This window comes from Chthoniobacter flavus Ellin428, from assembly GCF_000173075.1.
Lineage (GTDB): Bacteria > Verrucomicrobiota > Verrucomicrobiia > Chthoniobacterales > Chthoniobacteraceae > Chthoniobacter > Chthoniobacter flavus.
Map to the genome: position 1 here is coordinate 57,672 of NZ_ABVL01000022.1, position 41,787 is coordinate 99,458.

At 60.3% G+C, this 41,787-nt stretch carries 39 protein-coding genes and 1 pseudogene (1 of these 40 cut by a window edge); 14 read left to right on the forward strand and 26 right to left on the reverse strand.

Features of this window, described 5'->3' with window-relative positions:
- The 5 genes from CFE428DRAFT_RS34480 to CFE428DRAFT_RS25530 form a co-directional block, all read left to right on the forward strand.
- Positions 1-896 carry the end of a protein kinase domain-containing protein gene (locus CFE428DRAFT_RS34480; protein WP_006982571.1) on the forward strand. 988 nt of this gene lie to the left of the window's left edge, so the window shows 896 of its 1,884 coding nt (coding positions 989-1,884); its start codon lies off the left edge, out of view; the stop codon is at positions 894-896.
- The gene (locus CFE428DRAFT_RS25515; protein WP_162145314.1) at positions 820-2,547 is read left to right on the forward strand and encodes a WD40 repeat domain-containing protein; all 1,728 of its coding nucleotides are present in this window, start codon (positions 820-822) and stop codon (positions 2,545-2,547) included. The genes CFE428DRAFT_RS34480 and CFE428DRAFT_RS25515 overlap by 77 nt, the downstream gene beginning before the upstream one ends.
- Before the next feature lie 305 nt (positions 2,548-2,852).
- Positions 2,853-3,236, forward strand: coding sequence for a hypothetical protein (locus CFE428DRAFT_RS25520; protein WP_006982573.1), 384 nt, complete (start codon positions 2,853-2,855; stop codon positions 3,234-3,236).
- A gap of 42 nt (positions 3,237-3,278) precedes the next feature.
- Positions 3,279-4,589, forward strand: a complete 1,311-nt coding sequence (locus CFE428DRAFT_RS25525) for a carbohydrate porin (protein ID WP_006982574.1) — start codon at positions 3,279-3,281, stop codon at positions 4,587-4,589.
- Positions 4,590-4,786: 197 nt separating this feature from the next.
- The gene (locus tag CFE428DRAFT_RS25530; RefSeq protein WP_006982575.1) at positions 4,787-5,611 is read left to right on the forward strand and encodes a cyanophycinase; all 825 of its coding nucleotides are present in this window, start codon (positions 4,787-4,789) and stop codon (positions 5,609-5,611) included.
- A gap of 16 nt (positions 5,612-5,627) precedes the next feature.
- Here the strand turns inward: CFE428DRAFT_RS25530 and CFE428DRAFT_RS36760 are convergent, their stop codons facing one another.
- The 3 genes from CFE428DRAFT_RS36760 to CFE428DRAFT_RS25540 form a co-directional block, all read right to left on the reverse strand.
- Positions 5,628-5,750 carry a LuxR C-terminal-related transcriptional regulator gene (locus CFE428DRAFT_RS36760; protein WP_006982576.1) on the reverse strand — a complete coding sequence of 41 codons (123 nt, stop codon included), beginning with the start codon at positions 5,748-5,750 and terminating at the stop codon, positions 5,628-5,630.
- A 252-nt stretch (positions 5,751-6,002) separates the two neighbouring features.
- A complete protein-coding gene (locus tag CFE428DRAFT_RS25535; protein WP_006982577.1) occupies positions 6,003-6,923 on the reverse strand; it encodes an NHL repeat-containing protein in 921 nt (306 codons plus the stop codon).
- Between the two features lie 106 nt (positions 6,924-7,029).
- Positions 7,030-7,845 (reverse strand): DeoR/GlpR family DNA-binding transcription regulator, encoded by an 816-nt coding sequence (locus CFE428DRAFT_RS25540; RefSeq protein WP_006982578.1) that lies wholly within the window; start codon positions 7,843-7,845, stop codon positions 7,030-7,032.
- 100 nt (positions 7,846-7,945) lie between these two features.
- Between CFE428DRAFT_RS25540 and CFE428DRAFT_RS41345 the strand changes: the two are divergent.
- Positions 7,946-10,139, forward strand: a pseudogene (locus CFE428DRAFT_RS41345) (bifunctional rhamnulose-1-phosphate aldolase/short-chain dehydrogenase).
- 413 nt (positions 10,140-10,552) lie between these two features.
- Entirely contained in the window at positions 10,553-11,008 is a 456-nt protein-coding gene (locus CFE428DRAFT_RS25550; RefSeq protein ID WP_157447632.1) for a hypothetical protein, read from the forward strand.
- Here the strand turns inward: CFE428DRAFT_RS25550 and CFE428DRAFT_RS34485 are convergent.
- Positions 11,002-13,164, reverse strand: coding sequence for an ATP-binding protein (locus tag CFE428DRAFT_RS34485; RefSeq protein ID WP_006982582.1), 2,163 nt, complete (start codon positions 13,162-13,164; stop codon positions 11,002-11,004). The genes CFE428DRAFT_RS25550 and CFE428DRAFT_RS34485 overlap by 7 nt on opposite strands.
- Before the next feature lie 54 nt (positions 13,165-13,218).
- The gene (locus CFE428DRAFT_RS25560; protein ID WP_006982583.1) at positions 13,219-14,109 is read right to left on the reverse strand and encodes a peptidoglycan-binding domain-containing protein; all 891 of its coding nucleotides are present in this window, start codon (positions 14,107-14,109) and stop codon (positions 13,219-13,221) included.
- A 266-nt stretch (positions 14,110-14,375) separates the two neighbouring features.
- On the opposite strand from CFE428DRAFT_RS25560, the gene CFE428DRAFT_RS25565 reads away from it, so the two are divergent.
- Together CFE428DRAFT_RS25565 and CFE428DRAFT_RS25570 are read left to right on the forward strand one after the other, a co-directional pair.
- The gene (locus CFE428DRAFT_RS25565; RefSeq protein WP_006982584.1) at positions 14,376-15,326 is read left to right on the forward strand and encodes a catalase family peroxidase; all 951 of its coding nucleotides are present in this window, start codon (positions 14,376-14,378) and stop codon (positions 15,324-15,326) included.
- A 62-nt stretch (positions 15,327-15,388) separates the two neighbouring features.
- Positions 15,389-16,075, forward strand: a complete 687-nt coding sequence (locus CFE428DRAFT_RS25570) for a metallophosphoesterase family protein (protein WP_006982585.1) — start codon at positions 15,389-15,391, stop codon at positions 16,073-16,075.
- 25 nt (positions 16,076-16,100) lie between these two features.
- Here CFE428DRAFT_RS25570 and CFE428DRAFT_RS25575 read toward each other — a convergent pair whose 3' ends face one another.
- A complete protein-coding gene (locus tag CFE428DRAFT_RS25575; RefSeq protein ID WP_006982586.1) occupies positions 16,101-17,306 on the reverse strand; it encodes a hypothetical protein in 1,206 nt (401 codons plus the stop codon).
- 103 nt (positions 17,307-17,409) lie between these two features.
- Here CFE428DRAFT_RS25575 and CFE428DRAFT_RS25580 point away from each other — a divergent pair, with 103 nt between their 5' ends.
- Both CFE428DRAFT_RS25580 and CFE428DRAFT_RS25585 read left to right on the forward strand, forming a co-directional pair.
- A complete protein-coding gene (locus CFE428DRAFT_RS25580) occupies positions 17,410-18,678 on the forward strand; it encodes an outer membrane protein assembly factor BamB family protein (protein WP_006982587.1) in 1,269 nt (422 codons plus the stop codon).
- 3 nt (positions 18,679-18,681) lie between these two features.
- Positions 18,682-19,041: an RNA-binding S4 domain-containing protein gene (locus tag CFE428DRAFT_RS25585; RefSeq protein ID WP_006982588.1), complete on the forward strand. Its 360-nt coding sequence runs from the start codon at positions 18,682-18,684 to the stop codon at positions 19,039-19,041.
- Positions 19,042-19,051: 10 nt separating this feature from the next.
- On the opposite strand, the gene CFE428DRAFT_RS37755 is transcribed toward CFE428DRAFT_RS25585, so the two are convergent.
- On the reverse strand, positions 19,052-20,074 hold the full coding sequence (locus CFE428DRAFT_RS37755; protein WP_006982589.1) for a lysophospholipid acyltransferase family protein: 1,023 nt from the start codon (positions 20,072-20,074) through the stop codon (positions 19,052-19,054).
- A gap of 51 nt (positions 20,075-20,125) precedes the next feature.
- On the opposite strand from CFE428DRAFT_RS37755, the gene CFE428DRAFT_RS37760 reads away from it, so the two are divergent.
- Positions 20,126-21,070 (forward strand): M20/M25/M40 family metallo-hydrolase, encoded by a 945-nt coding sequence (locus CFE428DRAFT_RS37760; protein WP_006982590.1) that lies wholly within the window; start codon positions 20,126-20,128, stop codon positions 21,068-21,070.
- A 35-nt stretch (positions 21,071-21,105) separates the two neighbouring features.
- The gene (locus CFE428DRAFT_RS25600; RefSeq protein WP_006982591.1) at positions 21,106-21,672 is read left to right on the forward strand and encodes a pseudouridine synthase; all 567 of its coding nucleotides are present in this window, start codon (positions 21,106-21,108) and stop codon (positions 21,670-21,672) included.
- Between the two features lie 168 nt (positions 21,673-21,840).
- On the opposite strand, the gene CFE428DRAFT_RS25605 is transcribed toward CFE428DRAFT_RS25600, so the two are convergent.
- From CFE428DRAFT_RS25605 to CFE428DRAFT_RS39175, 19 genes are all read right to left on the reverse strand, one after another.
- A complete protein-coding gene (locus CFE428DRAFT_RS25605; RefSeq protein WP_420196896.1) occupies positions 21,841-22,782 on the reverse strand; it encodes a glycosyltransferase family 4 protein in 942 nt (313 codons plus the stop codon).
- Between the two features lie 257 nt (positions 22,783-23,039).
- Entirely contained in the window at positions 23,040-23,936 is an 897-nt protein-coding gene (locus CFE428DRAFT_RS25610; RefSeq protein ID WP_006982593.1) for an FkbM family methyltransferase, read from the reverse strand.
- A 19-nt stretch (positions 23,937-23,955) separates the two neighbouring features.
- Positions 23,956-25,164 (reverse strand): glycosyltransferase family protein, encoded by a 1,209-nt coding sequence (locus tag CFE428DRAFT_RS25615; RefSeq protein WP_006982594.1) that lies wholly within the window; start codon positions 25,162-25,164, stop codon positions 23,956-23,958.
- 48 nt (positions 25,165-25,212) lie between these two features.
- A complete protein-coding gene (locus CFE428DRAFT_RS25620; RefSeq protein WP_006982595.1) occupies positions 25,213-26,163 on the reverse strand; it encodes a hypothetical protein in 951 nt (316 codons plus the stop codon).
- 1 nt (position 26,164) lies between these two features.
- Complete coding sequence (locus CFE428DRAFT_RS25625) at positions 26,165-26,977, reverse strand: FkbM family methyltransferase (RefSeq protein WP_006982596.1); 813 nt, start codon at positions 26,975-26,977, stop codon at positions 26,165-26,167.
- On the reverse strand, positions 26,974-28,347 hold the full coding sequence (locus tag CFE428DRAFT_RS25630) for a flippase (protein WP_006982597.1): 1,374 nt from the start codon (positions 28,345-28,347) through the stop codon (positions 26,974-26,976). The genes CFE428DRAFT_RS25625 and CFE428DRAFT_RS25630 overlap by 4 nt, the downstream gene beginning before the upstream one ends.
- Before the next feature lie 150 nt (positions 28,348-28,497).
- Positions 28,498-29,226 (reverse strand): FkbM family methyltransferase, encoded by a 729-nt coding sequence (locus CFE428DRAFT_RS34490; protein WP_006982598.1) that lies wholly within the window; start codon positions 29,224-29,226, stop codon positions 28,498-28,500.
- 131 nt (positions 29,227-29,357) lie between these two features.
- Complete coding sequence (locus CFE428DRAFT_RS25640; RefSeq protein WP_006982599.1) at positions 29,358-30,413, reverse strand: NAD-dependent epimerase/dehydratase family protein; 1,056 nt, start codon at positions 30,411-30,413, stop codon at positions 29,358-29,360.
- A gap of 85 nt (positions 30,414-30,498) precedes the next feature.
- Entirely contained in the window at positions 30,499-31,239 is a 741-nt protein-coding gene (locus CFE428DRAFT_RS25645; protein ID WP_006982600.1) for an SDR family oxidoreductase, read from the reverse strand.
- Positions 31,240-31,243: 4 nt separating this feature from the next.
- The gene (locus CFE428DRAFT_RS25650) at positions 31,244-32,557 is read right to left on the reverse strand and encodes an FAD-binding oxidoreductase (RefSeq protein WP_042725794.1); all 1,314 of its coding nucleotides are present in this window, start codon (positions 32,555-32,557) and stop codon (positions 31,244-31,246) included.
- 4 nt (positions 32,558-32,561) lie between these two features.
- On the reverse strand, positions 32,562-33,983 hold the full coding sequence (locus tag CFE428DRAFT_RS25655) for a UbiA family prenyltransferase (RefSeq protein WP_006982602.1): 1,422 nt from the start codon (positions 33,981-33,983) through the stop codon (positions 32,562-32,564).
- A 31-nt stretch (positions 33,984-34,014) separates the two neighbouring features.
- Positions 34,015-35,127 carry a UDP-galactopyranose mutase gene (glf, locus tag CFE428DRAFT_RS25660; protein ID WP_006982603.1) on the reverse strand — a complete coding sequence of 371 codons (1,113 nt, stop codon included), beginning with the start codon at positions 35,125-35,127 and terminating at the stop codon, positions 34,015-34,017.
- Positions 35,124-35,624 (reverse strand): ribonuclease toxin HepT-like protein, encoded by a 501-nt coding sequence (locus tag CFE428DRAFT_RS25665; RefSeq protein ID WP_131989973.1) that lies wholly within the window; start codon positions 35,622-35,624, stop codon positions 35,124-35,126. The genes glf and CFE428DRAFT_RS25665 overlap by 4 nt, the downstream gene beginning before the upstream one ends.
- A complete protein-coding gene (locus tag CFE428DRAFT_RS37765; protein WP_131989972.1) occupies positions 35,614-35,925 on the reverse strand; it encodes a nucleotidyltransferase family protein in 312 nt (103 codons plus the stop codon). The genes CFE428DRAFT_RS25665 and CFE428DRAFT_RS37765 overlap by 11 nt, the downstream gene beginning before the upstream one ends.
- A 43-nt stretch (positions 35,926-35,968) precedes the next feature.
- Positions 35,969-37,663, reverse strand: a complete 1,695-nt coding sequence (locus CFE428DRAFT_RS34495; protein WP_006982605.1) for an OmpA family protein — start codon at positions 37,661-37,663, stop codon at positions 35,969-35,971.
- Between the two features lie 69 nt (positions 37,664-37,732).
- Positions 37,733-37,855: a hypothetical protein gene (locus CFE428DRAFT_RS40065; protein ID WP_006982606.1), complete on the reverse strand. Its 123-nt coding sequence runs from the start codon at positions 37,853-37,855 to the stop codon at positions 37,733-37,735.
- A 49-nt stretch (positions 37,856-37,904) separates the two neighbouring features.
- On the reverse strand, positions 37,905-38,756 hold the full coding sequence (locus tag CFE428DRAFT_RS38485; protein WP_006982607.1) for a hypothetical protein: 852 nt from the start codon (positions 38,754-38,756) through the stop codon (positions 37,905-37,907).
- 107 nt (positions 38,757-38,863) lie between these two features.
- Positions 38,864-39,280, reverse strand: a complete 417-nt coding sequence (locus CFE428DRAFT_RS25680) for an ExbD/TolR family protein (RefSeq protein WP_006982608.1) — start codon at positions 39,278-39,280, stop codon at positions 38,864-38,866.
- A gap of 102 nt (positions 39,281-39,382) precedes the next feature.
- Positions 39,383-40,147: a MotA/TolQ/ExbB proton channel family protein gene (locus CFE428DRAFT_RS39175; protein WP_006982609.1), complete on the reverse strand. Its 765-nt coding sequence runs from the start codon at positions 40,145-40,147 to the stop codon at positions 39,383-39,385.
- Positions 40,148-40,354: 207 nt separating this feature from the next.
- On the opposite strand from CFE428DRAFT_RS39175, the gene CFE428DRAFT_RS36775 reads away from it, so the two are divergent.
- Positions 40,355-41,125, forward strand: coding sequence for a hypothetical protein (locus CFE428DRAFT_RS36775; RefSeq protein WP_006982610.1), 771 nt, complete (start codon positions 40,355-40,357; stop codon positions 41,123-41,125).
- The last annotated feature ends 662 nt before the right edge of the window (positions 41,126-41,787 follow it).

The following is a 41,787-nucleotide window of genomic DNA, read 5'->3' on the forward strand; positions in this document are numbered from 1 at the left end:
GGCATTCCATTTCTTCGGCGACCATGGCCGGCGCGATCCTCGGCACGCCGCAGTACATGAGCCCCGAGCAGGCCCGCGGCGAGCACGACCAGCTTGATCCGCGCAGCGATCTCTTTTCGCTCGGCGTCATCCTCTTCGAAATCCTCACGCTCGAGCGCGCCTTCACCGGACACAACAGCGCGGAGATCATTTCCAGGGTGGCGGACTTCGATGGCGCCTCGCTTCCCGTGCCCCAAGGGCGCCCGCGCCATCTTCCTGGCGGCTCGGTGCCGGAATCGCTGGCCGCGGTGGTGCGCAAGGCGATGGCGCCGGAAAAAACGCTACGCTACGCCAACGTCGGCGAGTTGCAGCGCGACATCGAGGCGTATCAAAACGGCTTCGCCACGCGTGCGGAAAACGCCACGCTCGGGCGGCAGATCCGTCTGCTCATCAATCGCAACAAGGGCGTCTTTAGCACCTTGGCGATCGCGTGGCTCATCATCACTGCGCTCGGTGTCTGGTTCATCGTCAACCTGCACGCCAGCGAGAAGAAGGCGCGGCGTAGCGAACACCAGGCCATCGCCGAGAAGGAGGTGGCGCGTCGCGCGCTCGCCCAATCGCAGATCACCATGGCGGATGAAGCCTTCCATCGCAGCGACGTTGCTGCCATGGCCATGGCCCTCGACGCCTGCCCACCCGATTTGCGCGACCAGAACTGGCACTATCTCTCCGCCAAACGCGACGCGTCTCTCGGCGAGTTCAAGCTTCCCGGTTTCGAGACCGCGGTCGCCCTCACCGGAATCCCGGGCCACGCGGCGCAATTCGCGCTGGCCAATGATCGTGGCGGACATCGCCATCGCCAATGTGGCCAGCCGGAAAGTCATCAGGACGATCAAGACCGGACGCTCCGGTATTAAGATCCTGGTCGTTTCCGGCGATGGCCGGCAGCTCGCCGTGGGCCGCAATTCGCCGGCGCAGGTCGAGCTGTACGAGATCGGCAACGGCGCGCGCCTGAAATCCGTCACGCTCCCCGGCGAAATCATTCATCAATGCAGCCTGACGCAAGATGGCAGCCTCTTCGCCGCCCTTCTCGGGCCGCCCAATGACCGGACAGAGCTATTGCTCGTCGATACCCACACTGGGGCGACGCGCTGGCAGAAAGTCGGCCAGTTCAATAGTGTGATCATTCATCCGAATGGCGATCGGCTCTTCGTCGCGGGCAACTCGCACTCGCGCCAGTTCACGATCCTGAAGGCGCAGGATGGCAGCGAAATCAGCCACCTGCCCGCGTTCGTCTTTTCGCAATCACTCAGCCCGGATGGGAAGGTCGTGGCGCTCGGCACGCAGCCCGGCGAATTGCTCCTGGTCGATGCCAGCACGGGCGCCGAGTACCAGCGCGGCAAGTTGCACGCGAATAACCTGCGCGCGGTGGCCTGGACGACGGACGGCTACCTGCTCACCATGGGAAACGAAGGCAAACCCCGGGACGGCCGGTGGGCGTTGAAGCTGTGGAATTCCGGCGAGCTGACCTGGGTGGGCAGCTTCTTCGGGTTCAAGAGTGGCGCGCCCACTCCGTGGAGTTTCAATGGGGACGGCGGCTATCTGCTCACGCAGGAAAATCCGCCGCGGCTCTGGCGTATCCCGACCGGCCGCGAAGTCTTCAAGCTGGTGCAGAATTCCGACCAAGGTTGGTCCGGATGTTTCCTGGCCGACAACGTGTTGCTTGCGCGCAAGGCACTGGCACTCACGCGTTACGACCTGGGCGCCGGCGGCAGGGTCACCGAAGTGCCGCCGACGTTCGCCAACAATTATTCCCTCGCGACCGTACATTGGCCGACCGGCCTTTTCGCTCTTGCACGCAATATCGGAAGCGAGCCGTTCGGATTCAAAATCATGAGCGTGCAGAACGGCAACATCGTGGAGAAGCTGAGCAAATCGGTGGGTGGCCGCATTCTCGACTTGGATTTCGATGCGCACGGCGAGCGCCTGGCCACGGTCTTTCAGGCGGGTGGGGTGCTCGTTTATTCGGTAAAAACCGGCGAACTGGTCTTCAAGGTCGTGGGACGTTACGAGCATGCGGTCTTTGCCGGCGGTGAGCATCATCTCGTGGCCCTCAACGCCCGCACCCTCAAGGCGGATGAAATCGAAAACGACCTCGTGCTCATCGATGCCGGCAACGGCAAAACGCTGCGGACGGTGAACTCTCGTTTTCGGGTCAACGCACTGGCCGTGTCCCCCGGCCGAGCCATCGTTGCCACCGGCGGATCGGATCAGACGGTGCGCATCTACGAAGCTGCAACGCTCCAGGAGCAGCTTGCCTTCCGCGCCCACGATAGCGAAATCAGCGCCCTCGCCTTCCATCCGTCGATGCCCATCCTGGCCAGCGCCTCCGCTGATGGCGCGGTGAAGCTCTGGGACTATCACACGGGCAAACAGCTCGACTATTTTCTCGGCTTCAGCGGCGCGCCCGCCGCGCTGGCCTTCAGCCCGAATGGGCGCCTGCTCTTCGTCGACGGCCAGGAAAAGACCACGCGCGTTTACGACGTGAGCGCGGTGAAGACGCAGTAGTTGGCCAAAGCCGATTTTAACGCAGAGGACGCCGAGAACGCAGAGGGCCGCGGAGGGAGAGAAAAAGGAAAGATTGAGGATGAAGGACGAGCAAAGTGCATTACGCGGCTTTGGAGCTCGACGCGCGCTATCGAGTCGCCCGTCTTACGCCCTCATCCGTTCCCCCTCTGCAGCCCTCTACGTTCTCGGCGTTCTCTGCGCTCAAATGGATAGGCGTTTTGAGGTGCTCTCCTTTGCTCGGAATTGCGCACAATTTGCTCGCCGTTGCGGTCGGGGCTCGCTAGTTCCACGCCCAACCTCAGCACATGAACACCCGTTTCCTCACCGTTAGTGCGCTCGTCGCCGTCGCCACCTCCATCGGCTTCGCCGTAGAACAGACCAACCCGATCAAGGACGCCATGGACTTTGCCCACAAGGCGCCCAAGGGAGAAAAAAAGCTCAGCGACAAAATCCTCGACGGCACCGCGCCTGAGGCGGACGTGAAGAAGACGCTCGAACTCTACAAGGCGATGCTCGACACCAAGCCGCCGAAGGGCGAACAGGCGGCCTACAAGGAAAAGGTCCAGAAGCTCATCGTCGCGACCGAGGAAGTGGTGGAGAAGAAGCCCGAGGCCACCGCGCACTACAAGGAAGCCGTAAACTGCAAGGCCTGCCACAGCGAGCACAAGTCCTCGCCTCCCGGCAAGTAACCACGCGCCTTGGACACGCAGCCCTTCCCCTGCGGATCTCCAATGAAGACGCGCCTGTCGACAATCCCGCAATACGGCGTCAGCCGGTTGGACGGGATTGCGTCGAAGGCGAAAGGAATTTCCCGCTCGGTCGTCGCCACGCTGTTGCTAGCCGCGGTGACGCCGGCCTTCGGCGGGCAGGAAGTCGAACCACAGCCGGGTGCCGCCGCGCACGATCCCCTGCAGCCCTTGAAAGACGCCGGGTTCACGCCCTCTCTCAACTACTGGGGAGAGGAGTTCGCCAATTTCGCCGGCGGGACCGGTCGTGGCGCGGAATACGAGGGCTTGTTGAAACTCGGCCTGAACATCGATCTGGAGAAGGTCGTAAAATGGCACGGCAGCAGCCTGTATTTCGCCGTGGAGTATCCGCACGGGTTGGGACTGACCAACAAATACGTCCACGACTACAATGTTCTCAGCAACATCGACGCCTACGATAGCTGGCGCTTGTTCGAAGCCTGGGTGCAGCAGGATTTCTGCAATCACCACGTCTCCCTTCGAGTCGGGCAGTTGACCACCGACAACAATTTTTTCATCTCGGACAATGCCGCCCTCTATGTGAACAGCGTCTTCGGCGAACTGGGCACGGTCTCGCACAATATCTTTGACCCGGCCTATCCCGTGGCGTCACCCGGCGTGTGGCTCAAGGTCAGTCCGACGGCGTCGTGGTATTTCCAGGCGATGATGGTGAGTGATGATCCGGGCGCGCAGGATGGCGACAATAAGCATGGGCTGCGCTACAATTTCGGCGGCGGCGCCCGCCCGCTCTCGTTCTTCGAGTTCGGATATATCCGGGCCGGCACCGAGGATGCGCCGATCCTCGAGGGCAAATACAAGATCGGTGCGTACTATGATGCGGGCCTGTTTCGCGACAATCAGGGCGGTTCGCCGCACCATGGCACCAGCGCCTGGTGGGGGGTAGTCGACCAGCAGCTCTACCGCGAATCTTACCAGCCGAAAGAGCCGTTTTGCGGACTCTCCGCTTTCGGTCGCATCAGCACGGCGCAGAAGGATCGCAACCCGGTGACGTTCTACTTTGACGCCGGGCTGAACTACACCGGCCCGATTGCGCATCGCCAAAAGGATATCCTCGGCGTGGCATTTATTTATGAGCGGTTGAGCAGCTTGCTTCAGCAGCCCGATGGCTCCCCGGTTCCGTCGCATCACGAGCACGTTTTGGAAGCGACGTACCTTTGCACGCTGAATGATCATTTCGCGGTTCAGCCGGATATCCAATACATCATCAATCCGGGCGCTATGCACACGATTCCAAATGCGCTCGCTGGCGGCTTGCGTTTCATCATCAGTTTTTGATCTCCCGGCGGAGGGAGTGGGAGAGCCGGATCACGCGGGCGCCGCTGCGCAATAACGGCGCTCCGGCGCCGTCTTATAGCCAGGCAATACCGCCCCTGCGTCCCAGCGGAGTGGGACGGCCAGCAGTTCCGAAAAACACGCGTCTTTTGATTTCCGTGTCTCCGGGTTATGCAAAAGGATATTCCCCCCTTTCGAACATGCGCATCTCTTTCCTGCTCCCGATTCTGTTCACCTTCCTCGCCGCCAGTGCCCTGGCGGAACCGAAGGTCGGTCCGGCCAATGGCTCGCTCTTGATCCACGGCGGCGGCAAACTCGGACGGGAAACTTTGCAGGAATTCATCCGGCTTGCGGGGGGTGTGGATGCGAATTTTGTCGTCATCCCGACGGCCGAGCCGGGCGAAGATTGGGGCGAACCTTATGTCGCGCGGTTTTTCCTCACGCGCGCGGGCTCGAGACACGTGACCGTATTGCACACTCGCGACCGTGCGGTGGCCGATAGCGCCGCCTTTGTCGAACCGCTGACCAAGGCCAACGCCGTGTGGATCGACGGCGGGCGCCAGTGGCGCCTCGCGGATGCCTATCTCGGTACGCGCACCCTCACCGAATTGCGTGGTGTGCTGGCCCGGGGCGGAGTGATCGGCGGCTCTTCGGCTGGGGCGACGATTCAAGGCAGCTACATGGTCCGCGGCGCACCGGAAGGCAACCTGATCATGATGGCCAAAGGACACGAGGAAGCATTTGGTTTTCTGCGCAACACCGCGATCGACCAGCACATCATCACACGGCATCGCGAAGGAGACATGCAGGCGGTGATCGCCGCGCATCCTGACTTGCTCGGCCTGGGCATCGACGAGGGCACCGCGCTCATCGTGCAAGGCGACCGCGCACGGGTCATTGGCCCGAGCAAAGTGGCCGTGACCGATCACGCCTACACCCCCGGTCCCGACGGAAAGCCTTACTTCTTCCTGAATCCCGGCGACACGCTCGACCTCGCTACGCGCCGGCCCGTGGCGGGGAAATGATCCCTGTCAGGACAGCTCAATCCCGCGCCTTGCTCGACAGAACGCGGAGAACGGCTCCCATGCGGTTTTCGACACCGAGCTTGCGATAGACGGTCTCGACGTGTTTCTCCACGGTGCGCACGCTGATCGAGAGGACCACAGTGGCGAAGTCGCCACCGGTGTTTCGCGCCAGAGCCGGGGATGGCTCTATGGCTCGCTGGCGCGCTCGGGTTCTTCGCAGGCCTGCGGCGCCTCCGCCGCGCGCGGTGCGGCGGAGCCGTGATCTGTAGCGACGCCGTCCCGGCGTCGATCGCTTTTCGTGAAAATTTCTGACGCCGATGACGTCGACGCTATAACGACTTCCGAATATCTCAAGCGTCTCGATCCACGGGAATCCTTTGGAAAGGTCGGATCAGGATTTTCGCCTGCGCCGCATAAAGAGCGAAAAGCAGGCTCCGAAACTTAGAAACGCTCCTACTGTGGGCTCTGGGACGATCGCAATTCCAAAAGGCTCTTGCAATCCGGATATCAGCGTTCCGGTGCCTACGGGTGTACCATCGCTTTCCCGGTACTCCCCAATAGTTCCACCGGTTAGATTCGTCTCGTACAACGTACCGTTGTATTCGGCTAAACCTTTTGGAGTGGCAGTCAGGCCAGAAACAAACTGTGCATTCATCAACGCGCCAGTAAGCGTGTATTCGCGAATGTTTTGGTCATCCAAAACGAAAATATGTCCGTTGGCTACGGCGATTCCTGTCGGAAAAAACAGGTTGGACACTAAAGGGCCTGAGCCGACTTCCATACCAGTATTGGTATCGAATTCGGTGATTGTCCCGGAATTGCTGTCAGCGACAAATAGATCATTCCCATAGACCGTCATCGCTCTAGGGGCGGAGAGACCGGTGACAAACGTGCTGTTTACGGTCGCCCCCGAGAGAGTAAATTTCTCAACGCCGTGGCCACTCCCAACGAATATGTTTTGTTGTGTAACGGCGATCGAATACGGCCCACTGATTCCTGACGACGGTCCTGCGGAGATGAGGGCTGCATTCACAAGAGACCCCGAAGTCGTGAATTGGCTGATCGTCCCATTCCCATAGTTAACGACGTAGAGATTCGAACCGGAAACCGCAATCGCCTGCGGATCATTTATGGTTATGGGATCGGTGATCAAGGATGAGTTTATGACCTGACCACCCGTGGTGTATTCGCCGACGGTGCCGCCGGACGAGTTGACGACGAAGACATCCGCATCCGCCCTTGCCTCGGTAAGTACCGCAAAGGGAGTGACAAGGATGCAGATTAATGAAATTACATTTCGCTTAGGCACCATTGAAAGGAGCATACAGAGCCTCGGGAATCGGGTCGAGCAGGCAGAGACTATAAATCGAAACCCCATACGAAAACGTGCCGCTCTGCTGGCGATAATTGGTCTCAACTCAGCCGGAACGACCAGTAGCCGACGCCGCGAATTCCGCCAGATGAATCTGCAATCTCCCGCCGTGATGGGCGCGGGCGAATTTGCGGGCCTCGGGGGTGCCCCCGGTGAAGAGGTGATCGACCTTGGCCAGCGAACTCAGGCTGCACATGGCACGCCGGCCGAGTTTGGTGTGATCGACAAGTAACGCGACGCGTTCGCTTTGTTCGATCATCAACCGCTCGCTGGCCAGGACCGCTTCATTGTGGTTCGTCGCTTCCTTTGCATCGACACCGGCGGCGCTGAGGAAGGCCCAGCGCGCGTGGTAACGCTTGAGAAATGCTTCGGCCGGCGGACCGCTGAGCACGCTCGACTCGGGCTGGAGGATGCCGCCGGTGAGATAGATCTCCGCGCCGCGCTGCCGGCCCTTCAGCCGATCGACCGCCTGGGCGATGACCAGCGAGTTGGTGATAATGCGGATGCGCTTCAGCGCGATGAATTCGCAGAGCTGGTAGGTCGTCGTGCCGCCATCGATCATCACGACATCGCCATCCTCCAGTAATTGCGCGGCGCCCTCGGCGATGGCACGTTTCTCGGCGGCGTTTTCGGTGAGGCGTTGCTGGAAAGCGGCCGGGCCGGCGGGCTCGGCGGCGACGGGATTTTTGAGCCGAATGCCACCCCACGTTTTCTCCACGCGTCCCTCGGCGGCAAGCTGCGCAAATTCACGGCGAATGGTCGCCGCGGAAGCGCCGAGCCGGGCGCAGGCATCGTCCACCCCCAGCTCGGGATCGAGCTGCAGCAGCTCGAGAATTTGGCGCTGGCGTTGACGACGTTTCATCAGGGACGATGCGAATCTTGTTGCGCCGGCGCTAAAATTCAATCAAAATTCAATCACTTCTCGATCATTTCCGAATCAACCCATTAACCCCAACCCCATCATGTCCTCCTATCGTTTTGTGAATTACTCCTGGGACGACGCCAAAGCGGCGTCGCTCGATCCCGTCGGACGTCTCGTTTATCGCTCGAACATTCTCGGCGCCGACCAGCGCATCACGAACACCGGCGGCGGCAACACCTCCTCGAAGCTCGTGGAAAAGGACCCGCTCAGCGGCGAGCAGACGGAAGTGTTGTGGGTGAAGGGCTCCGGCGGCGACCTGCGCACGGCGGGCCGCGAGTTCTTTTCTTCGCTCTACCAGTCGAAGCTCGTGAGCCTGCAGAAGGTCTACGGCGAGCGCGGAGACAAGGGCCTGAAGTCCCAGGCCGAGGACGACATGGTGGCGGCTTACACGCACTGCACTTTCAATCTCAACCCGCGCGCTTCGTCGATCGACACCCCGCTGCACTCCTTCGTGCCGGGCAAGCATGTCGATCACATGCACCCGAACGCCATCATCTCCATCGCCGCCAGCAAGCGGTGCGTGGAACTGACGAAGGAAATCTTCGGCGGCGCGATGGATTACGTGCCGTGGATGCGTCCGGGCTTCGAGCTCGGCCTCGCCATGCAGGAAATCGCCCGCAACAATCCGGGCACCCGCGCGATCATGATGGGCCAGCACGGCTTCATCGCCTGGGCGAATGACGACAAGGAATGCTACAAGCAGACCCTCGATTTCATCGAAAAAGCGGCCGCTTACATCGACCAGAAGTATCAGGCCAAGGGCGGCGACGCCGCGGCCTTCGGCGGCGGGCGCTATCAATCGCTGGCCCAGGAAAAGCGCAGCGAGCTGTTCGCGGCGATCCTGCCGTGGCTGCGCGGACAGGTGTCGCAGCAGCGCCGTTTCATCGGTACGGTGCAGGACGACGAGAAGATCCTGCGCTTCGTCAATTCGCACCACGCGCCGCGTCTCGCTGAGCTCGGCACGAGCTGCCCGGACCATTTCCTGCGCACCAAGATCAAGCCGCTCTACATCCCGTGGGACCCGCAGCACGGCACCCTCGCCGACTTGAAGAAGCTCCTCAGCGAAGGCCTCGCCAAGTATCGCCAGGACTACAAGGCGTACTACGACAAGTGCAAACACGACAACTCGCCCGCCATGGCGCGACGCGAACCCGACCGTGGTGCTCATCCCCGGCCTGGGCCTGATCGCTTGGGGCAAGGACAAGAGCGAATCGCGGGTGACCGCGGAGTTCTACAATTGCGCGGTGGAAGTGATGCGCGGCGCGGAGGCGATTGACGAATACATCGCGCTCCCGCAGCAGGAAGCCTTCGACATCGAATACTGGCTGCTCGAGGAAGCGAAGCTCAAGCGCATGCCCGCGGAGAAGGAACTCGCGCGGCAGGTCGCGGTGGTCATCGGCGCCGGCAGCGGCATCGGCAAGGAAACCGCGCATCGCCTGAGCAAGGAAGGGGCGCACATCGTCTGCGTCGATCTCAAGACGGAGACGGCCCAGGCCACGGCGGATGAACTCATCGGCAAGCTCGGCCAGGGCATTGGCGTCGCCGGCAGCGGCATCTCCGGCTGCGGCCCGGCCATCGGTCTCGCGGCAAATATCACCGACCGCGCCAGCGTTCGCGCGATGCTCGACCAGATCATCCTCGCCTACGGCGGCATCGATCACATTGCGGTCACCGCCGGCGTTTTCTGGCCGAGCGACACCACCGGCCACATTCCGGACGACAAGTGGGCTTTCACCTTCGCGGTGAATGTGACCGGCAGCTATATCGTCGCCGACGAAGCGTACAAGACGTGGAAGGAACAGGGCCTGAAGGGTTCGCTCGTCCTCACCACCAGCGCGAATGCGGCGGTCGCGAAGAAGGGCAGCGTCGCTTACGACACCAGCAAGGCCGCGGCGAATCATCTCGTGCGCGAACTCGCCATCGAGCTCGCCCCGCTGGTCCGCGTCAATGGCGTCGCCCCGGCGACCGTCGTGCAAGGCTCGGCCATGTTCCCGCGCGATCGCGTCATCGGCTCGCTGGCGAAATACAACATCGCCTACAGCGAAGACGAAGCAACGGAATCGCTGGTGACCAAACTCGCCCAATTCTACGCTGACCGCACGCTGACGAAGACTCCGATCACGCCCGCCGACCAGGCCGAGGCCTACTTCCTCCTCATTAGTCAGCGCCTGAGCAAGACCACCGGCCAGATCATCACCGTGGACGGCGGCTTGCACGAGGCCTTCCTGCGGTAAGTGGAAAGGATCGAGGTAAAACCAGTTTAGTTTCATCAAGGCCGCCATCTTCGGATGGCGGCCTTTGGTTTATCGTGGCGCAAGACACTACAGATGAAGGATTTCGTCACCTTCTTCACCTGATTTTGACTAGCTTCACCGGGGCGAAATGCTACCATCCGGGCATGAAGCGGTGGACTAATGATGGTTCTAGTTTGATATGGAAGAGTGCTGAGAGCGCTTCGTTGGGCGGGCGTACTTATTCGTGGCAGCGGTCGGTTATGACTGCGCTTACAGTGTCGGCGGGAATGTTATTGGTTGCCTCCTGTTCAAGGGTGAGCTCGTCGAAATTTACTCAAGAGCCGGGCAGTTCACCCGCTCCGAAAGCGGCGTCCGCGCCGGCGCAAACGCAGACACAGGACTGGACGAAAACCGTGAGCTGGCTTTTCTCGCCGCCGCAAGCCACGCCGGCTCCTTTAACGGATGCCAAGGTGCCGTCGCTTCCGAATGCTCCGGTCGCGGCTCAGAATTTCCAGCCGAATCCGGCCCAGGGAGCGAAGGAGGCAGCGATCAAGATGTATCCGCAGCTGGCCGTGAAGGATTCGACGTTCAACAAGACCTTCCGCGATCTCTACTTGGAAGAATCGCAGAAACATCCCCAGCTTTTGACCCAGGCGGATTGGCCGCTGATTCTCGCGCACCGCACGGCGGATATCCTGACGCCGCCGGCGCCGATCGTGCCTGCTGGGCCTACTGGGTCCGCGCCGCAAGTGGCCGATGCGAAGTCGAAGTGGCCATCCCCGACCCCGTCCAGCAATCCGCTCGATCGCGGAGCGTACAACCAGGCGCGCTCGCCCTATTGGTGGGGGCCTTGGATTCGCACTTACTGAGTGCTGGCTCGATCTAAAGAGTTCTCGTTGTTGCCTTCCAGGACCTCGCGTACTTTGCGCAGGAGGAACAGCTTCGAAAAGGGTTTCTGCAACACGTCCAGGCCGGGTTCGAGCACGCCTTGGTCGCTGATGTCGTTTTCCGAATACCCGGAAACGTAGAGCACTTTCACTTCGGAGCGAAGACCGAGGATCTGTCGGGCCAGCGTCGGGCCATGCATCTCTGGCATGACAATGTCGGTCACAAGGAGATCGATATTTCCAAGATGCTTGGCCGAGAGCTGCAGCGCCTCCGAAGGAGAGGACGCGCAAAGCACGTTGTAACCCACGTCTTTGAGAACAGTGCAAATGAGCTGGCGCACTACTTCTTCGTCCTCCACAACGAGGATCGTTTCGGCATTGGCGTGGGCGGCCAACTCCATGGCGGGGGCCAGCGGTAAATCCAGGGCGGCCATCTCCTGCGGGAAATAGAGAACGAACCTGCTACCCTTCCCCGGTTCGCTGTCCACGTGAATGCTGCCGCCGCTTTGTTTCACGATACCATAGACCGTCGCGAGGCCGAGGCCGGTGCCTTTGCCGAGGCCTTTGGTGGTAAAGAACGGCTCGAAAATGCGTTCCTTGGTGGCCGCATCCATCCCACACCCCGTGTCACTCATCACGAGCAAGACATAGCCATGCGGTGACGGCTCGAAACTGGCGTCCGGTAGAATATCCAGGTGCGTTCGAACCTCCGTGGAGATCGTCAGCGTTCCTCCGCGCGGCATGGCATCACGGGCGTTGACTCCGAGATTCAGGATCACCTGCTCCAATTGTCCGGGATCCGCCCGCACCCGGGCCTCCACGGTGGTAGTTTGGAGTTGGATCCGAATGTGTTCACCGATGATCCGCTGCAGCAGTTTCTCAAGATCACCGACCACGACATTGAGATCCAGGACCTTGGGGCTGAGTAGTTGGCGCCGGCTAAAGGCGAGGAGTTGTTTCGTCAGTGCGGCCGCTTTTTCCCCCGTGATTCGAATTTGCCGGGCGAACTCCTGACTGGCGCCGTCCCGTTCCAGTTTGGCTTCGAGCAATTCGGAATAGCCCATGATGGCGGTCAGCAGATTGTTGAAGTCATGGGCCACGCCGCCGGCGAGTCTTCCTACCGCCTCCAGCTTCTGCGCATGGCGCAAGCGATCCTCGGTTTCGATCAACGCATTTTCCGTCCGCCGATGTTCGACAATCAAATCCGCCAGCCGGCCAAACTCGTCGCGCCGTTTTTGCAGCGGTGCGAGCAGCGCCAGGTTACCGGAGCGCAAGCTGCGGGTAATACGCCGAAGAGGACGCCGTATCCAGACATTGAGCGAATAACCGAGAATGGCCAGCAGTCCGAGGGCGAAGAGATTGAGATAGAGAAACAGACGATGACTCGCGCGGTTGAGTTCGCGAATGATCGGCGAATCATTGGTAATGATGATCTTCGCCGCCGGTTGCCCGTTCCAACCGGGAAGGAGTCGGGAGAAGGTAATCAGGCCGGTATCTTCCTTGCCGAGCGGCTCCGGAACGGCTGCTTTCGGCGGCAATATCCGAATATCGTAACCGGTGAAGAGCGACATCCGGCGAATATTGTCATCGATCCAAATGTGGCCGGCGAAGAAGTACCCCTGGGGTTTGGTTTCGCGCGAACGATCGAGCGAAGGATGGATGGTCGCTCCGCGAATCTCCATCCAACCTTGGGGCACTTGGAAAAAGAAATGACAAGTTCGATCTTTCGCGAACAAAGTCGAGAAGGCCTCCCGCGGCAGAGGCAAGGTGCGCAAGTTATCCGCGTAGCGATTGTTGCGGGAGTAAAAGAGTGTCTGATCCGGTTTGTAGATCCAGACGGCGTTGAGGTTGTACGTCGCGAGGGTTTCTTCGGTGATATTTTTCTCCGCCCATTCCGTGTCCTCCTTCATGAGTGCGATCACCATGTCGTTCCAGATGCTGGAGTCGTCCACCACGGCTTTGAGTTTGTCGCCGCGCTCGAGCAGGAATTCGTCGAAGTTTCGATTCCGTTCCTCTTCTCTCGAGTCCGCCAGCGCCCGGAATTTCCCGGCCTCAAATAGATGCAGGGCGGTCAGCCCGCCGCTCAAGGTCGCGACAATCGCGAGCAGAAGAATCAAAATTTTCGTTTGGACGGTCATCGGTACGCGGTGAGCGCCCCGCTCCCGGCGCGATGACTTCTTCTTCTTTCAAGTTCAGCGTCGCACGCGTCTTTCCTTGATGGAAATGATGCGGGGATCGCTGGTGGCAGCATTGATGACGATTTCATTGTCGGTTTCGCCACGGGCCTTCGCTTTGCCGTTCTCGAATTTGAACGCGACCCGAAAATCCACGACGATCACGCCCTGGCGCGGGATGGTGCGGGTGCTTATCCGTTCAATCCGGGAATAGCTGCGATGCGGCCAGCGCGCGTAGTATTTGCCCAGTGTGTGTTCAATGATCCGGCGATCCACCCATCCGTTACCCAGATAGTTCACCCGATCGGCATAAAAATGCAGTTCATCCTGCAGTTGGTTGTGACTCACGGCGTGGAGATAGTTGGCGAGATAAGCCTCCACGCCGCCAGGAATCTGCATGGGTGCGCCTGGCTTCGTGCGAGTGCGTTCTGCCGTCGTGGCTCCACCGGTCCCGGACTGGACGACGGGTTCACGCGTGTGCGCGCTCTTTCCGCGTCGCCGCGCACGCGGCTCTCCGGCGGCGATGACCGCGGGATCGACACTGGCCGGTGAGACACCGGTGTCGGCGGCGATCTCCGTGGCCTCGGCCTTCACATTGATCCGGATGTCACTCTTCAAAACCGGTTCGTCCGGCAGGACCAATTCCTTAGGCGGCGCTTCGTTGGCGCCTCGCCCGATGACGCCCAGTGACCGGAGGGTGTCGTGGTCGTTCATGCCGCTCACGGCCAGGCCCTTGCGCTTCTGGTAGTGCTTCAGAGCCTGTTCCAGTTCCGGCGAAGCGCGTCCGTCGATATCGCCGAAGTAAATGTTGCGGCGGCGCAGTTCCTCCTGCGTCGAGCGAGTGGCATCGTCACCGTATAGCGACATGATCGAGCAGGCCAAAGCCAGGCAGACAAAGTGGCGTTTCATGAGGTTTGTTTAACGTTCCGCTAGGGAAGGTTCGCGTTGCTGGGGCGGCACGGATGTAGGCTCGCGGGGTGTCGTTCTCCGTCAGCAGGCGTGGATGCCCCGTAAAAAGCCGCTGCCGAGTGTTTTCACCCATACCCCGCTCGGGGAAAAATCTGATCGAGGCCACGGGCGTTCCGAGCATTGCGTGGCGTTAGTCCGCGTGACACTTGTGTTCCGCTGGAGGCCAAATTACAAAGGCAGACGTTCAGCCAACTGGAGGAATTTTTATGCCGTTACCGACTGATGAAAAGCGCCTGGCCCTCGCCAGGGAAGTGATCCAGGCCTTCGATGACCTGCACGGGGTTTTTCCGGGATACCGCCCGGCGCATGCGAAAGGGATTCTGGCGGTGGGAAGTTTTACTTCCACGGCCGAAGCAGCCCGGCTTTCGGTCGCGCCGCATTTCCACGCGGAGACGCCCGTGTTCATCCGGTTTTCGAATTTTGCCGGCGTGCCCATGGCGGCGGACAACAAGCCGGACGAAGCGAGCCCGCGCGGCTGTGCGGTGCGCTTCCAACTCGGCGAGCACAAGCACACGGATATCGTCGCGCATTCGACCGATAGCTTCCCGACGCGCACGGCGGAGGAGTTTATCGAGTTTCTCCACGCGGTGAAGGCCAGCGGCCCGGATGCGCCGCACCCCACGCCGATCGAGCAATTCCTGCAAAGCCATCCGAAGGCGCTGGCGTTTGTCATGACGCCGAAACCGATCCCGACGAGCTTCGGACGCGAGTCGTATTTCAGCGTTTCTGCCTACCGGTTCATTGATGCGTCCGGCGCCGGGCGGTATGGGCGGTATCGCATCCTGCCGGAGGCGGGGAATGAATACCTCAGCACCGAGGAAGCCGCGGCCAAGGGAGCGAATTTCCTGATGGAAGGGCTCGCCGCGCAGCTCGCGTCTGGAGCGGTGAAAATGCAGCTCTGGGTGCAACTCGCCGAGCCGGGCGACGTCGTGGACGATGCCACCACGCAGTGGCCGGTGGAGCGCCAGCAGGTGTTGCTGGGCGTGATCTCGCTCACCAAGCTGGTCCCGGCGGATGACGTCGACGGGCGCCGCATCATCTTCGACCCCATTCCACGGGTCGCCGGCATCGAGCCTTCGGCGGATCCCCTCCTTGAGCCGCGTGCGGATGTTTACGTGATGAGCGGCCGCCGGCGACGCGAACAAGCGGGGATTTAGGCAGCGAGTGATTGTGTCTCGCAGAAAAAGCGGCGGCAGGTAATCTGTTCCCTTTTTTCGTAATGCGAGAATTTGCCATCGGCGATATCCACGGGTGCATCCGCGCCTTGCAAGAGTTGCTGGAGATCATTCAGCCGCAGAAGACGGACACAATTGTCTTCCTTGGCGACTACGTCGACCGTGGTCCGGATTCGTGCGCGGTGATCGACACGATCATCGACCTGAATCAGAGGTGCACCGTCGTTTCTCTCTTTGGCAACCACGAACAAATGATGCTCGATTCGCGGAATGACCCCGACGCCTGCAAGGAATGGCTGAACCAGGGAGGACGAGCCACTTTGCAATCCTACGGGCGTCGTGGTTTCGGCTGGGGCTTGAACGATGTTCCCCAAGCGCATTGGGATTTTCTCAGCGAGCAAGTGCGCGACTATTGGGAGACCGAGCGGAACATTTTCGTCCATGCCTCGCTGGATCCGGAACTCGACATGGCCGAGCAGCCGGACTTTTTGCTGCGATGGCAGGTGTTCCGTGATCCCACCCGCCACAAATCGGGCAAACAGATCGTCTGCGGTCACACCAGTCAGAAAGCCGGATGGCCGGCGATCTTCGACGGTGGCGTGTGCATCGATACCTATGCCTACGGCGGAAGATGGCTGACGTGTTTCGACCTCAGCACGCGGAAGTTCATCCAGGCGAATGAACGCGGCGAGCATCGGTCGTTCGATTTTCCCGCGCAGAGATCGAGGTAACTTTCGCTTCGCCTGAATCGTCGAGTTACTCCGACCGGCGCAACTGCCCGATGATGGCGAGGACTTCCTCGCGGATGCGGAACAATTCCTGCCGATAGTAGGCGAGGCGTGCGACGGGAAATTTGGAGTAGTCGGTGATGGCGTCGGCGGCGGTGAGGACCTCGTTGTGGATCTCGAGCGCGCGCTTGAGCCAGGCGATGATCATGCACGGGTCCATGTAACGATCCCCGCGGGCGATGAAACCGAGGGCGGAACAGAGCTTCACACTCAGGATCATGAATTGACTGCTGAAGGCGCCGAGGGCGTCGTCGCTTTCCCGGAGGTTTTCGTCGTCCTCCTTGAGTTCGTCGAGCAGGGCACGCATCACGTCGCGCGCATGTTTCGCCACCGGATGGATGACGCGTTCGTCTTCATCGTGGACCCAGTCGATGCCCTCGCGTTCCGGATCGGGGGGTTCCTCCTCGACCTCTTCGAATTCGTCGAGCTCATCCTCCTCCCCTTCCTCGTCGTCTTCACTGGCTTGATTCTCTTCGCCCTCTTCGCCGCTCTCCGCTTCCTCCTCCGCGAGCATCTCCTCGAGCGACGTCCAACCCATTTCCCGGGCGATGATCCGCTCGCTGTCCGGGTGATCGGCATATTTCTCGAGGAGCCGGCGGTACTTCTCGCCGGTCATATCGCTCTCCCGCAGCAGTTGTTCGCAGCGAAATTCGTCCCACTTTTCCGCCGTTCCATCCGCATCCACGGCATTGGTGAAGGAATCGCCTTCTTCCGCCTGGCGTTTGCGCTCGGCGATTTCCTCGGCGGTGAAACGCCAGACGGGAGCGGAGATTTTCAACCGATAGTCGGTACTCTCGATCACCACCGCCCCGCTGCGTTCGCTGAACCATTCGACGTAGAGGCAATTCGCCATGTGTTCGGGTGGCTGCTCGCCGCGCTTGGCCATCACGTAAGCCTCGGCGACCGGAACGTCGAAGACGCGCACCTTGCGGGCGGCAGTGATCTCGCCGGCGGTGCCGTATTGCCGCAAAGCCGGGGGCCGGGTTTTCAAAGGAATCGGCGTCGGATTTTCAAACTCCAGCAGGCAGCCCGCCAGGTCCGGATGGCAGTCGCCCTCCAGATCCAGCGTGAGCGGTTCATCGAGTCCCGCGAGCCAAATGCGACCGGTCACACGGCAGCGTGTGCGGTTGTCGATTTCACCGCGAAGAATGTGGTCGTGAATGCGCCAGGCCATCAATTCGGGTCTAATCTCCTGTGCTCCATGGGCAAGCCCTTTTTGTGGTGTTTTTCACCCTCACAGGCCCTAAGTGCTTCGCCTTAGGCTGGTCTCCTTTCACATGCGCGATACACTTGCCTCCATGTGTTTTCCCCGACTCGGCTCTTTCCTGCTGGCCTTCAGCCTGTGGGGTTTCGGTTCTGCCCTGCGCGCGGAGGATTGGCCGGGCTGGCGTGGGCCGCGGGGGGATGGAACGAGCGCGGAGAAGCAGGTGCCGGTGCATTGGGATGCGACGAAGGGCGAGGGCGTGGCCTGGGTGGTGGAGATTCCCGGCGAAGGGCATTCCTCGCCGATCGTGCTCGGCAAGCGCGTGTTTGTGACCTCGGCGCAACCGGAGACCGAGGAGCGGCTGCTCTTGTGTCTCGACCGCGACACCGGCAAGGAGCTCTGGCGGCGCACGGTGCTCACTTCTCTGCTGGAGAAAAAGCATCGGGAGAACAGCTATGCGTCGAGCACGCCGGCGACGGATGGAAAGCGGGTGTTCGTGAGTTTTCTCGATGGGGCCGATGCGGTGATCGCGGCTTATGATCTCGAGGGCAAGCAGCAATGGGTGGCGCGGCCGGGCGAATTTCACAGCGTGCATGGGTTTTCCAGTTCCCCAGTCGTGTTTGAGGACAAGGTGATCATCAATGGCGACCATGATGGCGATGCGTGGATCGCGGCGATCTCGCGCGAGGATGGACATACCCTGTGGAAGATCGATCGCGAGAACAAAACCCGCAGCTATTGCACCCCGCTCATCCGCGATCTCGCGGGCAAGACGCAGATGGTTCTCTCGGGCAGCAAATGCGTGGCGAGCTACGACCCGCGCACCGGCGCGCGAAACTGGATCATCGATGGGCCGACGGAGCAGTTCGTCGCTTCGATGGTTTATAATCCGAAGCACGACATGCTCTTCATGACTGCCGGTTTTCCGGCGCATCACATCCTGGGGATCAAGCCGGATGGCCAGGGCAACGTGACCGATTCCAAGATCGTCTGGCGGACGACGAAGGGCGCCTCGTACGTGCCATCGCCGATCTCCGAGGGCGACTACTTTCTCGTGGTGAACGACGGCGGAATTGCGAGCTGCTTTCACGCGGGCACGGGCGAGATGTACTGGCAGGAGCGGGTGGGCCCGCATGCGCATTCGTCAATCGTCTCCGCCAACGGGCTGGTCTATCTCACAACCGATGATGGCGCGACCACGGTGGTGAAGCCGGGGCCGACTTTCGAAGTCGTGACGCACAACGCGCTCGGCGAGATGACCGAGTCCTCGCCGGCGATCAGCGATGGGCACGTGTTCCTGCGCGGGACGAAGCATTTGTATTGCTTCGGCGAAAAGCACTGAGGCATGCGGCTCGATCAATGGCTCTGGGCGGTGCGCGTTTACAAATCGCGCACCCTGGCGACGGAAGCGATCAAGGGCGGCCTGGTGAAGGTGGATGGCGAGCGGAGCAAGCCGGCGCACGAACCGAAGCCGGGAGAGACGATCACCGCGCGGGTCGGCATCATGACGCGTACCGTGCGGTTTCTGGCGGCACCGAAGTCGCGCGTGAGTGCGAAGATGGTGGTCGATTTTGCCGAGGATCTCACGCCACCCGAAGAGCGCGAAAAGCGGCGCGAGCCGAATCTCCTGCCACCGGGATTTCGACCGAAAGGCGCAGGCCGGCCGACCAAGCGCGAGCGGCGGGCGCTGGAGGACCTGGAGTGATCGTGCAATCCTATTGCTCCCCTTTGGCGATCGTGCGCAGGAGCTTTTCGAACTTCGGCGATTCGTGCGCGTAGGATGGATAGGGGCGCGTGGCGTCCTTTGGCCGGAAGCGGAAGTGCTTGTAAGGCCAGAGCCAAAGGTCCGGCCGCTGGCGGAGGAACGGTTCGAAGGCATCCCAGCATTGCTGGGCGATCTGCTGTAAGGTAGCGTTTGGGGGAAAGACCAAACCCGGCTGCATGACGATGCGCACAGATCCATCGGGCATCGGCTCGGTGGTCACGGGGACGAGAAGGGCGTTGCAACGCTGAGCGAGCACGGCATGCAGGAATGGGACACACATTTTCAGGCCAAAGCCCTCGATGACCGTTGCCGCTTGCGATGGGCGAAGATTGAGATCGATGAGCATACCCGTGGCGCCGCCGCGCTTCACCACTTTCAACATGCGCAACAGCGAATTTTCCTGGGGAATGAGCGTCTGCCCCGAAACCTCCCGCAGACGGGAAAAGATGGCGGTGAGGTAAGGGTTTTTGAAACGCTCCGCGACGACGACGTGGAAGAAGTCGGCGAAGCCAAAGACGAGGCTGGACCACTCCCAATTCCCTTCGTGCGTGGTCATGAAAAGTGTCCCGCGCTTTTCGCGCGCGAGCTGTTCGCGGATCGCCTCGAACCCCTCGAGATGCATGTAGTTGCGATAGGTGCCGCGGGCCAGCGATTGCGCCCAGAAAAGGTCGAGCATCGTGCGGGCGAAATTGCGGTAGGAAAGGCGGGCAATCCATTGGCGCTGCCTGGGGTTGTATTGGTCGCCGAAGACGCACTCGAGGTTCGACAGGGCGACGGCGCGGCCACGGGCGTCGAAAAAGTAAGCGGCATCGCCGAGCAGGATCCCGAGCTTCACACACTGCTCCCGGTGGAGGCGGGGAATGACGGCGATGAGCAGCCGAACGCCGGCCTCCTCCAGTTGATAGCGGAAGCGCTTCCAGCGCGAAAGCGCTGGAGTGGTTTTGGTTTCTGGATTCTCGTTTCTGGTTGCCAAGCTTCGCGACTTCAAACCAGAAACGACCCGGCTGAAACCAGAAAATATATTGTGGATACCGATTCCTTGCTTGCCCTCGTCCGCTCCGTGCTCGCCCAGCCGACCGCGCCTTTCCATGAAGACGCCGTGCGGGGCGAGATCCTCATGCAGCTCGCGCAATGCCCGCATGTGCGCGTGGTGCAGGATATTTTTGGGAATGTGATCGCGCATTACCAGCGTGGCAATGCTGCCCCGCGTTATGCGTTTGCCGCGCACATGGATCACCCAGGCTACGTGGGCGAGGAGTTTCTCGGCGGCGTGCCGGAAGAATACCGCGCGAAAAAACCGCCGATCCGCGATTTCGGCGCTTTCTCGATGTGGGACCTGCCCGCTTGCGAAGTGAGGGAAGGCCGCATTCATTCGCGGGCCTGCGATGATCTCATCCATTGCGCGACGATCCTCGCGCTCTTTCACGAACTCGAGCGGACGCAGACCGAGGCGAGCGTGATGGGTCTTTTTTCCCGCGCGGAAGAAGTCGGTTTTGTCGGCGCGATTCATCTCGCGAAATCCGGCCACGTGTCGCACGACGTGACGATCGTCTCGTTGGAATGCAGCTCCGAGCGGAGCCCGGGCGCGGGAAAAATGGGCGAAGGCGTGATCATTCGCGTGGGCGACAAGACTTCGATCTTTAACGATGCGGACACGCGGGCGCTGACCACGCTCGCCGTGGAAAACAAAATCCCGCATCAGCGCTGCCTGATGAGCGGTGGGACGTGTGAGGCCACGGCTTATCAACTCTACGGCTATCGCGCCGCCGCGCTCTGTATCGCGCTGGGCAACTACCACAACTGCGGCCCCGACACGACCATCGCCCCGGAATTTGTCTCCGTGGAGGATGTGCAGGGCATGGTGCGCCTGCTGGTCGCCGCGGCGACCGTCCCCGCGACCGCCAATCCCGCTGCCGAGTTGCGCGAGAAGCTGGAGAAGAGCCTCGAGAAGTACCAGCGGTTCATGTAACCGGGCGTGCCATTTTCCCGGATTCCCCTGCTTCTATGTTGCTCGCCTTTCACAAGCCTTACGGAGTCCTCTCGCAATTCACGCCGGATGGATCGCGCCATCGCCCCTTGGCGGAGTTCGATTTTCCCAAGGGGGTGTATCCGCTGGGCCGTCTCGACGCGGAGAGCGAGGGACTGCTGCTCCTGAGCGACGAAGCCGCATTAAACGCGCGTCTGTTGCATCCCACCCGCGGCCACTACCGCACCTACTGGGCGCAAGTGGAGCGCGTGCCGACGCGCGAAGCGCTCACTCAGCTTGAACGTGGGGTGGTCATCGGCGGACGCCAGACACTCCCGTGCCGCGTCTGGCTGCTTGATCCGCAGCCCGCGGTGTCGCCGCGCGTGCCGCCGATTCGCTTTCGCAAGAATGTTCCCGAAACGTGGATCGCGCTGGAACTGGTGGAGGGGAAAAATCACCAGGTGCGGCGCATGACCGCGGCGGTGGGACATCCCACTCTACGCCTCGTGCGCGTGAAGATCGGCAAGTTCGAACTCGGCTCGCTGGCCGCGGGTAGTTGGCGCGAACTCGACGCCACGGAACGCGCCGCGGTTTTTGCGGCGTAGAGGTGACGAATCAACGGATGTGCTGGAGGGCCGAGGTGGCGGAGGGGAATGGTGGTGGCCGGTGATGGGCGGGCGACCGCGCCGTCGGTGCTGAGAGGAACCTCCCGCTCCAGCGCCGACGGCGCGGTGCCCTCCAATTCCCATTTGGAAACCGATTCTGGAGATGCTCTATCGACCGTATTGGCGGTAGACCTGCAGATACGTCTTCACCACCTCTGACCAGCTGTGGAGCTGCGCGGTTTTTGCCACTCGGTCTTCGAGCGCTTTGCGCTCGGTTGCGTCGAGGGCGACCAGTTGACGAATGACTGTGGCGAGCTCTTCGGCATCGCCTGGACGATAGAGGAACCCCGCCTGATGCGTCTCGACAAACCACTGCAAATAACCGGTGCGCGAGGCGATGATCGGGCGGCCATACGCGCAGGCATCGAGGATTACCCCGGAGCCACGGTCGAAGCCCTCGGCGTACGGCAACACCGCCGCGTCGGAAGCGAAGAAAAAGCGCGGCACCTCTGCCTCGTCCACAAAGCGATCGATGAAGGTCGCTTGCTTGAAACCCAGCTCCTCGGCGAGCCGTTGCGGGTTGTTTTGCGAGATGGTCTTGCCGACGAAAAGCAGATGGACCTGCGGCTGCAACAAGGCTGCAGCGCGCAGGACGACCCCATAGTCCTTCCCCGCACGCTGGGTGCCAAAGAGCAGGAGAATCGGCACATCCTGCGGCAAGCCAATCGCCGCGCGAGCCTCCGCTTTGCTTTGCAGAGCGGGCGGCACGGTAATGGCATAAGGAATGGTGTGAATGTCGTCGCCGAGCAGCCATCGCCAGCGGTCGCGCAGGGAATCCGTCTCGCAGATGATGACGAGCTTGTGCGCGCGCAGCAGGTGATGGAGCAAACGATCACGTAAGCGGACGCGGAAGTTCGGGTGCTCGGATTTGGGCGGCAGGAATTCGCCGTAGATGCTGAGGAAGACCGGGCGGCGGCTGCACAGCGCGAGGAGGAAGATGAAGATGTGCGTGCCACCGAGGAAATGGAGGATACCTCCTCGCGCAGAGAGAGCACACGGCAGGGCGCGCAGGGCGCAGGCGAGGGTTTCGAGATTGTTGAAAATTCTCATCACCTTCTCGCGCCGGCCCTGTTGCGAGAGACGATTGGTGAGCCCATGCCACCACGACGGCAGGCCGTAATGAATCGGACCGGGAATGCTCCCTCCCCCGGTGGGATTGGTGGCGACGATGGCCTCGACTTCGACACCCGTGGCCGCGAGCGCATTGGCGAGCGCATACGTGTCGCGCCAATGATGCCCGGCATAGTGAGCCAGCGGGCTCACCAGGACGACGCGCGAAGGGCTTGTCGCGGATTCAGTTTTGTCCGTCATGGGCGGAGCGAAAGCGGGACCGGTTCCTGGCCGGGAAGCTCACTGCGACGGGCGACGATGAGGCCGTCGAAGGAGTAAGTTTCGAGATAATCGATATCGGCAAGAACGGTATACTTCTGCCGCCGCAATTCCCGCAGGCACTTGAAGTGCAACTGGTTTCCATGGGTGGAAATGAAGATGTAGTCGATCTTGCGAGCGGCGAGCGCCTGACGGGCCCCGACGAGGACGTCGACTTCCCAGCCCTGCGTATCGGCATGCAGAATGTTCAAGTGCGCGATGTTGTGCGCGGCCATGAAGCTATCCACCGAGATGATCGGCACACCATTCGCACTTTGTCCTGGGGCTGAGCCCACGTAGGCGCGCTCGATACTGACCCGCGCTGGCGAGGATCCGAAATTCAGGGCGAAGTTATGGATGCCCATCTCGAGGTTTTCCGCTGCGGGCTCGATGCCGTAGCAATGCGCCCCCTGCACTACTTGGTAAAACCACATCGAATAAAACGCCCAGTACGAACCGAGTTCGAGCATCACCGCGCCTTCCGGCATCCACTTCAACACTTCCTGGAAAACGCGTTCTTCCTGGGGTTCATGCACACCGCGGTTTTCCATCATCAGTTTTCGATTACCCGGGCCGGAGTAACTTAGCTCTCCCACGCGCAAGCCGTTGTGCATGATCATCTGGCCTTCCACGATCTTGCCTGCGGCCTCGTGGCGCGGGATGAAAGCGTTGTCCGGCGAAGCGACTGCATCGCGAATACGCGAACCCCAATCCTCGGTAGCGATCCAATGGCGCAGACCGCGCTTCCAGGCGCGGTGCTGCTGGAAACGTTTCCATGGAGTGCCGCGTTTGGTGAGAAGCCAGGCAGCGGCTTGAAGTTTATCGAGTAACAACATCGCGTGTGGCAGGGGAAGGTTAGTGAACTTGGGCCGGGGCTGAAGGATCTTGAGCTATCGGCCGTTCAAAGGTTAGCAACTGATGGCGCAAAGCCTCCGGGGAATGATATTTCTGGATGACCTCACGATAGCGGGCGATGAGCTCGGGGGTATCCACGGCATCCACGCTGGCGATGAGGCCTTCGAGTCTGCCTCGCGTGGTTTCCACGAGGGGCAGATTGTTCTCCAGAAAATGTCGCGCAGTGCTGGAATAGGCGGGGCCGTAGACCAGGATGGGGCGGCCGGCGGCAAAGTATTCCGCCGCTTTGCAGGAGAACGATGTCGAGACCAGAATACGTAGCGATTCGCTGAACGAGAACGGCAGATAATTCGCGTAGTTCAGCTTCAGGCGCTCGACCAGCTGGGCATTGGGTAGATTGACAAACAGCTCCACCACCGAAGGATCGGGGAAGATGTCCGGCAAGTTCGAGGTGATGACGCAAAGCGCGATCTTGTAGCGATGCGGGGTGGTTTCGTTGAGGTGAGTGACGACGCGATTCAGCTCGGTGAGCGCTTCGGCGTAATACTCGTTCATCGAACCTGAGAAGCCGATGTAGCGGATCTCCCCCTCCTTCGGCGGCGAAGTGTATTCGATTGTCCGGCTGCGGATGACCAGCGGGAGCCACTCGCAGGTCACTCCATACTTTTCTTGAAAGAGTTCCGCGTGTCCCTTGCTCAGCGTGTAGACCTTGGCAAAACGCGGCAGGAAATATTGTTCCGCCCAGCGGGTGATTCGCGCGCGCAGAAGTTTGTTGTCCTTGACGGCGAGGGCCTCGATATCGTCCACAACGTAGACGTCGACGGGGAGCCCGGTGGCCCAGCCCAGCAGATAGGCATTGAGCAGGCAGGTCCACCAGCCTGAGGGAAAGGCAAAGATGCGGGTGCAACCTTGGCGATGAATCTCCGAAGCGAGCCAGGGCAGGCAGAAGATGAAGACTAGCGTATCGAGAGCGCAACGCAGCATGTCCGAAAAACGACGCAGGCCGAGGCGGGAGAAATCCGGATAAAAAATGATCGGCATGCCGATGGCTTGCCGAATGGGTTCCGGGTCAACCCGCCGATGAAAACGGCGGGTGATGGTGAGTCCGATATGATCCTTCATCGCCTGCGACCAGCTCCACGCAGTCGAGTGATTCGCATGCCCGCCTTGCTGCATCGGCGGCGCATCAGGGTAAAAGGCGTATTTCATCGGAAATCGGGACGGGAAGTTAAGGGTTCGGAAAGTATACAGGTCGATTCAATTTGCGGCGGGTTTCCAACTCGAGCGCAGTCTCCGCACGATGCGGGTGACCTTGCGCCACAAGCGGGTTAGAACGGAGGGGGCAAACAGGTTGCGCAAAATTTCCATCTCGTAGCGGGTGGCAGGCACGAAATAGGGATCGTGTTTCAACGGAAAGTCCATCGATTCCAATTCGAGGAAACCGCCTGAGGCCATGGGATCCCTAGTGTGCGTGGCTCGTTCGTCGAAGCCCAGGTTTTTAATCAGGTTTCGATGCGGGGTGACCGTGAGCCCATTTCGTTTCAGCACAGCGTAGAGCCACTGATAATCCCACGTGTCGGTCTGGCGGCTCCACGCGCTCTCGAAGGCGCGTTCCCAAGCGGCGGCGACTGCGCGGTCGGATAGCGCGTCGTAGATCAACTGACGCTCGCGAAATTCCGGCCAGCTTTTCATGTCCACTTCGTAGTGCGCCCAGGCACGCCGCCAGGTCGCCCAACCCCAAATGTGGGTGATCTGGGAAAAAGCGTATGAGTACCTGCGGCTCGGCGTGTCGACGCCGTGATTACATCCGCTGACAGCCATGATCCGATCGTCCGTCCGGAAGCGGGCGAGCAGTTCCGCGCAGTAAGGAAAGAAGCTGGGCGATGGCAGGCAGTCGTCCTCGAGGATGATGGCTTCCTCGACATGCTCGAAAACCCAGGTCAGGCCTGAGGAAACGCGATTGCGGCAGCCCATGTTTTCCTCCGCGTAGGCTTTTTCCACTTCGCAGGGCCAGTCGATCCCTCGATCGATAATCTCCCGCGTCAGGCGCACATTTTCCACATCGTCGGGCCGATTGGCCCGGGGCCCATCGGCCACGACGAGGAGCTTGCGCGGCTGGGCACGCCGGATCTCGGCGAAGACTTTCTCTGTGCAGTCCGGACGATTGAAGACCAGGAAGGCGATGGGGGTATCGAAAGCAGGAGCCATCTTACTGGGCGAAATGGGCGAACGAGACTCCCTGCCGGATGGCGACGACATTCTGGTACTCGAAGAGATTGGTCTTCAGAATGTCACTTTCCCGGAGAGGCAACAGGCTGGTGGGGAGGAGTCGATAAAGTTGGAAGCCCTTCAGCACTTCAAAAAAATCGGCCATGAATGTGCGGGAGCAGACGTTCATCTTGTTGAATTCGAATTGCACGACACCGATCTGTCCGGCAGCGATCATGTCTTTGGCACCGCGAAGGCAGTGAATTTCATGGCCTTCGATATCGATCTTAAGGAAATCGATGTGCGCGATATTCGCCTCCGCGCAAAATTGATCGATCGTCTTCAGAGCGACGCGTACAGACACGTACGGCATCTGAGTCAGACTTTGGAAGACGCCTGAGTAGAGCGACGCATGTTCACTATCTGTGGGACTGGCATAATCATGCAGGTCGAGTTCTTCCGCCTGGTGACTAAATCCGAAATTGTGGAGATTTAAATTCAGCCCTGCGGTGCCGGCTTTCAATGTTTCAAAGGTCCGCGGATGCGGCTCGAAAGAGTGAATGACCGCATTTGGAAACGAGCGGCGTAGTAAAGCCGCGTAAGCACCTCGGTTGGCTCCCACGTCGAAGATGACAAAGCGATTTACCCCGGATGCAATCGTGGCGAGGCGGTCGACCAGCCATTCCTCGCCACTAACCGGATAGTTATGGATCCCCAAGCCCCGGGCTCCCAACTGAAACAATAGGCCATTGAGTTTAGCGAAGCGAGCGTGGGCAAAAAATCGACCCCATAAAGCTAATATTTTACCCATCATACAGGAAGACTTCGTTTTGGGCGTAGTCGCATCCAGATTCGGAACGGAAAAAAAATCGCCCGGCACAATTGCAACGACATTTGCCGCGTGCTGCTATAAAAATAGGGACAGACTACCACCGTTATTGCAAAGGCGATGACGGTAGCGGAGGCCGCCCCAAGAGGTCCATAGCGCGGAATGAGGAACAGATTAATACCGATGTTCAATACAGCGCCCAAAAAAGTCGAGAAAAACGAGAACTTCAAAAACCCTTCGGCGATAAGAAACTGGTCCCTCGCTGCTCCGAGAAAGACAAAAAGGAGCGCCCAAACCTGAACGGTCAAAACGGCGCTCGAGGATTCATATACCTTTCCATAGAGGAAATGAATGATGAACGACGAGCCCAGTGACAGAGGTACGATGAGCAAATAGGCGAGCCCGGCGCTCATGTCGTAGTAATTCTGCAGTCGCGCCATGTATCGCTCCGGACCGAGTGCTTTGCTCCGCACGATGCTCGGGAGCAGTACCGAAGAGAGGATGCTGGGAACGATATAAGTGATTTCGCTCAGCTTGGTCGCAGCGGTGTAGAGTCCGACCTGCTTGGTACCTAGCATTTGCGCAAGCATGACCTGGTCGATCCTCATATAGGTCGTGACCGCCACCGCCGAAAGAATAAGCGGCCAGGATTCGCCGAGGAGACGCGAAGCCGTCGCGGGCTCGAACCGCCATTTGGGAAGATCGGAATAGCATTGGGCGTAGATGATGACAGTCATAACCGCCGCAACTCCCGTTTCGATGACGGCGACCCAGGCAAACTCCACCACTGGGCGCCGCAGCAGCACGAGGAATATGCGAACCAGGGCTGAAACGGCGAAGCCGATATTCCCGGCGATCACGAGTTGCTTCGAACGCAGGTCGGCTTTGAATCGCAAGCCGGCGACCGTCAGCGCCTGCGTGCAAAGCGTGAGCGCAGAGATCAGCAATAGCTGACGGGTTAAGGAGTTCGGCAGAGTAAGCGAGTAGACGGCCAGAATGGCGTAGGAAACCAACGCCGCCGCCATCCGGCTGAAGAAGGCCGTACCCAGGAGATTGGCGGCATCCTGCGGTCTTTTGACGAGATCGCGAATGAGAATGTCTGTAATACCGAGTCCGGCTGGCGCACCGACCAATGCGGCAATGGCCAACGCGTAATTGATTTCGCCAAAGTAACCAGGCTGGAGGTAGCGAGCGACCCAGGTGCCTAAAAACAGGCCTGTGAGCATCCGCACGATGGTATCCAAGGACAGCCAGCCGACATTTGATACGATGGCCTTTACATTGGGATGGGTCTCGACAAAACGATTGACTCGCGTCTTCCATGTCGCTGCCAATGATCGGATCGACGCGTTCATGCAATCGACATCACGTCAGGGGTGGCCGCAGCCATTTTTGTAAAGAATGGCAAGGTGACGGCATGAGCAGATCGGGTTCGACAGGAGCGCGTCGCAGAGGGCGTCGCTCGTTTTCGCGGTGGATGAAAAAGGATCGGCTGAGAACGAGGGTCAGGCACTTTTTTTGTTATATTCCTTGTTGACGAAAAGAGCATCTGACCAGCTCGCCACACGATTTTGATGAGCAAACTCGTAGATGGAAACGAGTACGAAATTGCGATCGATGAGATATCGAAATACCTCATCAAAAGCCGGCAGGTGTTTATACATCTCAGAAAAAATGAATTCGAAATAGATGAGCCCAATCTTGTTGTTCTTCATGGCCTGCTCCGCACCTTTGAACACCTCAAAATCGTAACCCTGCGTATCCGACTTCAGGATATCCACAGAAGGGATTTTTTGGTCTTCCATGAATTTGTCGATCGTCACCATGTCCACCGTGGATTTGTTAATTATCTTCCCCCAACCCGTTGAACTTAGCTCGAGAAAGGAACTCATGTCGGAATGGGTATTTTCCGAGAACGTTTTCGGACCGACGGCGGCGCCGACCGCCAGATTCCAGGGAGACACCCCTTCTTGATTTGAAACATTCTGCGAAAGCTTCCGAAACGTTTCAAGACTCGGTTCGAACGAATGAATGACGCAGGAAGGAAACGTTGCTTTGAAACGCGTAACAGATTGGCCGATGTTCGCGCCGATATCGAGAATCAAGGGCTTTGTGTCGCCGGGAACGAATTGCTTCATATCAAGGAAGGGATTGTCGCCGAAGGCACTTTTGCGCTTCACGACGTATCCTAACTTATATGCCAATTCCACAGCGGCTCTTTTCAGTGTGTGCATGAGAACAAGGTATTTTTAAGATTGTCGCCTTGCGAATAAAGACGCAAAACTTGCGAAGGAGATCATTCGTAAACTCACCAAGTATGGCGGGTGGGGAAGGACTCAAATTCGGAAAGCGGCCACGCCGGCGCTCAGGCAAGCACACACGCGGCATGGATTTCCCGCAGGATGCCTTGGAGGGCGTAGCGGTACTGCCAGCCGGGATAATGCTCCTGGAAACGGCGCACGTCGCTGATCCACCAGATGTGGTCGCCGACGCGGTTGTCCTCAACGTAGGTCCATTCGAGCTTCCTGCCGCTGAGTTCCTCGCAGATCTCGATGGCCTCGAGCACGGAGCAGTTCGAATGGCGGCTGCCGCCCAGGTTGTAGACCTCGCCGCTGCGCGGCGCGCGGAAGAATTGCCAGAAGGCCTCGACGAGATCGTGGGCGTGAATGTTGTCCCGAACCTGCTTGCCTTTGTAGCCGAAGACACGGTACTTCGTCCCGCTCACCGTGCACTTCATGAGGTAGGCGAGGAAACCGTGCAACTCCGTGCCTGCGTGTGCCGGGCCGGTGTGGCAGCCGCCGCGGAAGCAGGCGGTCTTCATGCCGAAGTAGCGGCCGTACTCCTGCACGGCGACGTCGGCGGCGACTTTGCTCGCGCCGAAGAGCGAATGCTTTGTCTGGTCGATGGACATGGTCTCATCGATACCGCGCACCCAGGCGTGGTCGCTGGGGATTTCCCAGCGCTTTTCCAGCTCCACGAGCGGTAGGCGGTTGGGTGTATCGCCGTAGACCTTGTTTGTGCTGGTGAAGATGAAGACCGCTTCCGGGCAATGCTGGCGAGTAGCTTCGAGGAGATGCAGCGTGCCGAGGGCATTGACGCTGAAGTCGACCAACGGAGCGCGCGCGGCCCAGTCGTGCGAAGGCTGGGCCGCAGTGTGAACGACGAGGTTCACTGCGCTGCCGAGCTGGCGGAAAAGGGCATCGACCCCGGCGGCATCGCGAATGTCCAGGGCGTGATGGCGATAGCCGGGCAATTCGCGGGCGAGCTTTTCGCGGGTCGGGGTGGTCGAGGCGTTGGCGCCGAAGAATTCGGCGCGCATGTCGTTGTCGATGCCGACGACGTCGAAGCCCTCCGCGGCGAAGCGGCGGCACGTCTCGGAACCGATCAATCCGGCGGACCCGGTGACTACTGCGAGGCTCATGGGAGCGCCTGTAATCGTCGCGGACTGTGCATTTGGCCAGCGGAATGTTCTGCGCCTCGGGGGCTTAACGTGGTTTTAACACGGCTCACAGCTTCAATTTCCGAAAAATGGGCTCCGGGATCAGGTTGATAATCAGCATGATCCAGCGCCAGAACCACGGAGTGTAGAGCACGCACTGCTCCCTATCGATCGCCCGGATGATGTCCCGCGCGACGCGGTCGGGGGGAGGCGAAGAGCGGGCCCTTTTGGCAGGTGAGCGGTCATGGGGGGTGTCGACGAAGCCGGGTTTCACCGTGAGCACGTGGACGCCTTTCGAGTAGAGGCGGTTCCGCAGGCCTTGAGCGAAGGTGTTGAGCGCGGCTTTGGCCGTACCGTAGACGTAGTTGCTTTGCCGCCCGCGATCGCCGGCGACGGAGGAAATGACGGCGATCGTGCCGTGGCCCTGTTGCTCGAAGCGATTGGCGAGGAGGGTCAGAAAAGAGAGGGCGCTACGGCAGTTGGTCAGCAATTCCTGGTCGGTCACGCTGAAATCCGCCTGGCTGGCCGCCTGGTCGCCGAGGCTGCCGTGGCAGAGAATCGCGGCGTGCAATTCCCCATGAGCGGCGATGGCGCGGTCGAGGGCGGGCGCATGATGGCTGAAATCCACGAAGTCGAAAGCTTCGATGACGACTTTCGCCTGGTAGCGAGTGCGCAGGTCGCTGGCCACGATTCCCATCTTCTCGGCCGAGCGCGCCCACAGCACGAGGTTGGCGCCGCGTTCAGCGAATTGGCGCGCCACCGCCTGGGCAATGGCCGAAGTCGCTCCGATGATCAGGACATTTTGCATCGATTTAGACAGGTGAATTCACGCGCCGCCAAAAGCTGGAGGAAAACGCGGGGTCGATATATTGGCGGAATTCCTCCCAGCGCGGATAGCACTCCTGGAAAACGCGGGCCGGCATGCGCGCGTCCTTGGCTGGGTAAATGCGTCCGCCCGTCGCCAGGACGACTTGGTCGAGCTCGTTGAAGAGGGACAGCGTCTCCCAGCCTTGATTCGCGAAATCAAGCGCGAGGGTCAGGCCGGGTGCGGGAAACGACAGCATTCCCGGCGACCTCCTTTCGCCGAAGGTCTTGAGCACGGCGAGGAACGAGCCCTGGCCGGAAGCCGCGATGCGCTGGAAGATCTCGCGGATCACTTTTCGATCGCCGGAAAATGGGATGACGAACTGGTATTGGAAAAAGCCGCGGCGCCCGTAGATGCGGTTCCAATGGTTCACGGCATCGAGCGGATAGAAGAAGGGATCGTAGTGAACGATCTTCCGGCTGAAGGCCTCGAGCGCCTTGGCGTAGTAGAGGGTGTTGAACGCCTGGATGCTGTATTGATTCAGGGCGAAATCGGGAAACTCCACCGGGACCCCGAGGCGCGGCGGCCGATGCAGCCGGTGGCTGAGGCTATCGCCGCGCGCATGGTTGCCGCGCATGAAAATCCCACGACCCAATGAAGGCCCCTCGGCCAGGCAATCCACCCACGACACGGTGTATGCGAAATCCGCGTCTGACTCGGCGGAGATGGCGAAGAATTCATCGAGATTGGCGAACTGCAGCTCCTCCACGTCGATCATGGAATTTTCGATGCGCAGCAGTTGAAACTCCGCCCAAGTGATGAGGCCGGTGAGCCCGAGCCCGCCAATGGTAGCGGCGAACTGCGCGGTATTTTCCGTCGGCGAACAAATCAGCCGTTCGCCCGTGGAGCGCAGCAGCTCGAACTTCGTGACGTGGCAGCCGAACGTTCCCGCGCGGTGGTGATTCTTCCCGTGAATGTCATTGGCGATCGCGCCGCCCACGGTGATGAATTTCGTCCCGGGCGTGACCGGCAGGAACCAGCCGCGCGGCACGATGAAGCGCAATAACTCATCGAGGGTTACCCCCGCTTCGCAGCGCATCATGCCGCGCTCGGCATCGAAGGCCAGGAGATGTTTGAGCTCCTCGGTGACAAGCAAATCCCCGCCGTCGTTGAGGCAGCTATCGCCGTAACTGCGCCCCAGCCCAAACGGTAACATCGACCGGCCATCGCCCTGCGGCAAAGGATCCGTCCTCCATCGGAGCGGCCGGACCTCGTGATGCGCGGCCTTGGGATAGCGGCCCCAGCTTTCGGGATTTTTCACTGGGTCATCTCGGAAGCGCGATGGCGCCGACAGCCAGGAGGATCAGGCACACCAGCCAGCTTTGCTTGTCCTTCAAGGCGAAGACAATCGGGTCATCGTGCAACTGGCCGTGGTGCGCGAGCAGCCAGATGCGGCTGATCCAGTAAAGAAGCACGGGGCACGCAAACCACAGCGCTGCCGGGTGCCGATAGAGCTGCGTGACGAGCGGCTGAGTGATATAGAGCGCCAACACCAGCACGGCGAAGTATCCGCTGGCCACGCCCATGGTGCTGACCAGTTCGCGATCCGCGACGCGGTACCCGCGCCCACGCATGATCTCGCCGCTCTTGAGCAGTTGCAGTTCGGTGAAACGTTTCACGAAAGCGAGGCTGAGGAAGATGAACAGCGAGAATGCCAGCAACCAGTCCGACACCATGATCCGCGCGGCATAACCCCCGGCCACGACGCGAACGCTATAGAGTGCGGCCAGGGTTAGGACATCGAGGATTTCGATCTGCTTCAGCCGCACGGAGTAGAGCGACGTGAGCAGGTAATATCCCGCGAAGGTGATGCCAAATTCCACCGGCAACAAAAGCGCGATGAGGATGCTGAAGATGAGGAGCAGCGCCGCCGCGATCATGCCCGAAGAGAGCGGCAACCGTCCGCTCGCCAGCGGGCGCCGGCGCTTGGTCGGGTGATAGCGGTCGGACTCGAGGTCGAAAAGGTCGTTGAGCAGATAGACGCTCGAGGCGCACATGCAGAAGGCGAAAAAGGCCAGCGCACTCGCGCCGAGTTCCGCATAGTTATGCCAGCGGTGCGCGCCGAGCAGCGGCACGAAGAGGAGCAGATTTTTCGCCCACTGATGTACGCGCAGCGCTTCCGTCCAGGTGCGCAGGCCGACCTGCGGTGAATCGAAGACCTTTTCCACTTCACAAAGCGTTTCCGCTTTCCTGGCCAACTTCCCTCCTTCATTGACGACGAGCGCGCGCCGGGCCTGTGCCCACACCGGCAGATCCACCCGGGCGTTGCCTGCATAGTCGAAACCTCCCTTGCCAAAACGCTCCCGCAGCATGTCCGCCTTGCCATGGCCGGAAAGATTCCTCGTTCCGTCGCTGGCATACACTTCTTCGAACACCGGAATATGCTCCGCCATGGCCCGCGCGACCTTGATGTCCGTGCCGCTCACCAGGAGCAGCTTGCGACCTGCCTGACGCTCTTTCTCGATATATGCGAGGACTTCCTCGTTGATCGGCAGGGAAGCCACGTCGAGCCGGGTGCGGCTGGCGATCTTCTGCTTGATACTCGCCCGGCCCTGAACCAGCCAGAGCGGCATCTGCAGCAGCCGCAGCGGGTTTTCCTTCAAAAGCTTGAGCAGCGATTCCGACATCGTGTCCGTCCGCAAAAGCGTCCCGTCGAGGTCCACGCAAAGGGGAATCGGAGTGGACATAGATGCTACGGTCGGGAAAGGAAGGGTTGGATTAAGAGGAGGGCAGCGACGCAAGCCGGTCAAATTCAGCCAAAGCCATGCCAACGACCTGATCCATGTTGTAATACCTGTACGTAGCAAGTCGGCCGACGAAACTCACTCCTTTTTCCGCGGCGGCGCGGTCGGCGTAGCGCTGGTAAAGCGCCCGCGCATCCGGCGCCGGAATCGGATAGTAAGGCTCGCGTCCGGGACCGAAGTCCTCGGGATATTCGCGGACGATCGTGGTGACGGGCAGCTTCTGCCCGGTGGCGTGCTTGAGCTCGACGATGCGGGTGAAGTCGTGGTCGTTCGGGTAATTTACCTGCATCGCCGGCTGGAAATATTCCTGCTGGAGCGTCTCCGGCTCGAAGCGCAGTGAGCGATAAGGCAGCGGCCCGTAGCAGTGATCGAAGTATTCGTCGATCGGCCCGGTATAAATGAGGTGCCGGTAGCTGATCTGCTGGCGCGCTTCGCGGTAGTCCGTCTTGAGCCGCACCTCGATATTCGGATGCGCGAGGATGCGGCGGAACATCGCCGTGTAGCCCTCCTTGGGCAGGGCCTGGAATTTTTCCGAGAGATAGCGGTCGTCGCGATTGATGCGAACGGGAATGCGCCCGCACACGCTGGCGTCGAGCTCCTGCGGATCGCGCCGCCACTGCTTGCGCGTGTAGTTCTTGAAGAACATCTCGTAGAGCTTCGTGCCGACCTGCGAGATGATGACTTCCTCGGAATTCTTCGGCTCCGCAATCGGCACGCGCCACTCGGCGAGGGTCGCTTCCATTTCCTCGCTCGTGGAAGGCCGCCCGATGATCTGCTCGAAGGTGTTGAGATTGATCGGGAACTGCCAATAGCGCCCGTTCGTCCAGGACAGGATCTTGTACTCCACCGCGTGCCATTCCGTGAACTGGCTCAGGTATTCACGGATGCGATCGGAATTCGTCCGGAAGTAGTGCGGCCCGTAGGTGTGGAGCAGCACGCCGGCGGCATCATAGTGGTCGTGCGAATTGCCACCGATATGGTCGCGCCGATCGATGACGAGACACCGCGCCCCGCGCTGGCTGGCCAACCGCTCGGCCAGCACCGCGCCGGCATAACCGGCGCCGACAATGAGATAATCATAGCTCATCGAGAGAGCGATTCTGCCATCCCTATCAAATAGGAATGGAAGCTTTCAAAGGCCGAGAACAACAGGTCTTTATCGCGATTCCAATGTTCAATGAGGCCATTGAGTCTAACGCCGTCCAAACGAAGATCGTAGCCGTGGCGATAAAGATGGCGAAAGGCTAGCAATTCCTTGAGCAACGGTTGAAGTTCGGCCGAAACGAAAGCAGGGCGAAGATTCGGAACGTCGAGAAGCATTAACTGCAGCAATTCTGCGTGCCATCTTTCCGAACGCTCCAAAGATTCATCCAGGGTATTTGAAACGCGCAAAAAGGTATTCTCGATGGCGTTATAGATTCCATGCAGAACGCCTGCGCTTGCCCACAGATCGGCGCTGTCCCAGTCAGCGCGGACGATTTCTGCACTGAATTTCTTCAGAGCGCCATCCAACCGACGCAATGCTAGCAAATCCTCAGCAAGGATGGCAGCGAGGCCGCGTAAGGCCGATGTTTCAAGTGGCATATACCACTGTTCCCTGGCGCAGGATTTCTCCGCGTAGTGCGTTCCCCGCATCTTCCCAGCGGACCAAATCCACCGGTGCTCGGAGGCCGAGCATCAATTCACCAAGCGTGGAGAAGAGCGCTTCACTTGGCAGGCCTTCTACTGCAAAGTCCAAATCAGAGCCAGGTCGGCCTTTGTAGGCGGCATGAGAACCGAAAAACCAGATGCGACGGACTCCGGCGATTCGACAGAGAATATCCACTGCCCGCCGGATCTCGGAAGTGACTTCCGAGGAAGATAGCGGCGCATTGGTCTGTGGCATGAGGTAAATTAATTGACTTCAAGACGCTAGCAAGCCGTTCGGCTCACCGAACGACGCCGAACTCCGCTCGGCGATTCTTGGCCCACGCGCTTTCGTTGGAACCCTGGTCAGCCGGCATCTCGGCGCCAAAGCTGACCGTCTGAATCTTCGAGCCGTCGGCGCCATCGCGGATGAGCGCTTCACGCACCGCTTGCGCGCGACGTTCGCCAAGACCGCGGTTGTATTCGGGCGTGCCGCGCTCGTCGGTGAAGCCGGCGATGATGATCGTATTCGACGCGCTCTTCAGGAACTGCGCGACTTCATCGATCTTGCTGCGCTCGCCGCCGCCGATGGCGTAGCTGTCGAAGCCGAAATAGACGGGCCGGAATTTGTTGCGGTCCACATTGCTGCCGAGGAAGGAGACGCCTTCCTGCCGATCGGGCAACGGCGTGCCGTTCACGTAATCGCCGTCCGCGGCGCCAGAGCCGGCGCCGGCCCCCTTTTTGCCATGCGTGCATCCGGCGAAGGAGAGCGTAGCGAGAGCAAGGGCGGCGATGGAAAAGAGTCGGATAAGTTTCATGGCGAAGTGGGTCGGTCGGGCAATTAACGGGACCAGGTTGGCTCGGAGATTTTGCCCCAAGCCGCTGACGAGAGTTGTCTTCTGCCCAGTCTGTGCGTCCAGCAAAATCAACGAACCGCCCTCGGCAAAGATGAGGTGGCGCGAGTCGGCGCCCCATGCCGGACCTTCGCCGGAACCCACGGTGTGCACGTTGCCGCTGCCGAGGTCGAGAACGGCGATAGTGAAGCCGCCGTCGCGCACGGTGAAGGCGACCTTCTTGCCATCGGGCGACCAGTTCGGTTCGGTGTTGTAGCCGTGGCCGGTGCTGATGAGGCGTCCACTGCCGCCGCCCGAGGAGATGCGATAGAGCTGCGGGCCGCCGCGATCATCGCTGGAGTAGATGATTTCATCACCGCTCGGTGACCACGTGGGCGAGCTTTCCACACCGGGCGTGTGCGTGAGGCGATGCGCGCCGCCGCCGCCCGCGCTCGTGGTGTAAAGTTCGGGGTTGCCGTCCTTGCTCAGAATCACGGCCAGTTCGCGGCCGTTCGGCGAATACGCGGCGCCAGTATTGGTGCCGGGAAATTTGATGATGCGATTGCGCGCCCCGCTGCCGAGATCGATTTCGTAAACGTCAGCGTAACCACTCTTGTAGCCGGTGTAAACCAGGTGGCTGCCATCCGGGCTCAGCCTGGGGCCGACGCTGATGTTCGCGTCGTTGGTGAGCTGGCGCACGTTCGAGCCATCGGCATCGGCGAGGTAGATTTCCTTGTGCCCGGTATGGGTTCCGACAAAGGCGACCTTCGAACTGGCGATGCCCTTGTTGCCGGTCAGCGTCTCGACGATTTCATCGGCATAGGCGTGCACCTTGCCGCGCGCGGAACCGCTGAACGTTTTCATCAGCACCGTCTTGCCGCTGCGATCGGTGACGCTGCCCGCGAGGCTGTTGCCATTGGAGGTGCCGCCCACGATGAAGCCCGCGCTCGCGGAAGGCACGAGGTTGAAATAGCCGGACATCGCGAGGTCATTCTGCAGAATCTTCGCCGCCGGCCCGCCATCCGCGCCGGCGATCGAACCGATCGCGATCGGGATCTTGTCGCTCTTGCTGATGGTGATGGTCGGAGTCTCCGCGCCGCGCGCGAGCGAGAAGGAGAGCAACAGGCAGGACGCGACGACGGAAAACGCGTGGAGTTTTTTCATGGCGGAACGGACGCTAACGAAAATGGCGAAAAGGCAAAACGTTTATGACGTGACAATCGCTTTCTTCGCTCACTGGCCCTGATCGAGTTTGAACGCGATGTTGATTTCGAAAGACTCGCCGTTGCCGAGACCCGCGGGCAGCGGATCGATCTGCAGCACGCGCTCCGCGGCGGTCATCACGGACTGATCCATGGTGTTGTCGCCGGAGGAATGAAGAATCTCCCGGCTCTGGATGGTGCCATCACTTCGCGATGCGAATCTTGAGCGTGGTGACGATGTCCTGGCCGCCGTGCGCGATCGAGGTCGGCTGATCCCAGCGGCTGTGGAAGCGGTCGTGGATCATCGAAAAGTACCAGCCGAATTCGGAGGCGCCGGAACCGTTGCCCGCTTTGCCCGGGCCCTTGCCATTCCCCTTGCCCTCGCCATTGCCGCCGGAGCCGGTGGACTTGTTCATCGCCGTCGAGGTGCCCTCGCTCTTCGAAGGGCCGGGCGAACCCTTCGGCTTTTCCCTGGCCGTTTCCTTTTCCTTCTCTTTTTCTTTTTCCGATGATGTGGCCTTTGGCTTGGGAGTGGCCTCATCGTCGCCTTCGTCCTTCTCCTTTGGTGTCGCCTTCGGTGTGGCCGGCTTGGGCGTGTGCTTTGGAGTCGGGTGCGGGGTGTGCGGTTTCGGAGTGTGAGGCTTGGGCGTTTCCGGTTTGGGGGTTTCCGGCTTGGGAGTGTGTGGCTTTGGGGTCTCCGGTTTCGGCGTATGCGGCTTGGGGGTGGCCGGTTCCGGCGTCGTCTGGGGAGTGACCAGCTCGCTCGGCGCCTGTTTGACCACTGGAGGCGGCGGGATCAGCTCCGGCTTCGGCTCGGGAGGCGGAGGCGGCGATTCGCTTTTGTATTCGGCCTGGGTCGGGGACGGCTGTGGGTCCGGCGCCGCTTCTCCCGCTCCCGGCTCGCCACCGCCGACCGAGCCGCCCTCCAGCCACATCACCTGTTCCGCCGGTGGTTTCCGGTGAAAAGTGCCGAGGAAATAAAGCACCCCCACCGCGACGACGTGGAGCGAGGCGATGACGAAAAAGTTTCGTCGAAAGCTGCGGTCGGGAGGCATCGGTTGATCAATATAAAGTAAAAAGGGTGAATGGGCTTCCGCTTCCGACGAGCGGAAGGCGAAAGTTCTTCAACAAAATAGCCATCGGCGCCGCGTCAAGGCGCCTTTCACGGCTTCTCGGGATTGGTTACGACGCCGACCTTGGTAATTTTGGCCCGCTGTACGGCGTCCATGACGTCGATGAGCTTCTGCACCGAGAGTTCCTTGTCCGAGCGAATGACCACCGCGACTTCAGGATTCGACTCCTTCAACGCGGTCAGGCTGCTTTCGAGCTGCTGGACGTCGGTGGGCTCATTGTTGAATTGGATGAGACCTTCACGATTGATGGCGACGGTTTGCACGGCGTGGGGATCGATCGCATGCTTCGCCGCCTCGCTTGTTGGGATGACGAGGTCCACGGAATTTTCCATGAGCGGTGTGGTGATCATGAAAATGATGAGCAACACGAACGCGAGATCGAGCAGCGGCGTCACGTTCAGCTCGCTGACCGTGTGGAGGCTGTGTCGATCGGAGAAGCGGCGCATTGGGAAAAGTAATCAGTGATCAGTAATCAGTGATCAGTCGTTGCAGTTCTCTGCGCGTCAGCGTCTCGGGAACTGAATACTGATTACTGTTTACTGAATACTTCATGTCCAGGACTTCGCTCTTTCGCCGTGATCGACGTACTTGTGCTCAAACTCGCTGGACAACTCGGCGGCGAAATTGTCGAGGCCGACGATCATCGCGCGGATGGTGGTCACGAGATAGTTGTAGCCGAACATCGCCGGAATGGCGACGAGCAGGCCGGTGACGGTGGTGATGAGCGCCGCGCTCACGCCGGGCGCCATGGCGGCGAGATTCGCCGAGCCCGCGGCAGCGACGTCGCCGAACGTGTCCATCACGCCCCAGACGGTGCCGAGCAGGCCGAGGAAGGGCGCGCCGCTCACTGCCGTGGCGAGGAGGATCATCTGCGATTCCAGGCGGAGCGCGGTTTCACCGACGGCGCGTTCCATCGCCGTTGTCACGACGCGCATTTGCGCCGGGGAGATGCGCTGCGCGATGTCAAGCCGCGCGCGAAAGGTCTCATCCACCTCGGCCGAGCCGAGCAGTTGAAAGGTCAGCTCCCGGCAACCCGCGCGATAGACGGCGAAGACGGGCGCGCCATCGTAGCGGGTGCGGTCGGTGTAGATGCGCAGCGGCTGGCGATCGGAGCGGAAGGACTCGAGGAATTGGGCCCGGCGGGTTTGGGCGCGGCGAACGAGCCGGAATTTCGTGACCATCACCGACCAGCTGAAGATCGACGCGATGAAAAGCGTAAACAGGATGAGCTTTCCGGGCAGCGTCGAGTGATCGAAGGCAAACAGGATGCCGCCGGAGGCGAGAAAGATGGTCGGGAAAAGCGTGGCCGCCATGCGCAGCAGATTGCTTAGGACAGAACGCGCCTCGTCACAAAGCGAAACTGCGAAAATCCTCCGAGGCGAAGAAGAATGACAATGAGACAATCGGACCACGGGACAATCAGTGAGCGCCTGCCTCATTGTCCCATTGTCTCCTTGTCCGATTGCCCCATAGTCTTGCTTCCCGGCGCTTTTGCGCCTCCGCGCCTCTGCGCTTTCTTCATGAACCTCCGTCTCCTGCTTCGTTCCGCCGCCGTCCTGGCCATCCTCACCACCACCGTGCGGGCCGAGGAGAACCGCTACGACCTGATCGGCCGCATGCTGATGCCGTTTGTGAATGTCTTCGCCAGGACGACCTCGAATCCGAATCGCGCGATGTCCTTCAACCTGCGGCTCGAGCAAATGACCGATCTTCCCCCCGAGCTGGCCGGGAGCCATGCGGAAGTCGCGCTGGAATATCCCGACAAGCTGCGCGTGCACGGGCCCTTCATGGGCGAAGACATTGTCGTCTGCCGCAAGGGGCAGCAAATCTGGGCTTATCCCGGCAGCAAGGTGGAGGCGTTGCTCGCCGCCGCGGCGGAAAAGAAAAAGCTACCCAAGGTGGACCCGAAGTTTCAGTTGCGGCCTTTTCAGCTGCCGATTCCCGAGCAGGATCTGGTGCTTCTGCCGGCGGTTTTTCAGGTCAAGGATGTCGGCTCCGAACCCCTGGACGGCAATCCCTGCCGGGTCATGGACGTTTACCTCATGCCGCAGTTGACCCGCTCGCTGAAAGCCCAGGGCTGGGGTGCACGCGTCTGGGTCGACGCCGATGCCAAGCCCGTGCGCATCTCCCTGGCCAAACCGGGATGGATGGTCGCGCTGCGTTTTGAAAACCTGCAGTTCGTGCCTAAGCTGCCCGAGAGCACCTGGGATCCGACGACCGAGCAAAGCGGGGACGTTTTGAGGCTGGACCCGAAGCGCTACATGCAGCTCCTCGGGACGCTGGTGAAGTAAGGGCGGGCGCTGGTTCGTGTACGGCGGCTGAGTTAAACGCAGAGGACGCTGAGAACGCAGAGGGCCGCAGGAAGAAACAAAAGGATGAGGGATGAAGGATGAGGGATGAAGGATGAAGTGAAGTGCGCTACGCGGTTTTTGAGGATCGACACTCGCTATCGGGGAACGCGCTTTTTCATCGTTCCGCCTTCATCCTTCATCCTTTTCTTCCTCTGCGGCCCTCTGCGTTTTCTCCCGCGCCCTCTGGTGCGCCAGCACCGCCAACCCAAACCCATGAACTGAAAAGTGTTCGTCAAGCCAACTGAACATCGAGCTTGTAGAGAAGCGGACGATTCTGGGAGCAATCCTGGGGTTGAAGCTCCGTGGATCGAACCTGTGAGCCGCAGCGCAAGCAAACCTAGAAGAGCCTCGTTACGCTTAGTGAGGTCGGCCAATCTCTCGGAGGAGCCGAAGCCTAGCATTCACCGTGAAGGGATGTTCACGAGCAACGGTGAAGACCTCCGGGGTCGCAGGGGGCAGCGCGCAGGGAAGGTGGGGTTGGGCAGACTGGGAGACCCTGGTCTTGGGTTTCGTCGCGCGAGAGCGGGACGGAACGCGGCCCGAGCCGAAGCCATAAGGATCGAGCTGGAGATTGGGGAGTCGGAGAAGCCCATAGTAGCGAT

Excerpts from the sequence above, each read along its gene's own strand:
- CFE428DRAFT_RS25645 (WP_006982600.1), bottom strand. The coding sequence starts at position 31,239 with ATGCAAAATGTCCTGATCATCGGAGCGACTTCGGCCATTGCCCAGGCG.
- CFE428DRAFT_RS25610 (WP_006982593.1), bottom strand. The coding sequence starts at position 23,936 with ATGTTGTTACTCGATAAACTTCAAGCCGCTGCCTGGCTTCTCACCAAA.
- CFE428DRAFT_RS25655 (WP_006982602.1), bottom strand. The coding sequence starts at position 33,983 with ATGTCCACTCCGATTCCCCTTTGCGTGGACCTCGACGGGACGCTTTTG.
- CFE428DRAFT_RS25630 (WP_006982597.1), bottom strand. The coding sequence starts at position 28,347 with ATGAACGCGTCGATCCGATCATTGGCAGCGACATGGAAGACGCGAGTC.
- CFE428DRAFT_RS25625 (WP_006982596.1), bottom strand. The coding sequence starts at position 26,977 with ATGATGGGTAAAATATTAGCTTTATGGGGTCGATTTTTTGCCCACGCT.
- CFE428DRAFT_RS25680 (WP_006982608.1), bottom strand. The coding sequence starts at position 39,280 with ATGCGCCGCTTCTCCGATCGACACAGCCTCCACACGGTCAGCGAGCTG.
- CFE428DRAFT_RS25575 (WP_006982586.1), bottom strand. The coding sequence starts at position 17,306 with ATGGCCTGGCGCATTCACGACCACATTCTTCGCGGTGAAATCGACAAC.
- CFE428DRAFT_RS25585 (WP_006982588.1), top strand. The coding sequence starts at position 18,682 with ATGCGGCTCGATCAATGGCTCTGGGCGGTGCGCGTTTACAAATCGCGC.
- CFE428DRAFT_RS25535 (WP_006982577.1), bottom strand. The coding sequence starts at position 6,923 with ATGGTGCCTAAGCGAAATGTAATTTCATTAATCTGCATCCTTGTCACT.
- CFE428DRAFT_RS25665 (WP_131989973.1), bottom strand. The coding sequence starts at position 35,624 with ATGCCACTTGAAACATCGGCCTTACGCGGCCTCGCTGCCATCCTTGCT.
- CFE428DRAFT_RS37765 (WP_131989972.1), bottom strand. The coding sequence starts at position 35,925 with ATGCCACAGACCAATGCGCCGCTATCTTCCTCGGAAGTCACTTCCGAG.
- CFE428DRAFT_RS25565 (WP_006982584.1), top strand. The coding sequence starts at position 14,376 with ATGCCGTTACCGACTGATGAAAAGCGCCTGGCCCTCGCCAGGGAAGTG.
- CFE428DRAFT_RS25620 (WP_006982595.1), bottom strand. The coding sequence starts at position 26,163 with ATGGCTCCTGCTTTCGATACCCCCATCGCCTTCCTGGTCTTCAATCGT.
- CFE428DRAFT_RS38485 (WP_006982607.1), bottom strand. The coding sequence starts at position 38,756 with ATGCCTCCCGACCGCAGCTTTCGACGAAACTTTTTCGTCATCGCCTCG.
- glf (WP_006982603.1), bottom strand. The coding sequence starts at position 35,127 with ATGAGCTATGATTATCTCATTGTCGGCGCCGGTTATGCCGGCGCGGTG.
- CFE428DRAFT_RS25605 (WP_420196896.1), bottom strand. The coding sequence starts at position 22,782 with ATGAGAATTTTCAACAATCTCGAAACCCTCGCCTGCGCCCTGCGCGCC.
- CFE428DRAFT_RS25525 (WP_006982574.1), top strand. The coding sequence starts at position 3,279 with ATGAAGACGCGCCTGTCGACAATCCCGCAATACGGCGTCAGCCGGTTG.
- CFE428DRAFT_RS34490 (WP_006982598.1), bottom strand. The coding sequence starts at position 29,226 with ATGCACACACTGAAAAGAGCCGCTGTGGAATTGGCATATAAGTTAGGA.
- CFE428DRAFT_RS40065 (WP_006982606.1), bottom strand. The coding sequence starts at position 37,855 with ATGGATCAGTCCGTGATGACCGCCGCGGAGCGCGTGCTGCAGATCGAT.
- CFE428DRAFT_RS36775 (WP_006982610.1), top strand. The coding sequence starts at position 40,355 with ATGAACCTCCGTCTCCTGCTTCGTTCCGCCGCCGTCCTGGCCATCCTC.
- CFE428DRAFT_RS25600 (WP_006982591.1), top strand. The coding sequence starts at position 21,106 with ATGTTGCTCGCCTTTCACAAGCCTTACGGAGTCCTCTCGCAATTCACG.
- CFE428DRAFT_RS25540 (WP_006982578.1), bottom strand. The coding sequence starts at position 7,845 with ATGAAACGTCGTCAACGCCAGCGCCAAATTCTCGAGCTGCTGCAGCTC.
- CFE428DRAFT_RS25560 (WP_006982583.1), bottom strand. The coding sequence starts at position 14,109 with ATGAAACGCCACTTTGTCTGCCTGGCTTTGGCCTGCTCGATCATGTCG.
- CFE428DRAFT_RS25530 (WP_006982575.1), top strand. The coding sequence starts at position 4,787 with ATGCGCATCTCTTTCCTGCTCCCGATTCTGTTCACCTTCCTCGCCGCC.
- CFE428DRAFT_RS39175 (WP_006982609.1), bottom strand. The coding sequence starts at position 40,147 with ATGGCGGCCACGCTTTTCCCGACCATCTTTCTCGCCTCCGGCGGCATC.
- CFE428DRAFT_RS25580 (WP_006982587.1), top strand. The coding sequence starts at position 17,410 with ATGCGCGATACACTTGCCTCCATGTGTTTTCCCCGACTCGGCTCTTTC.
- CFE428DRAFT_RS25570 (WP_006982585.1), top strand. The coding sequence starts at position 15,389 with ATGCGAGAATTTGCCATCGGCGATATCCACGGGTGCATCCGCGCCTTG.
- CFE428DRAFT_RS25520 (WP_006982573.1), top strand. The coding sequence starts at position 2,853 with ATGAACACCCGTTTCCTCACCGTTAGTGCGCTCGTCGCCGTCGCCACC.
- CFE428DRAFT_RS25640 (WP_006982599.1), bottom strand. The coding sequence starts at position 30,413 with ATGAGCCTCGCAGTAGTCACCGGGTCCGCCGGATTGATCGGTTCCGAG.
- CFE428DRAFT_RS25615 (WP_006982594.1), bottom strand. The coding sequence starts at position 25,164 with ATGAAATACGCCTTTTACCCTGATGCGCCGCCGATGCAGCAAGGCGGG.
- CFE428DRAFT_RS34495 (WP_006982605.1), bottom strand. The coding sequence starts at position 37,663 with ATGAAAAAACTCCACGCGTTTTCCGTCGTCGCGTCCTGCCTGTTGCTC.
- CFE428DRAFT_RS34485 (WP_006982582.1), bottom strand. The coding sequence starts at position 13,164 with ATGACCGTCCAAACGAAAATTTTGATTCTTCTGCTCGCGATTGTCGCG.